This window comes from Micromonospora sp. WMMD730, from assembly GCF_049178955.1.
In the GTDB taxonomy this organism is placed as follows: Bacteria; Actinomycetota; Actinomycetes; order Mycobacteriales; family Micromonosporaceae; genus Micromonospora; species Micromonospora wenchangensis.
Map to the genome: position 1 here is coordinate 1,257,005 of NZ_JBMHML010000002.1, position 57,671 is coordinate 1,314,675.

Annotated in this window: 41 protein-coding genes and 2 tRNA genes (1 of these 43 cut by a window edge); 34 read left to right on the top strand and 9 right to left on the bottom strand. The window is 71.8% G+C overall.

All coding sequences use genetic code 11. From position 1 onward, the window contains the following. Positions 1-130 precede the first annotated feature (130 nt). Entirely contained in the window at positions 131-1,900 is a 1,770-nt protein-coding gene (locus ACN265_RS05810; RefSeq protein ID WP_421406275.1) for a beta-N-acetylhexosaminidase, read from the bottom strand. Positions 1,901-2,211: 311 nt separating this feature from the next. Between ACN265_RS05810 and ppdK the strand changes: the two genes are divergently transcribed. The 6 genes from ppdK (at position 2,212) to ACN265_RS05840 (ending at position 11,768) form a co-directional block, all read left to right on the top strand. Then, on the top strand, positions 2,212-4,917 hold the full coding sequence (ppdK, locus tag ACN265_RS05815) for a pyruvate, phosphate dikinase (RefSeq protein WP_421411386.1): 2,706 nt from the start codon (positions 2,212-2,214) through the stop codon (positions 4,915-4,917). A gap of 154 nt (positions 4,918-5,071) precedes the next feature. Further along, on the top strand, positions 5,072-6,379 hold the full coding sequence (locus tag ACN265_RS05820) for a deoxyguanosinetriphosphate triphosphohydrolase (protein ID WP_421406277.1): 1,308 nt from the start codon (positions 5,072-5,074) through the stop codon (positions 6,377-6,379). Between the two features lie 249 nt (positions 6,380-6,628). Further along, a complete protein-coding gene (locus ACN265_RS05825; protein ID WP_420119274.1) occupies positions 6,629-7,462 on the top strand; it encodes a siderophore-interacting protein in 834 nt (277 codons plus the stop codon). A 73-nt stretch (positions 7,463-7,535) separates the two neighbouring features. Next, complete coding sequence (locus ACN265_RS05830) at positions 7,536-9,179, top strand: BCCT family transporter (protein ID WP_421406278.1); 1,644 nt, start codon at positions 7,536-7,538, stop codon at positions 9,177-9,179. Positions 9,180-9,264: 85 nt separating this feature from the next. Further along, positions 9,265-11,139, top strand: a complete 1,875-nt coding sequence (gene dnaG / locus ACN265_RS05835; protein ID WP_357932178.1) for a DNA primase — start codon at positions 9,265-9,267, stop codon at positions 11,137-11,139. Next, on the top strand, positions 11,139-11,768 hold the full coding sequence (locus ACN265_RS05840; protein ID WP_421406279.1) for a hypothetical protein: 630 nt from the start codon (positions 11,139-11,141) through the stop codon (positions 11,766-11,768). Before dnaG ends, ACN265_RS05840 begins: the two co-directional genes overlap by 1 nt. Before the next feature lie 211 nt (positions 11,769-11,979). On the opposite strand, the gene ACN265_RS05845 is transcribed toward ACN265_RS05840, so the two are convergent. Then, complete coding sequence (locus ACN265_RS05845; protein ID WP_421406281.1) at positions 11,980-12,204, bottom strand: flavin reductase; 225 nt, start codon at positions 12,202-12,204, stop codon at positions 11,980-11,982. A 436-nt stretch (positions 12,205-12,640) separates the two neighbouring features. Here ACN265_RS05845 and ACN265_RS05850 point away from each other — a divergent pair, with 436 nt between their 5' ends. The 19 genes from ACN265_RS05850 (at position 12,641) to ACN265_RS05940 (ending at position 36,943) form a co-directional block, all read left to right on the top strand. Next, on the top strand, positions 12,641-13,444 hold the full coding sequence (locus ACN265_RS05850) for a helix-turn-helix domain-containing protein (protein WP_421406282.1): 804 nt from the start codon (positions 12,641-12,643) through the stop codon (positions 13,442-13,444). After that, a complete protein-coding gene (locus ACN265_RS05855; protein WP_421406284.1) occupies positions 13,435-13,626 on the top strand; it encodes a DUF397 domain-containing protein in 192 nt (63 codons plus the stop codon). The genes ACN265_RS05850 and ACN265_RS05855 overlap by 10 nt, the downstream gene beginning before the upstream one ends. Positions 13,627-13,785: 159 nt before the next feature. Further along, positions 13,786-14,913: a YihY/virulence factor BrkB family protein gene (locus tag ACN265_RS05860; RefSeq protein ID WP_420119267.1), complete on the top strand. Its 1,128-nt coding sequence runs from the start codon at positions 13,786-13,788 to the stop codon at positions 14,911-14,913. Positions 14,914-15,262: 349 nt separating this feature from the next. Then, positions 15,263-16,441 (top strand): ROK family transcriptional regulator, encoded by a 1,179-nt coding sequence (locus ACN265_RS05865; protein WP_204926331.1) that lies wholly within the window; start codon positions 15,263-15,265, stop codon positions 16,439-16,441. 115 nt (positions 16,442-16,556) lie between these two features. Next, positions 16,557-18,146, top strand: a complete 1,590-nt coding sequence (locus ACN265_RS05870; protein WP_421406285.1) for a sugar ABC transporter ATP-binding protein — start codon at positions 16,557-16,559, stop codon at positions 18,144-18,146. A 31-nt stretch (positions 18,147-18,177) separates the two neighbouring features. Continuing rightward, positions 18,178-19,299, top strand: a complete 1,122-nt coding sequence (locus ACN265_RS05875) for an ABC transporter permease (RefSeq protein ID WP_204926332.1) — start codon at positions 18,178-18,180, stop codon at positions 19,297-19,299. Positions 19,300-19,427: 128 nt separating this feature from the next. Further along, positions 19,428-20,483, top strand: coding sequence for a substrate-binding domain-containing protein (locus ACN265_RS05880; RefSeq protein WP_204926333.1), 1,056 nt, complete (start codon positions 19,428-19,430; stop codon positions 20,481-20,483). A gap of 20 nt (positions 20,484-20,503) precedes the next feature. Continuing rightward, positions 20,504-21,712: a Gfo/Idh/MocA family protein gene (locus ACN265_RS05885; RefSeq protein ID WP_232378165.1), complete on the top strand. Its 1,209-nt coding sequence runs from the start codon at positions 20,504-20,506 to the stop codon at positions 21,710-21,712. A gap of 459 nt (positions 21,713-22,171) precedes the next feature. Beyond that, a complete protein-coding gene (locus tag ACN265_RS05890; RefSeq protein ID WP_204926334.1) occupies positions 22,172-23,320 on the top strand; it encodes an inositol-3-phosphate synthase in 1,149 nt (382 codons plus the stop codon). Further along, on the top strand, positions 23,317-24,210 hold the full coding sequence (locus ACN265_RS05895) for an SCO3242 family prenyltransferase (protein ID WP_421406286.1): 894 nt from the start codon (positions 23,317-23,319) through the stop codon (positions 24,208-24,210). Before ACN265_RS05890 ends, ACN265_RS05895 begins: the two co-directional genes overlap by 4 nt. Continuing rightward, positions 24,207-25,139: a sugar phosphate isomerase/epimerase family protein gene (locus tag ACN265_RS05900; protein WP_204926336.1), complete on the top strand. Its 933-nt coding sequence runs from the start codon at positions 24,207-24,209 to the stop codon at positions 25,137-25,139. The genes ACN265_RS05895 and ACN265_RS05900 overlap by 4 nt, the downstream gene beginning before the upstream one ends. A gap of 37 nt (positions 25,140-25,176) precedes the next feature. After that, positions 25,177-25,779 (top strand): EboA domain-containing protein, encoded by a 603-nt coding sequence (locus ACN265_RS05905; protein ID WP_357932202.1) that lies wholly within the window; start codon positions 25,177-25,179, stop codon positions 25,777-25,779. Further along, positions 25,780-26,634: a TatD family hydrolase gene (locus ACN265_RS05910; protein WP_421406288.1), complete on the top strand. Its 855-nt coding sequence runs from the start codon at positions 25,780-25,782 to the stop codon at positions 26,632-26,634. It abuts the gene before it with no gap. Next, positions 26,634-27,842, top strand: coding sequence for a metabolite traffic protein EboE (gene eboE / locus ACN265_RS05915; protein WP_421406289.1), 1,209 nt, complete (start codon positions 26,634-26,636; stop codon positions 27,840-27,842). The genes ACN265_RS05910 and eboE overlap by 1 nt, the downstream gene beginning before the upstream one ends. Before the next feature lie 64 nt (positions 27,843-27,906). Further along, entirely contained in the window at positions 27,907-29,355 is a 1,449-nt protein-coding gene (locus ACN265_RS05920; RefSeq protein ID WP_420119260.1) for an alkaline phosphatase family protein, read from the top strand. Beyond that, the gene (locus tag ACN265_RS05925; RefSeq protein WP_204926341.1) at positions 29,352-30,419 is read left to right on the top strand and encodes a polyprenyl synthetase family protein; all 1,068 of its coding nucleotides are present in this window, start codon (positions 29,352-29,354) and stop codon (positions 30,417-30,419) included. The genes ACN265_RS05920 and ACN265_RS05925 overlap by 4 nt, the downstream gene beginning before the upstream one ends. 438 nt (positions 30,420-30,857) lie before the next feature. Further along, a complete protein-coding gene (locus tag ACN265_RS05930; RefSeq protein ID WP_421406290.1) occupies positions 30,858-33,722 on the top strand; it encodes a carbohydrate-binding protein in 2,865 nt (954 codons plus the stop codon). A 60-nt stretch (positions 33,723-33,782) separates the two neighbouring features. Next, complete coding sequence (locus ACN265_RS05935) at positions 33,783-35,498, top strand: ThuA domain-containing protein (protein ID WP_421406291.1); 1,716 nt, start codon at positions 33,783-33,785, stop codon at positions 35,496-35,498. A 434-nt stretch (positions 35,499-35,932) separates the two neighbouring features. Beyond that, complete coding sequence (locus ACN265_RS05940) at positions 35,933-36,943, top strand: sugar phosphate isomerase/epimerase family protein (RefSeq protein ID WP_145921227.1); 1,011 nt, start codon at positions 35,933-35,935, stop codon at positions 36,941-36,943. Positions 36,944-36,997: 54 nt separating this feature from the next. Here ACN265_RS05940 and ACN265_RS05945 read toward each other — a convergent pair whose 3' ends face one another. Continuing rightward, on the bottom strand, positions 36,998-37,390 hold the full coding sequence (locus ACN265_RS05945; protein ID WP_420116835.1) for a hypothetical protein: 393 nt from the start codon (positions 37,388-37,390) through the stop codon (positions 36,998-37,000). 294 nt (positions 37,391-37,684) lie between these two features. Between ACN265_RS05945 and ACN265_RS05950 the strand changes: the two genes are divergently transcribed. From ACN265_RS05950 to ACN265_RS05965, 4 genes are all read left to right on the top strand, one after another. Further along, positions 37,685-37,757 (top strand) — tRNA-Asn (locus ACN265_RS05950). A 208-nt stretch (positions 37,758-37,965) separates the two neighbouring features. Then, entirely contained in the window at positions 37,966-40,092 is a 2,127-nt protein-coding gene (locus ACN265_RS05955; protein WP_421406294.1) for an MMPL family transporter, read from the top strand. Then, complete coding sequence (locus ACN265_RS05960; protein ID WP_421406296.1) at positions 40,082-41,323, top strand: NAD(P)/FAD-dependent oxidoreductase; 1,242 nt, start codon at positions 40,082-40,084, stop codon at positions 41,321-41,323. The genes ACN265_RS05955 and ACN265_RS05960 overlap by 11 nt, the downstream gene beginning before the upstream one ends. A 132-nt stretch (positions 41,324-41,455) precedes the next feature. After that, positions 41,456-41,532, top strand: a tRNA-Ile gene (locus tag ACN265_RS05965). A gap of 79 nt (positions 41,533-41,611) precedes the next feature. On the opposite strand, the gene ACN265_RS05970 is transcribed toward ACN265_RS05965, so the two are convergent. Then, positions 41,612-42,925, bottom strand: a complete 1,314-nt coding sequence (locus tag ACN265_RS05970) for an FAD-dependent oxidoreductase (protein ID WP_420116832.1) — start codon at positions 42,923-42,925, stop codon at positions 41,612-41,614. Positions 42,926-42,999: 74 nt separating this feature from the next. Between ACN265_RS05970 and ACN265_RS05975 the strand changes: the two genes are divergently transcribed. Beyond that, on the top strand, positions 43,000-43,443 hold the full coding sequence (locus tag ACN265_RS05975) for a MarR family winged helix-turn-helix transcriptional regulator (protein ID WP_204926347.1): 444 nt from the start codon (positions 43,000-43,002) through the stop codon (positions 43,441-43,443). A 279-nt stretch (positions 43,444-43,722) separates the two neighbouring features. Then, positions 43,723-45,156 (top strand): rifampin monooxygenase, encoded by a 1,434-nt coding sequence (gene rox / locus ACN265_RS05980; RefSeq protein ID WP_421406299.1) that lies wholly within the window; start codon positions 43,723-43,725, stop codon positions 45,154-45,156. 19 nt (positions 45,157-45,175) lie between these two features. Here rox and ACN265_RS05985 read toward each other — a convergent pair whose 3' ends face one another. Both ACN265_RS05985 and ACN265_RS05990 read right to left on the bottom strand, forming a co-directional pair. Then, complete coding sequence (locus ACN265_RS05985) at positions 45,176-46,045, bottom strand: ArsR/SmtB family transcription factor (RefSeq protein WP_421406301.1); 870 nt, start codon at positions 46,043-46,045, stop codon at positions 45,176-45,178. 192 nt (positions 46,046-46,237) lie between these two features. Next, a complete protein-coding gene (locus tag ACN265_RS05990) occupies positions 46,238-47,641 on the bottom strand; it encodes a PHB depolymerase family esterase (RefSeq protein WP_421406303.1) in 1,404 nt (467 codons plus the stop codon). A gap of 298 nt (positions 47,642-47,939) precedes the next feature. Here ACN265_RS05990 and ACN265_RS05995 point away from each other — a divergent pair, with 298 nt between their 5' ends. Then, on the top strand, positions 47,940-48,965 hold the full coding sequence (locus ACN265_RS05995) for a PaaX family transcriptional regulator C-terminal domain-containing protein (protein ID WP_421406305.1): 1,026 nt from the start codon (positions 47,940-47,942) through the stop codon (positions 48,963-48,965). Positions 48,966-48,982: 17 nt separating this feature from the next. On the opposite strand, the gene ACN265_RS06000 is transcribed toward ACN265_RS05995, so the two are convergent. The 3 genes from ACN265_RS06000 to ACN265_RS06010 all read right to left on the bottom strand — a co-directional run bounded on the left by ACN265_RS06000 (position 48,983) and on the right by ACN265_RS06010 (position 53,549). Continuing rightward, the gene (locus ACN265_RS06000) at positions 48,983-49,582 is read right to left on the bottom strand and encodes a hypothetical protein (protein WP_421406307.1); all 600 of its coding nucleotides are present in this window, start codon (positions 49,580-49,582) and stop codon (positions 48,983-48,985) included. A gap of 80 nt (positions 49,583-49,662) precedes the next feature. Next, positions 49,663-52,905, bottom strand: a complete 3,243-nt coding sequence (locus ACN265_RS06005; protein ID WP_421406308.1) for an ATP-binding protein — start codon at positions 52,903-52,905, stop codon at positions 49,663-49,665. After that, positions 52,905-53,549 carry a hypothetical protein gene (locus ACN265_RS06010; protein WP_204926353.1) on the bottom strand — a complete coding sequence of 215 codons (645 nt, stop codon included), beginning with the start codon at positions 53,547-53,549 and terminating at the stop codon, positions 52,905-52,907. The genes ACN265_RS06005 and ACN265_RS06010 overlap by 1 nt, the downstream gene beginning before the upstream one ends. Before the next feature lie 341 nt (positions 53,550-53,890). Here ACN265_RS06010 and ACN265_RS06015 point away from each other — a divergent pair, with 341 nt between their 5' ends. Then, positions 53,891-54,220, top strand: a complete 330-nt coding sequence (locus ACN265_RS06015; protein ID WP_204926354.1) for a CU044_2847 family protein — start codon at positions 53,891-53,893, stop codon at positions 54,218-54,220. A 13-nt stretch (positions 54,221-54,233) separates the two neighbouring features. Next, on the top strand, positions 54,234-57,671 hold the 5' portion of the coding sequence (locus tag ACN265_RS06020) for a hypothetical protein (RefSeq protein ID WP_421406309.1). It continues 603 nt past the right edge of the window; 3,438 of the gene's 4,041 nt are visible here — the first part of the coding sequence; the start codon lies at positions 54,234-54,236; the stop codon falls past the right edge of the window.

Sequence of the window (57,671 nt, forward strand, 5' to 3'; positions counted from 1 at the left end):
CTGTGATCGGAGAGGTGGTGGGCGGAGGTCCGGGGAGTCCGCCGGGCCGGGAGGTCCGCCGGGTCGGGAGGTCCGCCGGGTCGGGGCGCCCGCTGTGCGGGGAGGCCGAGCGGGTCCGGGGCGACGGTGGTCACCGCACGTCGGGTGTGGTGGCGGTGTCTCGGGCGGATGAGGGCTGCCCGGGGGCGGGATTCCGGTGCGTTTCCGCAGCGTCGGGGAGGTGCCGCCCGGCCGGTGCGGCGGGCCAGGGGATCTCCGGGGACGGGTGGAAGGCGATGCCGGCGGCGTGCCAGCGCGGGCCGTGGCCGGCCAGCCGCTCCCGGAATCCGGTCCAGCTCCGGGTGGACGGCGCGGACCAGGCCACCTCGGCGAGGGCGGGCAGGCGCGGGAAGACCATGAACTCGATCTCGGCCAGCGAGGTCACCGACTCGGTCCAGAGCGGGGCCTCCACGCCCAGCACCGCCTCGGCGGGGACGCCGGTCAGGTGGGTCGCGGGATCCCAGTGGTACGCCCGGTGCACGTCGATCAGGCCGGCCCAGTCGTGCCCGATGGGGGTGTCCGGGGCGTACTTCATGTCCAGGTACGCGTGGTTGCCGGGGGAGAGGATCACCCGGGCGCCCCGGCGTACCGCCTCGGCCACCGTGGGGTCGTCCCCGTCGGTGCCCCACCACTGCAGCACCCGGCCGTCGACCTGCCCGGCGGGGGCGATCTGGTGCCAACCGACCACGGTCCGGCCGAGCCCGGCGACGATCCGCTGCGCCCGCTCCACGAAACCGGTGTACGCCGCCCCCTTGACCTTGTACGCCTCGTCCCCGCCGATGTGCAGCCACGGCCCGGGGGTCAGCGCGGCCACCTCGCCGAGCACGTCGGCGACGAAGTCGTACGTGCGCTCGTCGGTGGGGTCGACGTAGCTGAAGCCGACCTCGGTGCCGGTGTACGGCGGCGGCGCGATCTTGCCCGGGGCCAGTTCGGGGTACGCGACCAGGGCCGCGTTGGTGTGGCCGGGCAGGTCCACCTCGGGGACGACGCTGACGTGCCGCCGCGCGGCGTAGGCGACGATGCGCCGGTAGTCGGCGGCGGTGTACCAGCCACCGGGGTCGCCGCCCACCGCGGTGCGCCCGCCGACCGTCGCCAGCCGGGGCCAGGAGTCGACGGCGATCCGCCAGCCCTGGTCGTCGGTGAGGTGCAGATGCAGGTGGTTGAGCTTGTACCGGGCCAGGTGGTCGATCACCCGGCAGACGTCCTCGACGCCGAAGAAGTGCCGTGCCACGTCGAGCATCGCCCCCCGGTAGGCGAAGCGGGGCCGGTCGACGATCGTGCCGCCCGGCACCACCCAGTGCTGCGCCACCGGGGTCCGGCTCTCCACGGCCGCCGGCAGCAGTTGCCGCAGCGTCTGCACGCCGTGGAACAGGCCGGTGGCGGTGCCGGCGGTGATCCGTACCGCGTCGGCGTCGACGTCGAGCCGGTAGCCCTCCGCGTCAGCGGACACCGTCGCTGCCGGGCCGTGCGGCGTGGCGGCGGCGAGGGTGAGCTGGAGCGGGCCCGGGGCGGGCGGCAGGTCGGCGACCGGGAGCGGGTAGCCGGTGGCGGGGCGGAGCAGTTCGGCGAGGTGTCCGGCGACCTCCCGGGCGCCCGCGTCGGCGCTGACCCGTACCGCCGCGTCGGCGGGGAGGACGAAGTCGGCGGTCGGCCGCGGCCGGACCGACGCGGGCGCCGGCACCACGTCACCCAGGCCGACGGTAGGCCGGGTGAGCAGCCGCCCGGCGGCCTGCGCGGCGCTGCGTGCCAGCGTGCCCGCGGTCGGCGTGCCCGTGGCCGGGGTGACCGTGGGCGGGGCGGCGTCGGGGCGCGACGGCTGCTCGGGGACGGGTGCGACGCCGGTACGTGGGGTGCGCGACACGGGGCGGCTCCGGAGGGTGTATTCGCGAGGGATATGGCAAAGGTCAGGTTTGGCGCGACGGGTGACGTCAAGAGTACGAGGAGGAACCGGAATTGCGTGATCGTGCGCGTGGAAGCGTTCCCAGAAACCGGCGTGAACGCGGATAGTCGTGATGGCTGTGCCTATTGTCACCGAACGGTCCCAGGCCGCCCGATGTTCGCTTAACCTTCGCCCACCGAACGCTGACCAGGCCGGATTCCCGGTGGTCGGCCCCGGGGTAAGTCAGAACTGAACCTTCGTTAAGTGTCAATTCCGGCGCGCGTGGGAGGCTTCTGGTGACAACGCACGAGACGGACAAGTACGTCTACGACTTCGCCGAGGGCAACAAGGATCTCAAGGACCTGCTCGGTGGAAAGGGTGCCAATCTCGCCGAGATGACCAATCTCGGCCTGCCGGTGCCACCGGGCTTCACCATCACCACCGGCGCGTGCCAGGCGTACCTGGCGACCGGGCGGGAGCCGGACGGGCTGGCCGGGCAGATCGAGGCCCACCTGGAGGCGTTGGAACGCGCGATGGGCCGACGCCTCGGCGATCCGCAGGACCCGCTGCTGGTCTCGGTTCGCTCCGGCGCCCGGTTCTCGATGCCCGGCATGATGGAGACCGTCCTCAACGTCGGGCTCAACGACCGCAGCGTCGTAGGGCTGAGCGAGCAGGCGGGGCAGAACGACCGGTTCGCCTGGGACTCCTACCGCCGGCTGATCCAGATGTTCGGCAAGACCGTCTGCGAGGTGCCGGGCGAGGAGTTCGAACACGCCCTCGACGAGGCCAAGCGGGCCAAGGGCACCCACGACGACCTCGACCTTGACGCCGACGACCTGCGTGGGCTGGTGGAGACGTACAAGAAGATCTTCGCCAAGCACACCGGGCGGGAGTTCCCGCAGGAGCCGCGCGAACAGCTCGACCTGGCCATCCGGGCGGTCTTCGAGTCGTGGAACGCCGAGCGGGCGATCCTCTACCGCCGCCAGGAACGCATCCCCGCCGACCTGGGCACCGCCGTCAACGTGGTGGCGATGGTCTTCGGCAACCTCGGCCCCGACTCGGGCACCGGCGTCGCCTTCACCCGCGACCCGGGCAGCGGCGCACAGGGCATCTACGGTGACTACCTGGCCAACGCCCAGGGCGAGGACGTCGTCGCGGGCATCCGCAACACCGTGCCGTTGCAGGAACTGGAACGGCTCGACAAGACCTCCTACGACCAGCTGCTCGACATCATGGCCCGGCTGGAAGGGCACTACCAGGACCTCTGCGACATCGAGTTCACCATCGAGCGCGGCAAGCTCTGGATGCTCCAGACCCGGGTGGGCAAGCGCACCGCCGCCGCCGCGTTCGTCATCGCCGGTCAGCTCGTCGACGAGGGCCTGATCGATCTGGACGAGGCGCTGCACCGGGTCAACGGCGCGCAGCTCGCCCAGCTCATGTTCCCCCGCTTCCAGCTCGACCACGAGTTCGAGGCGGTCGCCCGGGGCATCGGGGCCTCCCCGGGAGCCGCCTCCGGGGCGGTGGTCTTCACCTCCGCCCGCGCGGTCGAGCTGGCCGCCGAGGGGAAGTCGGTGATCCTGGTCCGCCGGGAGACCAACCCCGACGACCTCAACGGCATGATCGCCGCCCAGGGCATCCTCACCTCGCGTGGCGGCAAGACCAGCCACGCCGCCGTGGTGGCCCGGGGAATGGGCAAGACCTGCGTCTCCGGGGCCGACGAGATCGAGGTCAACGTGCCGGCCAAGCGGTTCACCGTCGGCGGGCGCACCGTCTCCGAGGGCGACGTCGTCTCCATCGACGGCACCACCGGCAAGGTCTACCTGGGCGAGGTGCCGGTCACGCTGTCGGAGGTGGTGCAGTACTTCGAGGGCAGCCTCGACCCGGAGCGGACCGACGACGCGCTCGTCCGGGCCGTACACCGGATCATGACGCACGCCGACGCGCGGCGGCGGCTGGCCGTGCGGACGAACGCCGACACCGGGGCGGACGCGGCGCGGGCCCGGCGTTTCGGCGCCGAGGGCATCGGCCTGTGCCGCACCGAGCACATGTTCCTCGGCGACCGGCGGGAACTCGTCGAACGCCTGATCCTCGCCGCCAGCGACGCCGAGCGCACCGACGCGCTCGCCGCTCTGCTGCCCCTGCAACGCCAGGACTTCGTGGAGATCTTCCGCGAGATGGCCGGGCTGCCGGTCACCGTCCGGTTGATCGACCCGCCGCTGCACGAGTTCCTGCCCCCGCTGGAGCAGCTCGCGGTCAACGTCGCCGTCGCCCAGGAACGCGGCGAGGACGTCGCCAAGGAGGAGGCGCTGCTCGCCGCCGTCCGGCGGATGCACGAGGAGAACCCGATGCTCGGCCTGCGCGGCGTCCGCCTCGGCCTGGTCATCCCCGGCCTGTTCGCGATGCAGGTCCGCGCCATCGCCGAGGCCGCCGTCGCGGTCACCCGCGACGGCGGCGCGGCCTGCCCGGAGATCATGGTCCCGCTGGTCGGCGCGGTCCAGGAACTGGAGACGGTACGCGCCGAAGCCGAGAAGATCATCGCTGAGGTGGTCGGGGACAGCGGGGTCGAGGTGCTGATCGGCACGATGATCGAGGTACCCCGGGCGGCGCTGACCGCCGGGCAGATCGCCGAGGCGGCGCAGTTCTTCTCCTTCGGCACTAACGACCTCACCCAGATGGGCTGGGGCTTCTCCCGCGACGACGTCGAGGGCGCGTTCTTCTGGCGCTACCTGGAACTGGGCATCTTCGGCATCTCCCCGTTCGAGTCGATCGACCGTGACGGGGTCGGCCGGCTGATCCGGATCGCCGCCGAGGAGGGCCGGGCCGCCCGCCCCGGGCTGAAACTCGGCGTCTGCGGCGAACACGGCGGCGACCCCGACTCGGTGCACTTCTTCCACGAGGTGGGGCTGGACTACGTCTCCTGCTCGCCGTTCCGGGTGCCGGTCGCCCGGCTGGAGGCCGGCCGGGCCGCCATCGAGACCACCGGCTCCGACAGCCGCTGACCGCCCGCGACGCCCACCGGCCCGCCGCCGGTGGGCGTCGCGCGGCGTCGGTGCCCGGCCGGGTCGTGGGATTCCCGGTGCGCGCGCCCACCCGCGCGGTGCGGCGTAACCTGGGCTCCCCGACCCTGGGGGACGAGCGTGAAGGGGAGGCCGGATGGTGGCACCGCCCGCCCGACCACCCGGCGTCGACGGCGACCCGGCCGACGCGCAACGGTGGGTCGAGGAGACGCCCAAGGACACCGGCCACGGCCGGTCCCCGTACGAGCGGGACCGGGCCCGGGTGCTGCACTCGGCGGCGTTCCGCCGGCTCGCCGCGAAGACCCAGGTGCACGTCGCCGGCACCGACGACTTCCTGCGTACCCGGCTCACCCACTCGCTGGAGGTGGCCCAGATCGCCCGGGAGATGGGGGCCCGGCTCGGCTGCGACCCCGACCTGGTGGACACCGCCGGGCTGGCCCACGACCTCGGGCACCCGCCGTTCGGGCACAACGGCGAGGACACCCTCGACGGGCTCGCCGCGTCCTGCGGCGGCTTCGAGGGCAACGCGCAGACGCTGCGGGTGCTCACCCGGCTGGAGGCGAAGGTGCTCGCCCCGGACGGCAGCCCGGCCGGGCTCAACCTCACCCGGGCCGCGCTCGACGCGGTCAGCAAGTACCCGTGGCCCCGCCGCCCCGGGCTGCGCAAGTTCGGCGTGTACGGCGACGACCGCCCGGTCTTCGACTGGTTGCGCGCCGGCAGCCCGGCCGCCCTCGCCCAACCTGCGGCCGACCGGCCCGCCGCCGACCCGTCCGGTGGTGCCCGCCGCTGCCTGGAGGCGCAGGTGATGGACTGGGCCGACGACGTGGCGTACTCGGTGCACGACGTCGAGGACGGCATCCACGGCGGGTACGTCTCGTTGCGCCCCCTCCTGAGCGACCCGGACGAACGCGCCGCGCTCTGCGTCGACGTGGCCGCCGTCTACTCCGGGGAGTCCCCGGACGACCTCGGCGGGGTGCTCGTCGAGTTGCTCGCCGACCCGGTGCTCACCCCGCTGGCCGGGTACGACGGCAGCCACCGGGCGCAGGTCGCCCTCAAGGCCACCACCAGCGTGCTCACCGGCCGGTTCGTGGCGACCGTGGTCGGGGCGACCAGGGACCGCTTCGGCCCCGGCCCGCACCGCCGCTACGCCGCCGACCTGGTCGTGCCGCGCCGGATCAGGGCGCAGTGTGCCCTGCTCAAGGGCATCGCCTGGCGGTACGTGATGTGCCGCCCGGACGCCCGCACCCGTTACGACCGTCAGCGGGAGGTGCTCACCGAACTGGTCACCGTGCTCGCCGACCGCGCCCCGGACGCCCTCGACCCGGTCTTCGCCCCGCTGTGGCGGCAGGCCGGAGACGACTCCGCCCGGCTGCGCGTCATCATCGACCAGGTCGCCTCCCTCACCGACCCCGCCGCCCTGACCTGGCACACCCACCTCACCTGAAACCCGCTCCCCCCACCCCCACCCCCGCCCTCCGCCCCCACCCCCGCTCCCGCCCTCCGCCTCCGCCCCCGCCCCTCGATCCGGTGATCAAGAGGTTTGCGTCAGTTGATCAAGAGGTTTGCGTCAAAGTTGATCACTGAATTGACGCAAACCTCTTGATCACCGGGGAGGGTGACGCAAACCTCTTGATCACCGGGGCGGGGGCGGGGCGGGGTGGAGGGGTGGGGGAGTTAGGGTAGCCTTAGTTCTATGGCGGAGCGCTCCAAGATGGTTACTGCGGCGCGGGTGGTGCGGACCGAACGGCCCACCCCGCACCTGGTCCGACTCGTTCTCGGTGGGGAGGAGTTGACCGGGCTGCCGGTGGGGGAGTTCACCGACCACTACGTCAAGCTGGTCTTTCCGCCCGAGGGGGTGGAGCTGCCGAGGCCGTTGGACCTGACGGCGGTCAAGCGGGAGCTGCCCCGGGAGCAGTGGCCCCGACTGCGCGCGTACACCGTGCGGGCCTGGGATGCGGCGGCCGGTGAGATGACCATCGACGTGGTGCACCACGGGGACGAGGGGTTGGCCGGGCCCTGGGCGGCGCGGCTGCGTCCCGGCGACGAGGTGCTGTTCGTCGGCCCCGGTGGGGCGTACGCGCCGGACCCGACGGCGGACTGGCACCTGCTGGTGGGTGACGAGAGCGCCCTGCCGGCGATCGGCGCCGCGTTGGAGCGGCTGCCCCAGGGCGCCCCGGCGGTCGTCCTGGTCGAGATCGCCGACCCGGCCGACGAGCAGTCGTTGCCCAGCCCCGGCGCGGTGGCGTTGACCTGGCTGCACCGGGCCGGCCGACCGGTCGGCGAGGCCCTGGTCGCGGCGGTGCGGGAGCTGGAGTTCCCGCCCGGCCGGGTGCACGCCTTCGTGCACGGCGAGGCCACCTTCGTCAAGGAGCTGCGCCGGCTGCTGCGGGTCGAGCGGTCGGTGCCCCGGGAGGCGCTGTCGATCTCCGGATACTGGCGGCTGGGCATGGACGACGAGGGCTGGCGCTCCACCAAGCCCGACTGGAACCGCCAGGTGGAGGCCGAGGAGGCCGAAGTCCTGACCTGATCACCACCGTCCACGGCCGTGGCAATGGGCGCAATCGTCCGCTGCCGGGGTCACCGGGCGGGACGATGTGACCATGGCTGAGCAGGCGCGGGACGTAGATGCGCGGGTGGGTGGCAGGCCCGACCCGGTGGTGCTCACCCTGGGCGTCGGCGGGGTGCTGGCGGTGGTGCTCTGGGGGGTGTCCGCGCGCGGTTCGCTGGCCGACTTCGGCGAGTCCGGGCTGGCCTGGGTGATCGGCACCTTCGGCTGGTTCTTCGTCGTCGCGGCGGACGCCTTCCTGGTGCTCGCGGTGGTCGTCGCGGCCTCCCGCTACGGCCGGATCCGGCTGGGCGCCGACGACGACCAGCCGGAGTTCAACACGCTGGCCTGGGTCGCCATGATGTTCAGCGCGGGGATGGGCATCGGTCTGGTCTTCTTCGCGGTGGCCGAGCCGATCCAGCACTACGCCGCCCCGCCACCGGCCACCGGCGTCGCGGCACAGACCCCGGCCGCAGGGGCGGCGGCCATGCAGTACACGCTCTTCCACTGGACGCTGCACCCGTGGGCGATCTACGCCGTCACCGCGTTGGCGCTGGCGTACTCGACCTTCCGTCGGGGGCGGGACAACCGGATCTCGGCCGCGTTCCGCCCGTTGCTCGGCGCGCGGGCCGACGGGGTGGCCGGTCGGGCCATCGACCTGCTCGCCGTCTTCGCCACGGTCTTCGGTTCGGCCACCAGCCTCGGTCTCGGCGCGCTCCAGGTGGCCGCCGGTCTGGACCTGGTGGCCGGCGTACCGGACACCCGGTCGGTGGAACTGACCGTGATCGGCGCGCTCACCCTGGCCTTCGTCGTCTCGGCCTTCTCCGGCCTGCACCGGGGGGTCAAGTGGCTGTCCACCACCAACGTCCTGCTGGCCGTGGCGCTGATGATCTTCGTGTTCGTGGTGGGGCCGACGATCTACACGCTGGAGGTGCTGCCCGCCTCGGTCGGTGACTACCTCAGCCGCCTGGTGTTCATGTCCACCCGTACCGGCGCGTTCTCCGACCCGGCGTGGCTCGGGTCCTGGACGATCTTCTACTGGGCCTGGTGGATCTCCTGGGCACCGTTCGTCGGCACCTTCATCGCGCGGATCTCGCGTGGGCGGACCGTGCGTCAGTTCCTGGTCGGGGTACTGCTGGTGCCCAGCGGGGCCAGCGCGATCTGGTTCGCGATCATGGGCGGCAGCGCCCTGCGTACCCAGGCCAGCGGCACCCGCGATCTGGTGGCGGACGTCGGGGCGGGCAGTGAGCAGGCGCTGTTCGGGCTGCTGGACGCGCTCCCGCTGGGGACCGTCACCAGCGTGCTGGCCATGGTGCTCATCGCGCTCTACTTCGTGACCAGCGCCGACTCGGCGTCGCTGGTGCTGGGGGCGCTCACCTCGGGCGGCGCACTGCGCCCGCACCGCGTACTCGTGGTGCTCTGGGGGGTGCTGATCGGGGCGGTCGCCGCCGCGCTGCTGCTCGCCGGGGGCCTGGCCGCCCTGCAACAGGCGACCATCATGGTGGCGCTGCCGTTCGTGGTGGTGATGCTCGGGCTCGCCGTGGCGCTGCTGCGTGACATGGCCCGGGACCCGGCGGTCAACCCGCACCCGGACCGGGGACGCCGGTCCGGCCTGTCCGCCGCTGTGCGGGCCGCCCGGTCGTACGACGAGGAGAACCCGCCCCCGGTCACCCGCTGGCTGCACCGTCCTCCCCGCTGAGCCGGGCGTTCGCCACCCGCCATCCCCCGCCCGACGGATCGTCGGTCCGGCAGGGCAGGATGGAGGGCCGAGGGGGTGGCACCGCATGGCTGGGCGGATCAGGGACGAGGACATCGCGTTGGTCCGCGAGCGCACCTCCATCGCCGAGGTGATCTCGGACACGGTGACCCTGAAGTCGGCAGGTGGCGGCAACCTCAAGGGCCTGTGCCCGTTCCACGACGAGAAGAGCCCGTCGTTCAACGTCTCACCGGCCCGTAACGTCTTCTACTGCTTCGGGTGCGGTGTCGGTGGCGACGCGATCAAGTTCCTGATGGACGCCGAGCATCTCACCTTCGTCGAGTCCGTCGAGCGGCTCGCCGACCGGGCCGGCATCCAGCTCCGCTACGTCGAGGGTGACCAGGCTGCGCCCCGGGCCCGTCCGCAGCAGGGGCAGAAGCAGCGGCTGGTGGCCGCGCACGCCGCCGCCGTGGAGTTCTATCAGGCGCAGCTCACCACGGCCGGCGCCCGCCCGGCCCGGGAGTTCCTGGCCCGGCGCGGTTTCGACCGGGCCGCCGCGCAGCGGTACGGCTGCGGCTTCGCCCCGGACGCCTGGGACCTGCTCACCAAGCACCTGCGCCAGCAGGGGTTCAGCCACGACGAGCTGGTCACCGGCGGGTTGTCCCGGCCGTCGCGCTCGGGCACCCTGATCGACCGGTTCCGCCGCCGGCTGATGTGGCCGATCCGGGACATTGCCGGTGACGTGATCGGGTTCGGGGCGCGGAAGCTCTTCGACGACGACGACGGCCCGAAATACCTCAACACCCCCGAGACGCCGATCTACAAGAAGTCGCACGTGCTCTACGGCATCGACCAGGCCAAACGGGAGATCGCCAAGCAGGGCCGGGTGGTCGTCGTCGAGGGTTACACCGACGTGATGGCCTGCCACCTGGCCGGTGTCCCCACCGCCGTGGCGACCTGCGGCACCGCCTTCGGCGCGGACCACATCGGCGTGCTGCGCCGGCTGCTGCTCGACACCGACGCGGTGGCCGGTGAGGTGATCTTCACGTTCGACGGGGACGCCGCCGGGCAGAAGGCCGCGCTGCGTGCCTTCGAGGACGACCAGCGCTTCGTCGGGCGTACCTTCATCGCGGTCAGCCCGGACAACATGGACCCGTGCGACCTGCGGTTGGCAAAGGGCGACCTGGCGATCCGTGACCTGGTGGCCCGCCGCGAGCCGCTCGTCGACTTCGCCCTCCGGCACGTGATCAACCGCTACGACCTGGACACGGTGGACGGCCGGGTGGAGGCGATGCGCCGGGCCGCGCCCCTGGTTGCCAAGATCAAGGACCTGGAGAAGCGTCCCGAGTACGTCCGCAAGCTCGCCGGTGACCTCGGCATGGAGATCGAGCCGGTGCAGCGGGCGGTGCTGGCCGCCGCGCACGCCCCCGGTGAGCGGGAGGCCACCGCCCCGCCCCGGGGTCGGACCCGTCCGGCCGCGCCCGCCGTGGACAGTCCGGAGTCGATGGTCGAGCGGGAGGCGTTGAAACTCGCCCTCCAGGAGCCGGTCCTCGCCGGGCCCATGTTCGACGCGGTCGAGGCCGCCGAGTACCGGCACCCGGTGCACGTCGCGGTCCGTACGGCGATCGCGGCGGCCGGCGGGGTGGCGGTGGCGGCCGGCGGCGCGGTGTGGATCGGTGCCGTGCGGGACGCCTGCGAGGACCTGGCCGCCCAGGCGCTCGTCGGTGAGCTGGCGGTGGAGCCGCTGCGGATCGACGGCGAACCCGATCCGAGGTACGTCTCCAGCACCCTCGCCCAGTTGCAGTGGGGCTCGGTGACCGCCCGGATCAGGGACCTCAAGTCCAAGATCCAGCGGATCAACCCGGTCAACCAGAAGGACGAGTACTTCGCCCTCTTCGGGGAACTGCTCTCGCTGGAACAGCATGCGCGGGCCCTGCGCGAGCAGGCCGCGGGAGGACTCTGATGGGACTGTTCGGCCGCAAGCGCAAGGTGCCGTCCGCCGTCCGCCCACCGCTGGTCGCCGGTGAACGCGTCCTGGCCTGGGCCGCCACGGGCAACGGCAGCAGTAACGACGCGCCGCCCGCCGACCGGATGTCCGCCGTCGACGGGGCGTCGGCCGTTGGCGGTGCGTCGGTGGGTGCCGGTGGCGGTGCTGCCGGCGGCGGGGTGCTGGTGGCCACGAACCTCGGGCTCTGGCTGCCGGGCCGCGGGGAGCGGTTGGGCTGGCACGACATCCTCAAGGCCGTCTGGTCCGGGCGGGAACTGACGGTCACCCCGGCGGCGACGGCCGCCGAGCGGGACGGCTACCTGGTGGTCGCCGACGGTCCCGCCGAGACGTATCTGCTGCTCGATCCGGGGGACCTGCCGCACCAGGTGCGGGCCCGGGTGACCCGCTCGGTGGCGTACACCCAGCAGCACCCGGTGCCCGGCGGCTCGGGGCGGATCGCGGCCCGGCGGGTGGCCGGGGCGGACGGTCTGACCTGGACGGTCCGCTACGACCCCGGTACCCCGGTCGACGCCGACGAGGTACGCGCCGAAACCGACCAGCTCGTCGCCGCCGCCCGCGCCGCCACCGCCCCCGCCGACCTCTGAGCCTCCGCCGGGCGGGGGGATCGACCGCAACGTCGGCGATGGAGCGGTATCGCCGCGACCTGATGCCGCTGTATCGGCCCCAGTGAGTCGATCATGACCCGGCGCGACGGGATCTTGGAAGATTCCGGCCCTCCCGGGGGCCGAAATCTTCCAAGATCCCCGCGAACCGTGCGTCACCGGGCGGCCAGCGAGGTGTGCCAGGGTGGTCGGGTTACCGGGACCGTGCCCAGGTGACGATGCGGTCGGTGAGGCCGGGTGGTGCGACGCCGTGGTGCAGGGCGGCGAGGTCGTCCATGGCTTTGCCCAGCAGGAGGCCCAGGTAGACGAGCAGGGCGGTGCGGTCCTCGCGGTACTCGCCGAGCAGTGCCAGCCGGGCCGGCGAGCACGGCCAGGCCGCCCCGCACACCCGGCACCGCCAGGAGGGGCGGGCGGCCACATGGGGACGGTACCGGGGCATCAGCGCCGACCCGCCCGCACGTTCCCACCCGGCCCGACCCGGGTGCAGTGGCCGCCTCCCGAGCTGCCCCGGCCGGGATCACCGCAGGTCGGGCGGCCGCGCCCCGGCCCGTCGTGGCCCGGCTCGGGCCGATCCGGTCGACCCGCACGGGGGCCGCCGGGGCGCCCCGGAAATCCGCAGCGCGATCCGAGAACCTGTCGCATGGTCGAGCCTCCGTCGATGGTGGAGGGGAGCGCCCGCCGACGACACCGACGGACGCTCCCGGCCTGGTTCCGCCCACCGTCCGATCCCGGGAGCGGTCCCGCTGGGTGACAGTCTGTTGATGTTCCGGCTACGGTGGGAGGTCCGCCCTGCCGACGACCGGGGCGTGGGCCGGCCGCTTCCGGGCGGTACGAACATGTACGGAGGCTGTCTGGTGGAGCGCTCGTCGATGCTGGACCACTTCGCGGAGGAGATACGGCTCGCGCGGGCCGCGCACGGGATGTCCCAGGCGACGCTGGCCGAGGCGCTGAGCTATTCGGGCGCACTCGTCGCCAAGGTGGAAACCTGCGAACGCCGGCCGAGCCTCGACTTCGCCCGCCGGTGCGACACCGTGTTCGGCGCCGACGGCCGGTTCGAGCGCATCCAACGCCGAATCAGCCGGGAAACCGTGGTGCCCTGGGCTCGGGACTGGACGGGAGTGGAGGCGGAAGCACGGGCCTTGCGCTGGTTCGAACCGCTCTATGTGCCCGGCCTGCTCCAGACCGAGGAATACGCCCGTGCCATTCTGGTCGGTGCCGGGCTGTTCGGCGACGATGAGATCGAACAGCAGGTTGCCACGCGAATCGAGCGTCAGGTCGTACTCAACCGGGACCGGCCGCCGCTGCTCACTGCTGTCATCGACGAGTACGTGTTGCGCCGCAATGTCGGTCAGCCGGAGGTCATGTGTCAGCAGTTGCAGCACTTGGTGAAGCTCGGCACGACGTTGCCGCGAGTCCGTATCCAGGTGGTGCCACTGTCCGCCGGTGCCTATCCCGGCCTTGACGGCCCTTTCGTCATTGCTACCTCGCCCACTGGTGAGGACGTCGTCTACCTGGAGGGACAGCGCCACGGGCAGGTGGTCGACCGCACCGACTACCTGCGTGAAGTGGTTGAGGTATGGGAGTCGATCCGTGGTGAGACACTTTCGCAGCAGCAGTCCATCGAGTTGATATCGGAGGTGGCGGAAACATGGATCTGACCGGTGCCCGGTGGCGCAAGAGCACCCGTAGCAATGGCGGCGGTGGAGCCTGTGTCGAGGTGGCGGACGAGCTTTCCGGCGTGGTGATGGTGCGGGATTCCAAGGACCCGGGTGGACCGGTGCTGGCCTTCGAGTCGTACGCCTGGCGGGCATTCGTCGCCGGAACGGCAAGGAAGGCTTAGCGGGACTGCGGGAAACGGCGGCCCGGAGATCGGGTCGATGCCGGCACGCCCGCCGGTGGGGGAGTGCCCCTCGTCACCTCTGCCGCTGCTCGGGGGTTAGGCGGCGGCTACGGCGGGGCAAGTCGGAGGGCGACACCCGCAGATCCCCGAGGAGGGGCGATGGCCTCCGACGAGACCCACGCCGACCGCGACGACGCGGCCACCGTGACCGCAGCCCGGCACGACCGTGACCGGCGGTCCGGTGAGCCCGGGTCCGGCGGGCCGGTGTCCGGTGACCGGCGGCGCGGCGGCCGGCGGGAGGCCGACGTGGGCACCCGGCCGGTCGGCCCCGACGACGGCCCGGACAGCCCCGCCGACCTGCACCGGGCGGACTGGAAGGCGGCGCTCAAGCGCACCGGGCGGGAGTTCCAGGAGGACAGCCTGACCGACTGGGCCGCCGCGCTGACCTACTACGGGGTGCTGTCGATCTTCCCCGGGATGCTGGTGCTGATCTCGATCCTCGGCCTGCTCGGCGAGCGGGCCACCAGCGGGGTCCGGGACACGGTCGGGCAGGTGGTGCCGGAGGAGAACATCCGCACCATCATCGAGACCGCGATCGACCAGGCCGGCCAGTCGGGTGGGTTGGCCAGCGTCGCCGCGATCATCGGTCTGGTCGCCGCGTTCTGGTCGGCCTCCGGCTACGTGGGCGCGTTCATGCGGGCCTCGAACAGCATCTACGACGTGCCGGAGGGGCGGCCGGTGTGGAAGACCCTGCCCATCCGGCTCGGGGTGACCGCCCTGGTGGGGGTGCTGCTGCTCGCCGCCGCGGTGATCGTGGTCTTCACCGGCGGTCTCGCCGAGCAGGCCGGCAACGCGATCGGGCTCGGTTCCACGGCGCTGACGGTGTGGAACATCGCCAAGTGGCCGGTGCTGCTGGTGCTGGTCAGCCTGATGTTCGCGATCCTCTACTGGGCGTCGCCGAACGCCCGGCACGGCGGGTTCCGCTGGGTCAGCCCGGGTGGCGTGCTGGCGGTGCTGCTGTGGCTGCTGGTCTCGGGCCTCTTCGCCCTGTACGTCAGCAACTTCGGGTCCTACAACAAGACCTACGGGGCGCTGGCCGGCGTGATCATCTTCCTGGTCTGGCTCTGGCTGAGCAACATCGCGATCCTGCTCGGTGCCGAGTTCGACGCCGAGCTGGAGCGGGGCCGGGCCATCTCCGCCGGCCACGACCCGGACGAGGAGCCGTACGTCGAGCTGCGCGACGACCGCAAGCTGCGCAAGAAGCGCAACGCCGCCCCCGGCCGCTGACCCCGCCTCCGGGGGCCTCCGGGAGGCCCGCCGGACCCACCGACCCCGCCCCGCCGCGTCGACCGTGGCGGGGCGGGGTCTTGTCATGTCCGGGGGCGATCGGGTAATGCTTCCTCCGCCCGTTCCGGGCCCGCCGGGCGGCACCCACCCGGCCTCGGTAGCAGGTCGTTGCGGAGATTTCTCGGTCTGTCAACCTTTTCTTGATCCACTAGTAGCTTTTGTTCGTTCGGACAAAAGTTGTCGGAGGAACGACCGAAGCTATGGACACGTGCCACGGAAGTCTCCTACTGTGTCGACCACAACACAACGGCGTGACGTCAATGTGAACCCTGAGGCGGAGGTGAGTCCCGTGCGGACGGCAGATCCCCTGCACGTGCAGCTGTTACGGCTGCTCCGTGACGAGGGGCCAGCGTCCCGGGCCGAGCTGGGTGACCGGTTGCAGATGCCCCGGCCCCGGCTCCTCGCCGAGTTGGAACGGCTGGTCGGCCTGGGCCTGGTGGCCGAGGCCGGACTGGCCGCCTCCCGGGGCGGCCGCCGGTCGACCCTGGTCGAGCTGAACCCCCACCTGCGGTTCGCCGGCATCGACATGGGTGCCAGTTCGATCGACGTCGAGGTGGTCAACGGGCGGCTCGAACCGGTCGCCGCGTACGCCGAGCCGGCCGACATCCGCTCCGGCCCGAAGGCCATCCTGCACCGGGTCAACGACCTGCTGCACAAGGCCCGGGTGGACGGGGCGTACGAGCGGCTCAACGGCGTCGGCATCGGCCTGCCCGGCCCGGTCAGCTTCCGCGACGGGGTGCCGGTCTCGCCGCCGATCATGCCGGGCTGGGACCGCTACCCGGTACGCGAGCTGATCAGCCGCGAGCACGGATGCCCGGCGGTGGTCGACAACGACGTGAACATCATGGCGATCGGCGAGCGGCACGGCGGGGTGGCCCACTCGGTCGACGACTTCCTCTTCGTCAAGATCGGCACCGGGATAGGGTGCGGGATCTACCTCAGCGGCGAGGTCTACCGGGGCACCGACGGCTGCGCCGGCGACATCGGGCACATCCAGGCCGAGGCCGGTGGACCGGCCTGCACCTGCGGAAACGCCGGTTGCCTGGAGGCCGTGTTCAGCGGGGCGGCGCTGGCCCGGGAAGCCTCCATCGCGGCGCGTACCGGCACCTCGCCGGCGCTGGCCGAGCGGCTCGCCGCCCGGGGTGCGGTCTCCGCCCGCGACGTCGCCGAGGCCGCGGTCGAGGGCGACGTCACCTGCATCCAGCTCATCCGCGACGGGGGCCGCCGGGTCGGGCAGGTGCTCGCCGGCCTGGTCAGCTTCACCAACCCGTCGATGATCGTCATCGGTGGCGGGCTGGCCCACCTCGGGCACATCCTGCTCGCCGAGATCCGCAGCGTGGTCTACCGCCGTTCGCTGCCGCTGGCCACCGGCAACCTGCCGGTCGTCCTGTCCGAGCTGGGACCGCGCGCCGGAGTGGCCGGCGCGGCCGTCCTCGCCAGCGACGTCGCCTTCGGGGAGGCATCGTGAGCGCGAGGAGTGAGCCGGTTTTGCGAGCCCCGCAGTCGCGAACGAAGGAGACGCGGGTGAGCGCGAGGAGTGAGCCGGGTTTGCGAGCCCCGCAGTCGCGAATGGAGGACCCGCGATGAGCACCGAGTCGCATTCCGCCGCCGGGGACAAGGCCCCGCTGGTCGAGGCGCCCGCCGACACCGTCGCCGGTGAGGTGGTGCTCCGGCTGACCGACGTGGTCAAGACCTTCCCCGGCGTCCGCGCCCTCGACGGCGTGCAGCTCGAGGTGCGGGCCGGTGAGGTGCACTGCCTGCTCGGGCAGAACGGTGCCGGTAAGTCCACCCTGATCAAGGTGCTCGCCGGGGTGCACCGCCCCGACTCCGGCCAGGTGGAGTGGCGCGGCGAGCCGGCGCACTTCGCCAACCCGCAGGCCGCCATGCGCGCCGGCATCGCCACCATCTACCAGGAACTCGACCTGGTCGAGGACCTGTCGGTCGCCGAGAACGCCTTCCTCGGCCACGAGCCGAAGGTCGCCGGGTTCGTCAGGCGCGGGCTGATGGCCCGGCGTACCCGGGAGATCCTGAGCCGGCTCGGCCACGGCGAGATCCCGCCCGGCCGGATGGTGCGGGCGCTGCCGGCGGCCGGCAAGCAGGTGGTCAGCATGGCCCGCGCGCTGTCCCACGAGGCCCGACTGATCATCATGGACGAGCCGAGCGCGGTGCTGGCGCACGACGAGGTGGACAACCTCTTCCGGATCATCCGGGAACTCACCGCCCAGGGCATCGCGGTCATCTACATCTCGCACCGGATGGAGGAGATCCGCGAGATCGGCGACCGGGTCACCGTACTCAAGGACGGTCGGACCACGGCGGCGAACCTGCCGGCCCGCGACACCCCGACCCGCGACCTGGTCGCCCGGATGACCGGCCGGACCATCGAGTACGTCTTCCCGGACCGCCCGACCGCGCCGGCCACCGGCGACGAGCTGCTGCGGGTCGAGCGGCTGAGCCGGACCGGCGAGTTCGCCGACGTCTCGCTCAGCGTCCGTCCCGGCGAGATCGTCGGCATCGCCGGGCTGGTCGGCTCCGGCCGCTCGGAACTGCTGGAGACGATCTACGGTGCCCGACGCGCCGAGTCCGGCACCATCCGGATGGGCGGTCGGACCCTGCGGCCGGGCAGTGTCGGCGCGGCCGTCCGGGCCGGCATGGGCATGGCCCCCGAGGAACGTAAGAGTCAGGCGTTGCTGCTCGGCGAGCCGATCCACCGCAACGTCACCCTGGCGACCTTCACCCGGTACGCCCGCCTCGGCTTCACCAATGCCGGGCGGGAGCGGGCCGAGGCGGAGCGGATCGCCGACGACCTCCAGCTCCGGCCCAACGACGTGCGCCGGGCGGTACGCACCCTCTCCGGCGGCAACCAGCAGAAGGTGGTGGTCGGGCGCTGGCTGCTCGGCGACACCCGGTTGCTGCTGCTCGACGAGCCGACCCGGGGGGTGGACGTGGGGGCCCGTGCCGAGCTGTACCGGGTGATCCGCGGCCTGGCCGCCCAGGGGGTCGGCGTGCTGCTGGTCTCCAGCGAGGTCCCCGAGGTGCTCGGCCTGGCCGATCGGGTGCTGGTGATGCGGGAGGGCCGGATGGTGCGCGAGGCGCCCGCCGGCGAACTGGACGAGAACACCGTGCTCGACCTCGTCATGGCGGGGTCTCTGATGGAAGGCGCGCCGGCATGAGCGAGCGCAGTGGACATAACGAGGTGACGGCATGAGTGAGTCGACCGGGACCGCGACACCGGACCGGCCGGCGGACCTGCCGGCGCAGTCCCCGCCGGTAGACCCGGCGGTGACGGCGTCGCTCAAGGAGAAGCCCCGGACGGGCGGGTTGTCCTTCTGGCAGGGCGACGGGGGTGAGGGCGCGAAGCGTAACCTCGGCCTGATCGGCGTGCTGGTGGTGCTGGTCGTGATCGGCGCCGCGACCCGCTGGGATCTCTACTCCAACCCGGACTGGGTGTGGGGCAACACGCTGACCATCCTCAAGCTCGCCTCGGTGGTCGGGGTGGTCACCGTCGGGATGACCTTCGTGATCATCGGCGGTGGCATCGACCTGTCGGTCGGCGCGATCGTCGCCCTCGCCGGGGTGTGGTCGACCACGGTCGCGACCCAGAGCTACGGCGCGGGCGGCATGATCTTCACGGCGATCGTGGTCGGTGCGGCGGTCGGCCTGGTCAACGGGATCCTCATCTCCTACGGCCGGCTGGTGGCGTTCATCGCCACGCTGGCCATGATGGTCGCCGCCCGGGGTCTGGCCGCCCAGATCTCCGGCAAGCAGACCCAGGTGTCGAACAACTCCTTCATCAACGGCATCGCCAGCACCGACCTGCTGGGCATCCCGCTGCTGGTCTACATCCTCGCCGCCGTGGTCGCCGCCGGGTGGGTGCTGCTCAACCGCACCACCTTCGGCCGACGTACGGTCGCCGTGGGTGGCAACCCGGAGGCGGCCCGGCTCGCCGGGATCAACGTCCGGCGGCACACCCTGCTGCTCTACGCGCTGTCCGGCCTGTGCTGCGGCATCGCCGCGATCATGCTGACCGCGCAGGCCAACTCCGCCCAGGCGGCCATGGCCAACCTGTACGAGCTGGACGCGATCGCCGCAGCCATCATCGGCGGCACGCTGCTCAGCGGTGGCCGGGGCACCATCATCGGGTCCCTGCTCGGCGTGCTGATCTTCTCCACCATCACGAACCTCTTCGCCATCAACGGCCTGTCCACCGAGGCCCAGAACATGGTCAAGGGCGGCATCATCGTCGGCGCCGTCCTGATCCAGCAGGTGCAGTTCCGCAGCGTCACCCAGTTCCTCAGCCGCAACAAGCTGACCACCCCCGCCTGACCCGGACGCGTCGCCCCACCGGGCGCGTCCCGACCCTCCGCATCACCGCATTCCGGCGGCCACCGACGGTGGCCGGGATCAGCACAACCTTTTTCACCCCCACCATCCGTCATTTCCTGGAGGTCGTCATGACCCAGCCCCGTGACCTGTCCCGTCGCCGGTTGCTCTTCGGCGGCGCGGCGGTCGGCGCCGGTGTGCTCCTCGCCGGTTGCACCAGCAACGAGTCCACACCGACCGCGGCGCAGACCAAGGCGGCCGACAACGCCGAGGGCGGCAACAGCGCCCCCGGCAAGAAGGTCACCATCGGCTTCTCCGCCCCCGCCGCCGACCACGGCTGGATCGCCGCCATCACCAACAACGCCAAGGCGCAGGCCGGCGCGTACTCGGACGTGGACTTCAAGACCGTCGAGGCCGGCGCGGACGCCGCGGCCCAGCGGGCGGCGCTGTCCACCCTGGTCGCCCAGAAGCCGGACGTCATCGTGGTGCTGCCGCACGACGGCAAGGAGCTCAACGCGTTCGGCCTGGAGTCGATGAAGGCCGGCATCCCGGTGGTCAACCTGGACCGGGCGTTCCCCGACGCGCTGGCCTACCGGCTGCAGATCATGGGCGACAACTACGGCATGGGCGTGGCCGCCGCGAACTTCATCGTGGAGCAGCTCAAGGCCAAGGGCGTCAGCAACCCGATCATCGGTGAGATCCCCGGCATCGACTCGCTGGAGCTGACCCAGCAGCGGTCCAAGGGCTTCGCCGACACCCTGGCCACGGCCGGGTTCAAGGTGGCCAACCGGCGGCCGGCGGAGTTCACCGCCGACTCCGGCCAGCAGGCGGCCACCGGGCTGTTCCAGGCCCTGCCGAAGATCGACGCGGTCTGGAACCACGACGACGACCAGGGCATCGGTGTGCTGGCCGCGGTCAACCAGGCCAACCGCAAGGAGTTCTTCATGGTCGGCGGCGCCGGCTCGAAGAAGGCCATGGAGGACATCCAGGCCGACAACACGGTGCTCAAGGCGACCGTGACCTACAGCCCGTCGATGGCCTCCTCGGCCATCTCCCTGGCGCGTCTCATCGCCCAGGGCAAGGGCATGTCCGACCTGGTGGAACTCCAGGTGCCCAAGGAGATCGTGCTCGCCTCGGAGACGATCACCAAGGAGAACGCGAGCAACTACCTCAAGCTCGGGTTCTGATACACGGGGGGAGACCCACCTTGTCCACTCACGACAGCGAACTCCGGATCGGGATGATCGGGTATTCGTTCATGGGCGCCGCGCACTCACAGGCGTGGCGCACCGTGAACCGGGTGTACGACCTGCCCGCCCGGGTTCGGATGGCGAAGATCTGCGGCCGGGACGCCGCGAAGGTCGCCGAGGCAGCCGACCGGCTGGGCTGGGACGCGCACACCACCGACTGGCGTGCCCTGGTCACCTCGGACGACATCGACGTGGTCGACATCTGCACACCAGGTGACAGCCACGCCGAGATCGCCCTCGCCGCGCTCGCCGCCGGCAAGCACGTGATCTGCGAGAAACCGCTGGCCAACACGGTGGACGAGGCGCGGGCGATGACCGCCGCCGCGACCACCGCGGCAGCCGCCGGGGTCCGGTCCATGTGCGGGTTCAACTACCGCCGGGTGCCCGCCGTCGCCCTGATGCGACAGCTCGTCGCCGAAGGACGGCTGGGGACGATCCGGCACGTCCGGGCGACGTACCTGCAGGACTGGATCGTCGATCCGCAGTTCCCCCTGGTCTGGAGGCTGGAGAAGGACAAGGCGGGCTCCGGTGCCCTCGGTGACATCGGGGCGCACATCATCGACCTGACCCAGTTCGTGACCGGGCAGCGGATCACCGGGGTCAGCGCGGTGACCGAGACGTTCGTCAAGGAGCGTCCGCTGCCGGGCGCGTCGAGCGGCCTGGCCGCCGAGGTCGACGGCACCGCCACGGCGACCGGCACGGTCACCGTCGACGACGCCGCGATCTTCGTGGCCCGGCTGGACGACGGGGCACTGGCCACGTACGAGGCGACCCGGTTCGCCACCGGCCGCAAGAACGCCCTCCGGGTGGAGATCAACGGTTCGCTTGGTTCGGTGGTGTTCGACCTCGAACGCCTCAACGAACTGGAGTTCTACGACGCCACCCGGCCGACGGCCGAGCAGGGGTTCGCCCGCATCCTGGTCACCGAGGCCGAGCACCCGTACATGGCGGCCTGGTGGCCGCCGGGTCACATCATCGGCTACGAGCACTCCTTCACGCACGAGATGCGCGACTTCGTCGAGGCGGTCGCCACCGGCGTCGACCCGACCCCGTCGTTCGCCGACGCGTTGCAGGTCCAGCTCGTGCTGGATGCGGTGACCCGCTCGGCGGAACTCGGTTCCCAGTGGACCGACGTCGAGCCGGCCCTGGCCGCGCTCGCCGTCTGACCAGCCACCTCCGCCGCCGACCGGCGAGGGACCGGCCGCGGTTGCGCCCCGCGGCCGGGCCGGGGTCGGTGTCGGAGGGCGTGCGCCGGGCCGTCGGCCCGGGGCACGCGCACGTCGGCCGTCCGGTGCGGCCGGACCGGGATTCCCCGGTCGCACCGGAGGGCCGCCTGTTAGAACATTGATGAACGTGATCCGATAAACCGGATCACCAACCACAGTCGTCCGGCCGGAGGCGCGCCGCCGCCGTCGGCCGGATGCGGGGAGGCAGGGCCGAGACGCCGAACCGGCCCTGCCTGCCAGCCCCGTCCGCACGCCGTACGGGAACCGGATGCGGTGACGATGCCGCCGACATCGTCGCCGCGCCCGGTGCCATCCCGCACGACGGGCGGGCGGGGCCACCCCGCGCCCCACCCGTACGACTCGACCGACGCGATGTTTCCACCCGACGGAAGGAGCACCATGAGAACGGGTGTCTGGCTGGTGGGAGCGCGCGGTTCCGTCGCGACCACCGCCATCGTCGGGGGCCTCGCCCTGCGGGCCGGTCTCACCGGCCCCACCGGCTGCGTCACCGAACTGCCCGACCTGCGCGGGCCCGCCCTGCCCACCTTCGCCGACCTGGTCTTCGGCGGTCACGACGTGGCCACCACCCCGCTTACCAAGCGGGCCGAGGCGCTCGCCGCCGCCGGGGTGCTGCCCGGCCGGCTGGCCACCGCGCTCACCGCCGACCTGGCCGCCGTCGAGGAGGACCTGCGGCCCGCGCCCACCGCCGGCAGCCAGGCCGACCGGGCCGCCGCCGTCGCCGCCGAGCTGACCGCGTTCCGCGACCGGCACCGGCTGGACCGGGTGGTGGTGGTCAACGTCTCCGCCACCGAACCCGCCCCCGCCACGCACCCCGGCCACGCCGACCCGGACGCCCTGCGGGCCGCCCTCGCCGGCACCGACGAGGTGCTGCCGCCCAGCTCGCTCTACGCGTACGCGGCCGTCGAGGCGGGCTGCCCGTACGTCGACTTCACCCCCTCCACCGGGCTGCGCCTGCCGGCGCTCGCGGCGCTGGCCGCCCAGCGCGGCCTGCCGTACGCCGGGCACGACGGCAAGACCGGGGAGACCCTGGTCAAGTCGGTGCTCGCCCCGATGTTCGCGATGCGGAACCTCGCGGTGCGCTCCTGGTCCGGGGTCAACCTGCTCGGCGGCGGCGACGGGGCGACCCTGGCCGAGCCGGGCGCCAACGCCGCCAAGGTGGACAGCAAGCAGCGGGTCCTCGGCGAGACCCTCGGCTACGTGCCGCAGGGCGGCACCCGGATCGACTACGTCGAGGACCTCGGCGACTTCAAGACCGCCTGGGATCTGATCACCTTCGCCGGGTTCCTCGGCACCGGGATGCGGATGGAGTTCACCTGGCACGGCTGCGACTCCGCGCTGGCCGCCCCGCTGGTGCTCGACCTGGCCCGGCTCACCGCCGCCGCGCACGCCGCCGGCCGGGTCGGACCCCTGCCCGAGCTGGCGTTCTTCTTCAAGGACCCGATCGACTCGCCCACCCACTCGCTGAGCACGCAGTGGCAGCGGCTCGTCGACTTCGCCCGGGAGCTGCACGCCGGCGGTGCCGGGTGACCAGCCTGGCCGACCTGGCCGAGCTGGTCCGGGCACCGGCCGCGCTGTCCGTACCGGGGGACCTGGTGGCCGGGGCGGCGGCGGCCGGCGTGCTCGGCCCGCGTACCGCCGGGCTGGCCGGCGCGTCGGTGCTGCTCTACTGGGCCGGGATGGCCGCCAACGACTGGGCCGACCGGGGGCTGGACGCCGAGGAACGCCCGGAACGGCCCATCCCGAGCGGCCGGATCACCCCGGCCGCCGCCGCCGGGGTCGCCGCCGGGCTCACCGCCGCCGGCCTGGGCCTGGCCGCCGCCGTGGGCGGTCGCCGCGCCGCCGCCGTCGCGCTCCCCCTCGCCGCCACCATCTGGGGGTACGACCTCGCGGCGAAGAACACCGCCGCCGGTCCCGTCGTGATGGCCGCCTGCCGGGGGCTGGACGTGCTGCTCGGCGCGTCCCCCGGCCGGCCGGTGCGGGCGCTGCCGGCGGCGCTCACCGTCGCCGCGCACACCTGGACGGTCACCGCCCTGTCCCGACGCGAGGTCAGCGGCGCCGACGCGGCGCTGCCCCGGCGTACCCTCGCCGGCACCGCCCTGGTCGCGCTGGCCGCCACCACCCTGCCCCGCCGTGCCACCGCGACGCCGGCCCCGGGCCCCCGGGCCGGGGCGGTCGCCGCCGCGTTGCCGGTCGGCCTGGCCGGCTGGTACGTCGCCCGGTACGGCGGCGCGCAGGCCCGGGTCGCCGCCGACCCCACCGCCGGCCGGGTCCGGGCCGCCGTCGGGGCCGGCATCACCGGGCTGCCCTCGTTGCAGGGTGCGCTCACCGCGCGGGCCGGTGCCGGGCTGGTCGGCGCGCTGGTCGCGCTCGCCGCGCCGCTGGGCGGCCGGTTGGCCCGGAAGCTCTCCCCGACATGACCACCCCACCGCCCACCACCCCCGCCGACCCGCCAGCCGTCGAGCGGCTGCGGTTCGGTTACGGCACCAACGGGTTCGCCAACCACCGGCTCGACGACGCCCTGACGGTGCTGGCCGACCTCGGCTACGAGGGGGTCGCGCTCACCCTCGACCACGACCACCTCGACCCGTACGCGCCGGGGCTGGCCCGTCGGGTCGACGCGGTCGCGCACCGGCTGGCCGCGCTGGGCCTCGGCGTGGTGGTCGAGACCGGCGCCCGCTACCTGCTCGACCCGTGGCGCAAGCACGCCCCGACGCTGCTGCACGACGAGGCGGCCGGCCGGATCGACTTCCTGGAACGGGCGGTGCGGGTCGGCGCGGACCTCGGTGCGGAGGCGGTCTCGTTCTGGGCCGGGGTCCGGCCCGGCCACGTCCCGGTGGAGGTGGCCCGGGACCGGCTGGTCGCCGGCTGCGCCACGGTGGTGGCCGCCGCCGACCGGGCCGGGGTGACCCTGGGCTTCGAGCCGGAGCCGGGGATGCTGGTCGAGGACATCGCCGGCTGGCGGTGGCTGCACCGGGCCCTCGGCGAGCCGGCGTGCTTCGGCATCACCCTCGACATCGGACACTGCCGCTGCCTGGAGTCGGCGACCGTGCCGGACTGCGTCCGCCAGGTGGCCGGCCACCTGGTCAACGTGCAGATCGACGACATGCGCCGGGGCGTGCACGAACACCTGGAGTTCGGAACCGGCGAGATCGACTTCCCGCCGGTGCTGCGTGCCCTGGCCGACGGCGGCTACCGGGGACTCGTCGCCGTGGAGCTGCCCCGGCACTCGCACGCCGCGCCCACCGTGGCCGCCCGGTCGCTGGACTTCCTGCGTACCGCCGCCCGGCAGGCCGGTCTCGCGGTGGGCGCACCACCCGTGCCCGCCGGCACCACCGGGGCGGCCTGACCACCGCCGACCGTACTCACCTGGGGAGGGAAGACGGATGACACCGGATCGACTGCGGGCCGCGCTCGGGGGCGCACCCGATCCCGACTGGCTGGACACCGCGCTGCGGCACGTCGCGGCCGAGCCCGACACGGTCGCGCGGTACTTCCCGGCGGCCGCCCGCCGGTGCGGCCGGCACGAGCTGCCCGACGCACCCGGCTGGAGCGCCGACGAGGCGGCCCGCGCGCTGCTGCTGGCCGCCCTGCCCGCCGGCCGGGCCGCCGGGCAGGTCGAGCAGGTCTACCGGTACGGCGACGCCGCCGAGAAGCGGGCCGTGCTCAAGGCCCTGCCGCTGCTGCCGATCGGCGACGCCGGGGTGCCGCTGCTGCACGACGCGATCCGCACCAACGACACCCGGCTGGTCGCCGCGGCCCTCGGCCCGTACGCCCGGCACCTGACCGCCGACGCCTGGCGGCAGGCGGTGCTCAAGTGCGTCTTCATCGGGGTGCCGCTGGCCGTCGTCGCCGACCTGGACGACCGGGCCGACGGGGAACTGGCCACCATGCTCGCCGCGCTCGCCGCGGAACGGCACGCCGCCGGTCGGCAGCTCCCCGCCGACGCCACCGCACTGCTCGACCGGCTCACCATCAGGGAGGCGTGAATGCGCATCTTCGACCCCCACATCCACATGACGTCGCGGACCACCGACGACTACGAGCGGATGGCCGCCGCCGGGGTCCGCGCCGTGGTCGAGCCGGCCTTCTGGCTGGGGCAGCCGCGCACCAGCGCCGCCTCCTTCGCCGACTACTTCGACTCGCTGATCGGCTGGGAACCGTTCCGGGCCGGCCAGTTCGGCGTCCGGCACCACGCCACCGTGGCGCTGAACCCGAAGGAGGCCAACGACCCCCGCTGCCGTCCGGTGCTCGACCTGCTGCCCCGCTACCTGGAGAAGGACGCCGTGGTAGCGGTCGGCGAGATCGGCTACGACGACATGACCCCGGCCGAGGACGAGGCGTTCGCCACCCAGCTCGCGCTGGCCGTCGACCACGACCTGCCGGCCCTGGTGCACACCCCGCACCGGGACAAGGCGCGCGGCGTCGAACGCAGCCTCGCGGTGATCGCCGAGAGCGGCATCGCACCCGGCCGGGTGGCGCTGGACCACCTCAACGAGGTGACCGTGAAGCTGGCCCGGGACAGCGGCTGCTGGCTGGGCTTCTCCATCTACCCCGACACCAAGATGTCGCCGCCGCGGATGGTGGAGCTGCTGCGCACGTACGGCACCGAGCGGATGCTGGTCAACTCGGCCGCCGACTGGGGCCGCTCCGACCCGCTGCTCACCCGGGTCACCGGCGAGGCGATGCTGGCCGCCGGGTTCACCGACGACGACGTCGACCTGGTGCTCTGGCGCAACCCGGTGGAGTTCTACGGGCAGTCCGGCCGGCTCGACCTGACCGACCTGGACACCCCGACCAGCGGCACCTTCGAGGGCAACTCCATCCTGCGCGGCGGCGACTGATGCGGCTGCGGCACGCCGACGGCAGCACCGTCCACCTCGGCTACTGCACGAACGTGCACCCCGCCGAGGACGCCGCCGGCATCCTCGCCCAACTCGACACGTACGCCCTGCCGGTGCGGGAGGCGCTCGGCTCCGACCTGCTCGGCCTGGGGCTGTGGCTGGCCGCCCCGGTCGCCGCCGAGCTGGCCGCCGACCCGGCCGCCCGCCGCCGGCTGCGCGCCGAACTGACCCACCGGGGGCTGGAGGTGGTCACCCTCAACGGCTTCCCGTACGCGGCCTTCCAGGCCCCGGTGGTCAAGGGCGCGGTGTACCACCCGGACTGGACCACCGGGCAGCGGCTGCGCTACACCCTCGACCTGGCCCGGATCCTGGCCGACCTGCTCCCCGACGACGCGGCCCGGGGCTCCATCTCCACCCTGCCGCTGGCCTGGCGGGAGCCCTGGGACGCGGCCCACGCCGACACCGCCCGTCGCCGGCTCGACGCGCTCACCGCCGGCCTGGCCGAGGTGGAGCGGGACACCGGCCGGGTGGTGCGGGTGGCCTTCGAACCGGAACCGGGCTGCGTGGTGGAGAGCAGCGGGCAGGCCGCCGCCCTGCTGGGCGGCCTGGACCCGGACCGGCTCGGGATCTGTCTCGACCTGGCCCACCTCGCCTGCGCCTGGGAGGAACCCGTCGCGGCGCTGGCCCGGCTGCGCGCCGCCGGGCTGCCGGTGGTCAAGGTGCAGGTGTCCGCCGCGCTGGAGTCGGCCGACCCGGTCGCCGACGCCGAGGCGCTGGGCCGCTGGGTGGAGCCGAGGTTCCTGCACCAGACCCGCACCGCCGGCTGCGCCCACGCCGCCGATCCGGCCGATCCGGCGTACGCGGCCGACGACCTGGACGCGGCGCTGGCCGCGCGGCTGCCCGGGGCGTGGCGGGTGCACTACCACGTGCCGCTGCACGCCCCGCCCGAGCCGCCGCTGACCTCCACCGTGCCGGTGCTGCGCGCCGCGTTGGCCGCGCTGCTCGCCGGCCCCACCGCCGGCTGCGACCACCTGGACGTCGAGACGTACACGTGGGGGGTGCTGCCGGCGGCGCGGCGGCCACGCACCGACGCGGAGCTGGCCGTGGGCATCGCCGCCGAGCTGGCCTTCGCCCGCGACGAACTGGTCACCCTCGGCCTCACCCCGGCCGAACGAGCCGTCCCGACGACCCTGGGAGTACGACGATGAGCGAGCGTCACCGACCCGGTACGACGAGGTGCCACCGCCGCGTCGGACGCAGCGGGGTGTCGGCATGAGCCGCCGGCTGGTGGTGCTGGACGTGGTCGGGCTGACCCCCCGGCTGCTGGCCCACATGCCCCGGCTGCGCGCCGTCGCCGAACAGGGTTTCTCCGCCGAGCTGGGTACCGTGCTGCCGGCGGTGACCTGCTCGGCGCAGGCCACCCTGCTGACCGGTGAGCAGCCGTCCGGGCACGGCATCGTCGGCAACGGCTGGTACTTCCGCGACCTCGGTGAGGTGCTGCTGTGGCGGCAGCACCACGCGCTGGTCGGCGGGGAGAAGGTGTGGCAGGCGGCCCGCCGGGTCGAGCCCGGCTACACGGTGGCCAACGTCTGCTGGTGGTACGCGATGGGCGCGGACGTCAACTGGACCGTCACGCCCCGCCCGATCTACTACGCCGACGGGCGCAAGGAACCGGACTGCTGGACCGACCCGCCGGAGCTGCACGACACGCTCACCGACGCGCTGGGCACCTTCCCGCTGTTCACCTACTGGGGGCCGGGCGCCGGGCTGCCGTCGTCCCGGTGGATCTGCCGGGCGGCCGAGCGCATCCTCGCCGACCAGGCCCCCGACCTGACCCTGGTCTACGTCCCGCACCTCGACTACGACCTGCAACGCTTCGGGCCGTCCTCGCCCCGGGCCGCCGCCGCGGCGGCGGAGCTGGACGCGGTGCTCGCCCCGCTGCTGGACGCCGCACGGGCCGCCGACGCGACGGTGGTGGCGCTGTCCGAGTACGGCATCACCGACGTCTCCCGCCCGGTGGACGTCAACCGGCTGCTGCGCGCCGAGGGGCTGCTGCGGGTCTACACCCAGGACGGCATGGAGTACCTGGACCCGTGGACGTCGCGGGCGTTCGCCGTCGCCGACCACCAGATCGCCCACGTCTACGTGAAGGACCCGGCGGACGTGGCGGCGGTGGCGAAGCTCTGCGCCGGGTTGCCCGGGGTGGCCGAGGTGCTGGACGCCGAGGGCAAGGCGGCGGCCGGGCTGGACCACGAGCGGGCCGGCGAACTGGTGCTGGTGGCCGAGCCGGACTCCTGGTTCACCTACTACTACTGGCTCGACGACGCCCGCGCCCCGGACTTCGCCCGGAACGTGGAGATCCACCGCAAGCCCGGGTACGACCCGGCGGAGCTGTTCTTCGACCCGGCCGCGCCGGGTGCGGCGAAGCGGCGGGCGGGGGTGGCGCTGGCCCGTAAGAAGCTCGGCATGCGCTACCTGATGAGCGTGGTGGGTCTGGACGCGGGGGCGCGGGCGGTGCGCGGTTCGCACGGCCGGTTGCCGGCCGACCCGGCGGACGGTCCGGTGCTGCTCTGCTCCGACCCGTCGCTGGCCCGGGACACCTTCGCCGCGACGGAGGTCAAGGCCCTGCTGCTGGAGCTGGCCGGGTTGGGAGCGGGTGCCGGTGCCGACGGGGCGTCGGCGGCCCCGACCGGCCCGCCGGGCGCGGGGGAGCGGCGGTGACGCTCACCGCCGCCCCGACCGACGCCAGTGAGCTGCGCACCCGTTTCGACGCCGAGCTGGTGGCGTTCCTCGACCGGCAGGGCCCGGACTGGCCGGACGGTGCCCCGCGCGGCATCTTCTCCGCCCTGCACCGGTTCGTGCTGGCCGGCGGGAAGCGGCTGCGGCCGTTGTTCTGCTACTGGGGTTGGCGGGGGGCCGGCGGCGTGGACGACCGCCCGATCGTGGTGGCGGCGGCGGCGTTGGAGCTGTTCCACGCGTTCGCGCTGATCCACGACGACATCCTTGACGGCAGCGACCACCGTCGGGGCGCGCCGTCGGTGCACCGGGTCTTCGCCGAGCTGCACACCCGTTCGGCGTGGCGGGGCGACCCGGAGACGTACGGCCGCAACACCGCGCTGCTCTGCGGGGATCTCTGCGCGGCCTGGTCGGACCAGATGTTCCACGAGTGCGGGATGACCTCCGCGCAGATCTGGCAGGGGTACCGGGTCTTCGCCCGGATGCGTACCGAGGTGATCGCGGGGGAGTACCTGGACCTGGTCTCCGGGGTCGGGGACGGGTCGGTGGCCAGCGCGCTCACCGTGATCCGGATGAAGGCGGCCCGGTACACGGTGACCCGGCCGTTGCAGATCGGTGCGGCGCTGGCCGGGGCCCCGGCGGAGCTGATCGCCGCGCTCGTCGACTTCGGTGACCCGCTGGGTGACGCGTTCCAGCTCCGCGACGACGTGCTGGGGGTCTTCGGTGATCCGGCGGTGACCGGCAAGTCGATCCTGGACGACCTGCGGGAGGGCAAGCCGACGGTGATGATGGCGATGGCCCGCGACGCCGCCGACCGGGCCCAGGCCGCCCGGCTGCGGGACCTGTTCGGCAATCCCGAGCTGGACGCGGCGGGTGCCGCCGAACTGCGGACGATCATCGAGGCGACCGGGGCGCGGGAGAAGATCGAGCGGTTGATCCGGGTCCGGGCCGACGCCGCCCGGGTGGCGCTCGCCCAGGTGCCGCTGGCGGAGCCGGCCCGTACCGCGCTGGCCGCCCTGGCCGACCAGGCCGTGCACCGGCAGCACTGAGCCGTCGCCGCCCCGGCCCGCTGCGGCGGTGCGGGGTGTGCACCCCGGCGTGGCGGGACCGGCACGGCGGCCGGTCTTTCATCAGATGTATGTGGGTTCCCGTGCGGGTTTCGGGTGGCCGGGGTGCGGGCTTCATCTGATGAAAACCCACAACGGTGGGCAGAGGGTATGGACATTGATATAGGTCACCATTAATGTTTGTGGCATCACGGGCATGTTTCGTCAAGGTGAACCGGCGGCGCGGTAACCCCTCGACGAGAGACCTTCCGCCGGGCGCTTCGCGCCCCGGCCGAGGGTGCTGACCGGCCGACCGGGACACCCCCCGGCCGCGCGGCCTGCCCTGCCACACCCCACCACTCCACCCCACCACCCCGGCATCCGGCGCGGCGGCACGCGTCCCGCCCTGGCCGTGATCCGTCAGGAAGGGACAGCCCTCCAATGTCCATAAAGGACCCAACCGGTCACCGTTCCCGACGGTGGCTACCCTCCGCCGCCGCACTGCTGCTGGCCGTCACCGCCGGCACGGTCGCCGCCACCGCCGGCCCGACCGCCCCGGCCGCCGCCCACACCATCAACGCCAGCGACTTCCAGCAGGTCGAGCTGGCCCGGGGCGTCAACGAGATGGGCGAGCCCATGTCGCTGGCCGTGCTGCCGGACCGGTCCGTGCTGCACACCGCCCGCAACGGCACGGTGCGACGCACCGACGCCGCCGGCACCACCCGGACCATCGGCACGATCCCCGTCTACACCCACGACGAGGACGGGATGCAGAGCCTCGGGGTCGACCCGAACTTCGCCACCAACCGGTTCATCTACCTCTACTACGCGCCGCCGCTGTCCACCCCCGGTGGCGACGCGCCCGCCACCGGCAGCAACTGGTCGGCCTGGCAGGGCGTGAACCGGCTGTCCCGGTTCACCCTGAACGCCGACTTCACCATCAACATGTCCAGCAAGGTCGACATCCTCGACATCGGCACCGACCGGGGCATCTGCTGCCACGTCGGCAGCGACATGGACTTCGACGCCGCCGGCAACCTCTACCTGTCCACCGGCGACGACAGCAACCCGTTCGACTCCGCCGGCTACTCGCCGCTGGACGAGCGCACCAACCGCAACCCGGCGTACGACTCCCAGCGCAGCGCCGGCAACACCAACGACCTGCGGGGCAAGCTCCTGCGGATCAAGGTGAACGCCGACGGGACGTACTCGATCCCGAGTGGGAACCTGTTCCCCCCGGGCACCGCGAAGACCCGCCCCGAGATCTACGCGATGGGCTTCCGCAACCCGTTCCGGATCAGCGTCGACAAGGCCACCGGCGTCGTCTACGTCGGCGACTACGGGCCGGACGCCGGCAGCACCAACGCCAACCGGGGCCCCTCCGGCCAGGTCGAGTTCAACCGGGTCACCGGCCCCGGCAACTACGGCTGGCCGTACTGCACCGGTACCAACACCACGTCCGAGACGTACAACGAGTGGAACTTCGCCACCAACTCGACCGGCCCGAAGTTCAACTGCACCGGCGGGCCGACCAACAACTCGTTCCGCAACACCGGTCTGACCACCCTCCCGCCGGCCAAGCCCTCCTGGATCAAGTACGGCGGCGACTCCGGCAGCCCGGCCGCGTTCGGCAGCGGCTCCGAGTCGCCGGCCGCCGGCCCGGTCTACCGGTACGACCCGAACAACCCCTCGGCGACGAAGTTCCCGCAGAGCTTCGACGGGCTGTTCTTCGCCACCGAGTTCGGCCGGGGCTGGGTCAAGCCGATCCACGTCAACGCCGACGGGTCGCCCGGCACCATCGACAGCTTCCCCTGGGTGGGCAAGCAGGTGATGGACTCCGCGTTCGGTCCCGACGGGGCGTACTACCTGCTCGACTACGGCACCGGCTACTACAACGGTGACGCCAACTCGGCCCTGTACCGCTTCGACTACGTCGGCGTCGGCAACCGGGCGCCGGCCGCCCGGGCGAGCGCCGACCGGACCTCCGGTCCCGCGCCGCTGACCGTGAACTTCTCCTCGGCCGGCTCCGCCGACCCCGAGGGCGGCGCGTTGACCTACTCGTGGGCGTTCGGCGACGGCACCACCTCCACGGCGGCCAACCCGACGAAGACGTACACCACGGACGGCTCGTACACCGCGACGCTCACCGTGCGGGACCCGCAGGGGGCGACCGGCACGAACAGCGTGACGGTCAACGTCGGCAACACCGCCCCGACGGTCACCATCACCGGCCCGGTCGACGGCTCGCTGTTCTCCTTCGGGGACACGGTGCCGTTCAGCATCACCGTCACCGACCCCGAGGACGGCACGGTCGACTGCACCAAGGTCAAGATGACCTACGTGCTCGGCCACGACCAGCACGGTCACCAGATCTCCTCGGTCGACGGCTGCTCCGGCACGATCACCATCCCGGTCGACGGCGAGCACGACGACGCGGCGAACATCTTCGCCATCTTCGACGCCGAGTACACCGACGCCGGTGGCCTCACCACGCACACCCAGCACACCCTCCAGCCCCGGCACCGGCAGGCCGAGCACTTCAAGACCTCGTCCGGCGTGACCCTCTACGACAAGACCCCGGCCGAGGGCGGCAAGACCGTCGGCAACATCGAGAACGGGGAGTGGATCGGGTTCTCCCCGTACCAGATCGGCAACGTCACCTCGTTCACCGCGCGGGTCTCCTCGGCCGGCGCCGGCGGCACCCTCCAGATCCGCGCCGGCTCGCCCACCGGCACCGTGCTCGGGCAGGCCAGCGTGCCGGTCACCGGCGGCTGGGAAACCTTCACCACCGTCACCGGCACGGTGTCCGGCGCACCCACCGGCACCACCACGCTCTACCTGACCTTCGCCGGTGGCACCGGGCTGCTCTACGACCTGGACGCGTTCACCCTGAACACCGGCACCGTCCCACCGCCGACCAACGGCACCGGGCCGATCAAGGGGCTGGGCGGCAAATGCCTGGACGTGCGTAACGCGGCCACCGCCGACGGCACCCAGGTGCAGATCCTCACCTGCAACGGTGGGGCCGGGCAGACCTGGACGGTCACCCCGAACGGCCCGATCAAGGCGCTCGGCAAGTGCCTGGACGTCAACGGCGGCGGCACCGCCAACGGCACCAAGATCCAGCTCTGGAGCTGCACCGGTGGCAGCCCGCAGGTCTGGTCGGCGCAGTCCGACGGCACCCTGCGCAACCCCGCCTCGGGCAAGTGCCTGGACGTCTCCGGCAACAACTCGGCCGACGGCACCGTGGTCCTCCTGTGGACCTGCAGCTCGTCCGCGGCCAACCAGAAGTGGACCCTGCCCTGACCTGACGGGCGCGGGACCGGCGGTGTCCGGTCCCGCGCCCCCGGCGTACTGGAGCACGACATGAGACTCTTCCGACCGATTCTCGGCGCGGCCACCGCCGTCCTCGCCGCCCTCGCCTGCACCGCCCCGGCCACCTCGGCATCCGCCGCCGACGCCGCCTACGACGTGCTCGTCTTCTCCAAGACCGCCGGTTTCCGGCACGACTCCATCGCGGTCGGCACCCAGGCCATCCGCGACCTGGGCGCGGCCAACAACTTCACCGTCACCGCCACCGAGGACGGCGGCCAGTTCACCACCGCCAACCTCTCCCGGTTCGAGGCGGTGATCTTCCTCAACACCACAGGCGACGTGCTCAACGCCAGCCAGCAGAGCGCCTTCGAGTCGTACATCGGCGCGGGTGGCGGGTACGTGGGCGTGCACTCCGCCGCCGACACCGAGTACGACTGGCCGTTCTACGGCAACCTGGTCGGGGCGTGGTTCGCCTCCCACCCGGCCATCCAGCAGGCCACCGTACGGGTGGAGGACCGCGCGCACGCGGCCACCGCCCACCTCGGCCAGACCTGGCAGCGCACCGACGAGTGGTACAACTTCCGCACCAACGCCCGCTCCACCGCGCACGTGCTGGCCAACCTCGACGAGTCGTCGTACTCGGGGGGTGGGATGGGGGCCGACCACCCGCACGTGTGGTGCAAGACGTACAACGGCGGCCGGTCGTTCTACACCGGTGCCGGGCACAACCAGTCGGCGTACTCCGAGCCGGCGTTCCGGGCCCACCTGCTCGGCGGCATCCGGTACGCGGCCGGCCGGACGAAGGCCGACTGCCGGCCGGAGACCGGTTACACCGCGCTCTACAACGGCTCCACCAACGGCTGGTCGCAGGCCGGGCCGGGCAGCTTCACCAACTCCAACGCCACCCTCAGCTCCGTCGGCGGGCTGGGCATGCTCTGGTACAGCGCGAAGCAGTTCACCAACTACTCGCTCAAGCTGGACTGGAAGGTCGACGGGGACGACAACTCCGGCGTCCTGATCGGTTTCCCGCCGTCGAGCGACCCGAACTCGGCGATGGACAACGGCTACGAGGTGCAGATCGACGCCACCGACACCGTCGACCGGACCACCGGCTCGGTCTACTCGTTCCAGGCCGCCGACCAGGCAGCCCGGGACGCGGCGCTGAACCCGCCGGGGGAGTGGAACACCTACGAGCTGCTGGTCGAGGGGGAACGGCTCCAGGTCTTCCTCAACGGCACGAGGATCAACGACTTCACCAACACCAACCCGGTGCGCTCGCTCGCCGGCCACATCGGCATCCAGAACCACGGCACCGGTGACGACGCCTCGTTCCGCAACATCCGGATCAAGGAACTGGGTGGCACTCCGCCGCCGACCAACGGCACCGGCCCGATCAAGGGTCTGGCCGGCAAGTGCCTGGACGTCCGCAACGGTGCCACCGCCGACGGCACGCAGATCCAGATCTTCACCTGCAACGGCAGCGCCCGCCAGACCTGGACGGTCACCCCGAACGGCCCGATCAAGGCGCTGGGCAAGTGCCTGGACGTCTCGGGTGGCGGCACCGCCAACGGCACGAAGATCCAGCTCTGGACCTGCACCGGTGGCAGCCCGCAGGTCTGGTCGTCGCAGTCCGACGGCACCCTGCGCAACCCGGCGTCGGGCAAGTGCTTGGACGTCTCCGGCAACAACTCCGCCGACAACACCGTGGTCCTGCTCTGGACGTGCAGTTCCTCCGCCCCCAACCAGAAGTGGACCCTCCCCCAGTAACCCCACCCAGCCCCGTCCCACCCACCCACCCGGCCGTGCCGCCCCCCGCCCGGCCCTCGGCCGGGCCCCGGCGGGCCCTCCGGCCGGGCTGAGCATCGGTGATCAAGAGGTTTGCGTCACGACGGGGTGACCCGCGTGACGCAAACCTCTTGATCGTCGTGGGCGTGTGGGCGTGTGGGCGGGGGAGTTGGTGGGCAGGGAGCGGGGGTCGGTGGGTGGGTGGGGGAGAGGGGTTTCGTGGGGGGTGGGGTGGGCTTAGAGTGGTGGGCGGCGACCTGCGGGTGGCCGGTGACCCGACGGGAGGCGCAACCCGTTGGGCCCAGGTGCGTGTGCACCCACCGGTGACCCGGCACGGCCGTCGACGTACCGGCCCGGCCCGGTCACCCTCGCCCCGGTCAGCTCAGGAATCCCCACCACAACAGGGGAGACAGACGATGGCGCGACCGATCACGCTCTTCACCGGCCAGTGGGCCGACCTGCCGTTCGACGAGGTCTGTCGACTCGCCTCCGAATGGGGCTACGACGGGCTGGAGATCGCCTGCTGGGGCGACCACTTCGAGGTCGACAAGGCGCTCGCCGACGACTCGTACGTCGAGCGCAAGCGGGAGACGCTGGCCAAGCACAACCTGAAGGTCTTCACGATCTCCAACCACCTGGTGGGCCAGGCCGTCTGCGACCACCCGATCGACGAGCGGCACCAGGACATCCTGCCCGCCCGGATCTGGGGCGACGGCGAACCCGAGGGGGTACGCCAGCGGGCCGCCGAGGAGATCAAGGACACCGCCCGTGCGGCGGCGAAGCTCGGCGTGGACACGGTGGTCGGCTTCACCGGGTCGTCGATCTGGCACACGCTGGCGATGTTCCCGCCGGTGCCGCCGGCGATGATCGAGCGCGGCTACCAGGACTTCGCCGACCGGTGGAACCCGATCCTCGACGTCTTCGACGAGGTGGGGGTGCGGTTCGCCCACGAGGTGCACCCCAGCGAGATCGCGTACGACTACTACACCACCAAGCGGACGCTGGAGGCGATCGACCACCGGCCCGCGTTCGGGCTCAACTGGGACCCGTCGCACTTCGTGTGGCAGGAGCTGGACCCGGTGAACTTCATCTTCGACTTCGCCGACCGGATCTACCACGTCGACTGCAAGGACGCGAAGGTGCGCACCGGGGACGGTCGGCGTGGCCGGCTCGCCTCCCACCTGCCCTGGGCCGACCTGCGGCGCGGCTGGGACTTCGTCTCCACCGGCCACGGTGACGTGCCGTGGGAGGACTGCTTCCGGGCGTTGAACGCCATCGGGTACACCGGGCCGATCTCGGTGGAGTGGGAGGACGCCGGGATGGACCGGCTGGTCGGCGCGCCGGAGGCGCTGGAGTTCGTCCGCCGGCTGGCGTTCGACGCCCCGACGGCGGCGTTCGACGCGGCGTTCAGCAGCGGCAAGGACTGACACGTACTTCGGGCCGGTCGCCACCTGGCGACCGGCCCGACGACGTACGGACGATCAGAGGGTGCTGCCGTTGGTGCCGGTGCCCGGCGCCTTGGGCTTCGGGGTGGTGGTGGTCGAGCCGGTCGAGCTGGTCGGGCTGACACCCGACTTGGCGCCGACGGTGGCCGGGGTGCCCGCGAAGGCGTCGTCGGCCGGGGTCAACTCCGGCTTGCCACCGTTGCCGGTGTGCAGCTTCTCGCCGAGCTTGGACTGGCCGAGCTTGTCCTTGCCCTCGCTGTACAGGCGGGTGGCCTGAGCCTGGGCGACTCCGGCGGCCTCCTGAACGGTCGGGTGGTCGAGCACCTTGCGGCCCCGCACGACCAGCTCCTCGTACTTCTCCCGGCCGGCACGGGCGCCCAGGACGAAGCCCGCAGCCAGCCCGCCAAGAAACATGATCTTTCCGCGCATGGCGGCTCCTTCCGTACCTGACGCTCCCGTCGCTCCCGCCGGTGGTGCCCGGTCGGGACCGACCATCGTCGCGCCCCACGTTCTTCCTCGGTCGACAGCTAACTACCCATCCTGCTCCGCAGTCATACCTGGTTGTGCCGGGATGACGAATTGTCCGCATTGTGAGCGTAGATCATTCCGGGCGGTAGCGCGGTGGTCGAATGCGGTAACCCCCTGGACCGAACCCCCCCGAAGTCCTGTACTCTTGTGCCGTCGCCGAGCGCCGGAGAGATCCGGTACGACGCGGCGCAGCAGTCCCCCGTAGCTCAATTGGCAGAGCAGCCGGCTGTTAACCGGCAGGTTTTTGGTTCGAGTCCAAACGGGGGAGCCCAGTCTTCCACTCCCGCCCGTCGGCCCCGCCGACGGGCTTTTTCGCGTATCTCCTTCCCCGCCGCCGACGATCCGCGCTGACCGCGAAGAGGGTGCGCCGGATGGGCGGTTTCGACCCCGCACGACGTACCCGGGCGGCAGGATGACGGATGTCGACCTGGACTCGCGCCGCGTCGACCGGTGCGTCGACTGAGGGGTGGACCGGGATGGCCGGTGGACGGGGCCGCGGCGCGGCCACGCTGACCGCCGTGGCGGTCGTCCTGGCCTGGCTGGTCGTCGGCGGCATCGCCGGACCGTACGCCGGCAGGCTGAGCGACGTCGCCACCAACGACAACGCCGCCTTCCTGCCGGCCGACGCCGAGGCGACCCAGGCCCAGGACCTGGCCGCCGACTTCGTCGCCCGACCCACCACCCCCGCCCTGGTGGTGTACGCGCGCAGCACCGGCATCACCGGTGCCGACAAGGAACGGGCGGCCGCCGACAGTGCCCGCTTCGCCCAGGTCAAAGGGGTGGCAGGGCCGCTGCCCCCACCGATCCCCAGCCAGGACGGGCAGGCCCTGCAGGTGGTGGTGCCGATCGACGACGCCGAGGGCGAACAGATCGGCCGGGTGGTCGACGAGTTGCGGAGCATCGCCGGGGGCGACCGGGACGGGCTCACCGTGGACGTCGCCGGCCCGGCCGGCCTGCTCGCCGACCTGATCGAGGTCTTCTCCGCCATCGACGGGCCACTGCTGCTGGTCACCCTGGTCGTGGTCCTGATCATCCTGCTGGTCGTCTACCGCAGCCCGGTGCTGTGGGTGTTCCCGCTGTTGGCGGCGGGGATGTCGTACGCGCTGGCGTCGGTCTTCGTCTACCAGCTGGCCGAGCACGACGTGATCAAGCTGAACGGGCAGGCACAGGGCATCCTCACGGTGCTCGTCTTCGGCGCCGGCACCGACTACGCGCTGCTGCTGATCGCCCGCTACCGGGAGGAACTGCACCGGCACGAGCGCCCCTGGGACGCGATGCGTACCGCCTGGCGGGGTGCCGCCCCGGCCATCGCCGCCTCCGGGGCCACCGTCATCGTGAGCCTGCTCTGCCTGCTGCTGTCCAGCCTCAACTCCAACCGGGCGCTCGGTCCGGTGGCCGCCATCGGCATCGCCGCCACCCTGCTGGTGATGCTGACGTTCCTGCCCGCGCTGCTGGTGCTCGGCGGCAGGTGGGCGTTCTGGCCGCGTACCCCCAGGGTCGACCTTGCCGACCCGCAGGCCGAACACGGGCTGTGGGCCCGGATCGCCCGCTTCGTCGCCCGGCGGGCCCGGGTGGTCTGGCTGACCACCGCCGTGGTGCTGGCGCTGCTCACCCTCGGCCTCACCCAGCTCGGTGCGACCTCGCTCGGCCAGTCCGAGCTGTTCACCAACCGTACCGACTCGGTCGCCGGGCAGGAGGTGATCGCCCGGCACTACCCGGCGGGCACCGGCAGCCCGGCGACCATCTTCACCCGGGAGCAGACCGCCGGGGAGGTCGCCCGGGTGGCGCAGGGCGTCGCCGGGGTGTCGACCGTCCGCCCGGTCACCCAGCGGGACCAGGCCGGCCCGCCCAACCCGGACGCCCCGCCCCTGGTGGTCGACGGGCGGGTGCAGCTGGAGGCGACCCTCACCGACCCGCCGGACGGCGACGCGGCCGAACAGACCATCCGTGACCTGCGCGAGGCGGTGCACCGGGTGCCGGCCGCCGACGCCGTGGTCGGCGGGTTCACCGCGATCGACGTGGACACCTCCGACGCGTCCACCCGGGACCGCAACGTGATCATCCCGGTGGTCCTGGTGGTCATCGCGGTGATCCTGGCCGTGCTGCTGCGGGCGCTGGTCGCGCCGGTGCTGCTGATCGCGACGGTGGTGCTGTCCTTCCTGGCCACCCTCGGGCTCTGCGCGTTGATCTTCACGTACCTGTTGGACTTCCCCGGGGTCGACGCGTCCTTCCCGTTGTTCGCGTTCGTCTTCCTGGTCGCGCTGGGTATCGACTACAACATCTTCCTGATGAGCCGGGTACGCGAGGAATCCGCCCGGCGGGGCACCCGGGCCGGGGTGCTGGCCGGGCTCACCGTCACCGGCGGGGTGATCACCTCGGCCGGTATCGTGCTCGCCGCCACCTTCTCGGCGCTCGCCGTGCTCCCGCTGGTGGTGCTCGTCGAGTTGGGTGTGGCGGTCGCCGTCGGGGTACTGCTGGACACCATCGTGGTCCGCTCGCTGCTGGTGCCCGCCCTGTCGTACGACATCGGGCCCGCGGTGTGGTGGCCGAGCCGACTGTCCCGGTCGGCGCGCGACGACGCGGAGGTGGCACATGGTCGCTGAGACGGACGTGGTGATCGTCGGCGGTGGTCTCGCCGGGCTGGCGGTGGCCCGCCGGCTGCACCGGGCGGGGGTGCCCTGGCGGCTGCTGGAGGCCGGCGACCGGATCGGCGGCCGGGTCGCCACCGACGCGGTCGACGGCTACCTGCTCGACCGGGGCTTCCAGGTGCTCAACACCGCCTACCCGAGGCTCGGCACCCTGCTCGACCTGGGCACCCTCGACCTGGGCTGGTTCACCTCCGGGGTGCTGGTCCGCCGCGGCGACCGGCTCGACCGGCTGGTCCACCCGGTACGCGAACCCGGCGGCACGCCCGCCACCGTGCTCGCCGGCGTCGGCTCACTGGCCGACCGGCTGCGCTTCGCCGCCCTCGCCACCGGCTGCGCCACCCTGCCGGCACACCGGCTGCTCGGCGCGCCGGAGACCACCAGCGAGACCGCCCTGCGCCGGGCCGGGCTGTCCGACACCATCATCGAGGAGCTGATCCGGCCGTTCCTGTCCGGCGTGCTCATCGACCGGGAACTGGAAACCTCCAGCCACGTGCTGGCGATGATCCTGCGCTCCTTCGTCCGGGGCCGGATCGGCCTGCCCGCCCGGGGGATGGCCGCGCTGCCGCAGGCCGTGGCCGCCCCGCTGCCCGCCGACCTGATCACCTGCGACACCCCGGTCACCTCGGTCGCCCCCGGCCGGGTCCGCACCCCGGCCGGTGAGATCACCTGCCGCGCCGTCGTGGTCGCCGCCGACCCGACGGCGGCGACCACGCTGCTGCCCACCCTGCCCCGGGTACGCACCCACAGCTACACCACCTACTACCACAGCGCCTCCGAGCCGCCGCTCGACGAACCGATCCTGCTCGTCGACGGCGACCGGCGGGAACTCGTCGCCAACACGGTGGTGGTCAGCCGGGCCGTCCCGTCGTACGCTCCGCCCGGCCGGCACCTCGTGGCGACCTCCGTGGTCGGCCCCGCCGCCCCGCCCGAGCCGACGATCCGGGCCGAACTGGACCGCCTCTACGGACGCTCCACAGCGGACTGGGACCACCTGACGACGGTGTCGGTCCCCGAGGCGCTGCCGGCCGCGCCACCCCCGCAGGGGCGGCTGCGCAAGCCGGTGGCGCTCGGCGGAGGGATCTTCGTGGCCGGTGACCACCGGGACAGTCCGTCCATCCAGGGGGCTCTGGCCAGCGGCTGGCGTACGGCCGGTTCGGTGCTCGCGGAACTGCGCGCGGCGGGCTGATTCGGGTGCCACCGCAGCCGCTGCTGACTGTTATCCTCGCGTAGCCCATCGTGCCGAGGCGGTGCCGACGGGTGGCACCGTTTCGGCGGTGGCCGGTGGTTCGTCGGGCGGGTTACGATCCGGCGCGGTACGGGGGCGGTAGCTCAGCCGGTTAGAGCAGGGGACTCATAATCCCTCGGTCGCGGGTTCGAACCCCGCCCGCCCCACCAGCGAACGGATGTCCGGACCGGCGGGGCGTAGGGGTGCGGAAGCGCAGGCCGCGACCGGTATTCCCGTGCCCGGTGCTGGTCAGTCCTGGCCGCCGCGGTACTCGTACAGGCCGTCGATCATCCTGCGTTTGAGCGCCGGCACCCGGTCGACCACGCGCAGATAGCCGCGCATGCCGGCCAGCGCGACGCGACCCAGCACCGGCTTGTGGACCAGGGCGTCGGCGGTCATCTGCTCCCGGGAGTCGCGGACGGCCTGGAAGCCGTACTCGATCATGCGGGTCTCGTAGTCGTGGACGGCCTCGACCAGCCCCTTGCGCCCGTCGCGGACGAGCGTCAGCTCGTCGGTCAGGCGCTGCGCGTCGCGCAGCGCGGTGTTGGCACCGACGCCCCGGCCCGGCGTCATGGTGTGGATGGCGTCGCCGAGCAGGGTGACGTTCGTGCTGGGCCAGGCCGGGATCGGCACCGAGGTGCGGATGGTGATGGCGAACGCGGTGCTCGGGTCGCCGAGGGCGAACAGTTGGCGCAGCCGGGGGCTCCACGTCGGGGTCATCCGCAGGGCGGCACGGATGAGGTCGTCGCCGCCGTAGGTCGCGATGTCCGCCGGGAACGTGTCGGCCGCTGCCGCGATGCCCCAGTTGAGGTAGTCGCGGGTGTTGTCGAACAGCAGGCCGGGCCAGCGCGCCAGCAGTTCGTCGTCGTTCCTCGGCCGGCCCTGCTGGTCCCAGGGGAACTCCATCCAGTGCAGGATGCAGGATTTGCCGCCGGGCGCGAGGACCATGCCGATGCCGGGGAAGAACCGCGTCGGCAGCAGCGCCGTGGTCCGGGGTGTCATCGGCACCTTGGCGGCGATCGCGATGATGCCCGTGTCCTCGGTGCGGGCGTGGGGGAGGTACTGGCGGCGTACCGCCGAGTTGACACCGTCCGCCGCCACCAGCAGGTCGCCGGTCGCGGTGGTCCCGTCGGCGAAGTGTGCGGTGACGCGACCGTCGGCCTCGTGCTGGTAGCGGACGAAGGTCTTGTCGAAGTGGATGACGTCCTGCATGCCGGTGAAGAGCACCTGGCGCAGGGTCATCCGGCTCACCGACTTCTCGCTGTCGACGTCGTCGGTGGCCGGGCGCAGGGGCAGCGCCAGCGTCGGCCGGAGCTGCTCGTCGAAGAACACGAAGTGTTCCGGCGCGCGGGCGCAGGTCGCCACGAACGTGCGGTAGAGCTGGTCGGGCAGGCACGCCTTGAGCGCCCGGCTGCCGTGCGGGTCGATGCCGACCCGGTAGCCGTGCAGGCCGTCGCTGCGGGTGCGGTCCCGCTCGTAGACGGCGACGTTGATGCCGGCTTGTCGCAGGCCGTGTGCCAGGCACATCCCGCCGGTCCCGGCGCCGATCACGAGTACGTCCATGTCCCCGCTCCTCTAGAAACTCTGATTACTAGATTCTCTAGATACCTTACGACGGTTCGCTAGAATTTCCCACCATGGGTCTGGCGGAGCAGCTCGGCGAGGCGATGCAGGCGTACCAGCGCGCGGTCGACGTGCTCGACCAGCGCGCCGCCGACCTGCTCGGCCTGAACCGCACGGACATGCGCTGCCTCGAGCTGCTGTTCGCGCCGGAGCCCCCGAGCCCCGGCGAGCTGGCCGTCGCGGCCGGGATGACGACCGGGGGCGTCACCACCGCGATCGACCGGCTGGAACGCGCCGGGTACGCGACCCGGGAACGCGACACCGCCGACCGTCGCCGGGTGACCGTCCGCCCCACCGAGGCGGCCAACCGGAAGATCGGCGCGATCTACGGGCCGATCGTGACCGACGGACAGGCGTTCCTGCGGCGGTACGACGACGAGACGCTGGCGCACATCCTCGAATTCGTCAGGCACGCCACGCAGAGCTGTCACGAGCACGCCGAGCGGCTGGGCCGGTAGCGGGTTGCCGCCGTGATGTGCGGCGTCACGCACGCGGGGGAACGGGGGCTGCCCGGTGGCCGGGGCGGACCTGGCGGCCCCGGCAGGGGCAACAGCAAAGGCAGGGAGTCAGACCCTCCCTGCCACTTCTAACATATATCGCACCCCGGGTCTTGTGGCAAGACCCCGGTGCCGGTGCAGAATCTCCAGTCGACGCCGGAACCTGGCGAAATCCGAGATTCGCGAAGCATGCGTTGGTTTCGACGCATCAGGCAACGCGAGCAGTCGAACGGGGAATCCATGATCGATGTGACCATCGTGGGCGGTGGGCCGACCGGCCTGATGCTGGCCACCGAGCTGCGGCTGCACGACGTACGGGTGGTGGTGCTGGAGCGCGACGCCGAGCCGACCAGCGTGGTGCGCTCGCTCGGCATGCACGTGCGCAGCATCGAACTGCTGGACCAGCGGGGCCTGCTGGAGCGGTTCCTCGCGCACGGCAAACAGTTCCGGATCGGCGGCTACTTCGCCGGAATCGTCAAGGACTGGCCGTCGGGGATGGACACCGCGCACGGCTACATCCTCGGCATCCCGCAGCCGGTCACCGAACGGCTGCTGGCCGAGCACGCCACCGCAGTCGGCGTCGAGATCCGGCGGGGCACGGAACTGGTCGGGCTGAGCCAGGACGGGGACGCGGTGACCGCCGAGCTGGCCGACGGCACCCGCCTGCGTACCCGCTATCTCGTCGGCTGCGACGGCGGCCGCAGCACGGTGCGCAAGCTGCTGGGTGTCGGCTTTCCCGGTGAGCCCACCAGGAACGAGACGCTGCTGGGCGTGATGGAGCTGACCGCGCCGCAGGACGAGGTCGTCGCGGTGATGACCCGGGTGCGCAAGACGCAGCTACGGTTCGGGGTCGGCCCGGTCGGGGACGGCGAGGGGTTGTACCGCGTCGTCGTACCGGCTGCCGGGGTGAGTGAGGACCGGGCGGTCCCGCCGACCATCGAGGACTTCCGGCAGCAGTTGCGGGCGACCGCCGGCACGGACTTCGGGGTGCACTCGCCCCGCTGGCTGTCCCGCTTCGGCGACGCCACCCGGCTGGCCGAGCAGTACCGGGTCGGCCGGGTGCTGCTGGCCGGCGACGCGGCACACGTGCACCCGCCGTTGGGCGGGCAGGGGCTCAACCTCGGTCTCCAGGACGCGTTCAACCTGGGCTGGAAGCTGGCCGCGCAGGTCGCCGGCTGGGCACCGGCGGACCTGCTGGACACCTACCAGGCGGAGCGCCGGCCGGTGGCGGCGGACGTGCTGGACAACACCCGCGCACAGACGGAGCTGATGTCGCTCGCCCCCGGTCCGCAGGCGGTGCGTCGGCTGCTGACCGAGCTGATGGACTTCGAACAGGTGAACCGGTACCTGATCGAGAAGATCACCGCGATCTCGGTCCGCTACGACCTCGGTGCCGATCACGACCTGGTCGGCCGGCGGCTGCGGGACGTGGAACTGAAGCGGGGACGCCTCTACGGGCTGATGCACCGGGGCCGGGGGTTGCTGCTGGACCAGACCGGGGAACTCTCGGTGGAGGGCTGGACCGACCGGGTCGACCGCGTCGTCGACGTCGGTGGGGAACTGGAGGTGCCCGCGCTGCTGCTGCGCCCCGACGGGCACGTGGCGTGGGTCGGTGACGACCAGGGAGAGTTGCGTGACCGGCTGTCCCGGTGGTTCGGCGTCGCCACCGCGTGATCCCGGGGACTGTCCGGGTTCAGCCGTTCCGGCCGGTAGGGCCGGCGTCGGGGTGCGTCGGGTCGGGCCGGGTCGTGCCGTCGCCGCCGTTGCGCTGGGCGGCCCGCAGCGCGGCGTGCATCTCCCAGGGTGCCTGGGGCAGCGTGCGGCCGGTTTCGAGCAGTGACTTCAGGTTGGCCATGACCGCGGGCCAGCCGGCGGAGACCGCGTCGAAGTCCTCGTCGGACGGCAGGTTCACGTGCGTGACGGTCAGCCGGACGATGTCCCGGTGCGGTTCGATGAGGAAGGTGACCGTGGAGGCGTCCGGCCCGGCCTCGGCGTCGACGTCGCCGAAGGTCATCACCAGCCGGGTCGGCGGGGTCGCGTCGAGGACCGTACCGCCGCCGTCGGCGACGCCCGAGCCGTCGGTGCGTCGGTGTTCCCACCGGGAGCCGGGTCGCCAGTCGGAGACGTTGTGGTGACCCCAGTAGGCGCCGGTCAGGTCGGCGTCGGTCAACGCCTCCCAGACCCGTTCCGGGGTGGCGTGGATGTAGGTCACGTACACGAAGGTGGGTTTGGTGACGGTCATCTGCGGCTCCTCTGCCTGTCGGCGGATCGCGTCGAGCACCCGTAGCCGGGGTTCCTCGAACGCGGCGATCCAACGCTGCGGCAACTCGTGGATGGGGACCGGGTTGAGGTAGTGCCACCTCTCCCGGCCGCGGCGGACGGCGTTGACCAGATTGGCCTCCTGCAACACGCCGAGGTGTTGCGTCACCGACTGCCGGGTGATGGCCAGTTGGGCACAGAGTTGGCCCAGGGTCTGACCGTCCTGGCGGCGGAGGCTGTCGAGCAACCGGCGACGTGTCGGGTCGGCGAGCGCCTTGAACACCTTGTCCATGTCACCGGCCATGACCAGCATTATGCAGGCATTTGACTGCCTAATGTCAAGCGAGGTCCCGCTGGCGGCGAGGAGGGTGGGCGGCCCGGGCGCCGGACGCGGAAAGCTCCCCCGCCCGGTGACGGGCGGGGGAGCGGACCATCCGGTACGGGCCGGGTGGCCCGTACCGGATGACGGGTCACACCCGGAGGCGGACCGGGTCGGTCAGGCGACCGTGCAGGCCGCGCCGTTGAGGGTGAACGAGGAGGGTTTGGCGGTGTTGCCGGTGTGGTTGGCCTGGAAGCCGATGTCGATCGAGCCGCCGGCCGGGATGGTGCCGTTGTAGCTGGCGTTGCGCGCCGTCACCTGCCCCGACGAGGGGGAGTAGGTGGCGTTCCAGCCGGAGGTGATGCTCTGCCCGCCGGGCAGCGTGAACACCAGGGACCAGCCGTTCACGGCGCTGGAACCGGTGTTGGTGACGGTCAGGTTCTCGGTCAGGCCGCTGTTCCACGCGTTGACGCTGGCGGTGACCCGGCAGGCCCCGGAGCTGGGCGGCGGGGTGGTGGTCGGCGGGGGCGTCGTCGGCGGCGGGGTGGTCGGCGGGGGAGTGGTGGGCGGAGGCGTGGTCGGCGGCGGAGTGGTGGGCGGGGGAGTGGTGGGCGGCGGGGTGGTCGGGGTCGGGTTGGTCAGGCCGAAGAACTGGAGGGCGACGGCGGCCATCCCGCCGGAGGGCAGGCTGTGCCCCGCCCCCTGGACGCTGTACGCCTCGACGAGCACGTTGCCGCTGGCGTCGGCGTAGCGGCGGCGGTTCCAGTTGGCCTGGGGGGTGTCGGTGGAGGTGGGCGTCTGGCTGAGCCCGAACACGTTCGTCCACTGCTCGATGGTCTCCTGGAGCAGCGAGTACGGCACCAGGGTGTCGGCGGTGCCGTGCCACAGCTGCACCTTCGGCCGGGGGCCGGTGTAGCCGGGGTACGCCTGCTGGCGGACCGCGTCGCCCCACTGCTGCGGGGTGCGGTTCATGTTCCCGCCGGTGCACTGGCTGGCGCCGGGCGGGTAGTCGGCCGCGTTGGCGAAGCAGTTGTAGGGCACCCCCATGAAGGCGGCCCCGGCGGCGAACACGTCCGGATAGACGGCCAGCATGTGGTTGGTCATCATGCCGCCGGACGAGCTGCCGGTGGCGAACACCCGGCGGGGGTCGCCGCCGTACTGCCGCTCGGTGTAGTTGATCATCGAAACGATCGACACGGGGTCGCTGCCGCCGCCCCGGCGCTTCGCGGCGTCCGACCAGGTGTCGAAGCAGTTGCCGAAACCGGCCTGCTGGGTCGCCGACGGGTAGATCACGATGTAGCCGTACCGGTCGGCGAGCGAGGCGAACTCGCTGCTGGAGTAGAAGCCGGGGCCGGTGCCGCCGCAGCCGTGCATGGCCACCACGATCGCCGGGTTGGTCGGGCGGGTGTTCGGCACGTAGATGTGCATCCGCATCCGACCGGGGTTGTCGCCGAAGTTGGTCACCTCGACCAGCGACGCGGCGTACGCCGGCTGGAGCGTCGGGACCACCAGGGCGGCTGCCGCCACGGTGGCGACCAGCGGCGCCGCCAGGGCGAGCAACAGTCTCCGTCTGATTCTCATGGGCGTGACTCCCTCACAGGTTGAGATCGGCCGCGCGACCGTGCGGCACGGGTACGCCCGGATGCCCGTGTCGTCCGCGCCGGCCCACTACGTCCGGCATGCCCTGCCCCGGCCCTAGGGCATTGCATGGCACTTAGTGTTCTCCTCGGTCCCACAAGTGTCAATCGAATGGCCTCGATACACTTGACGGTCACCGGTTCCGCACCCGGGTCCACCCCGGACCGCGTTCGGTAGGCGGGCACCGGTGCGCCGTCTACAGTCGGTGCCACCGTCGCCCAGCCGAGCCCGGAGCGTCCCAGTGCCACACCCGTTCGACATCGAGGAGATCTTCCCCGACGACGGGGACCACCCGGTGCGGCTGCCCCGACGGCAGGCCGGCAACTCGCCCCAGGGCGTCGCGGTGACCCTGCTGGCCGACTACACGCTGCGTACCCGGGCGTGGCTGCCGTCCGCCGCCATCGTCGCGCTGCTCGCCGAGTCCGACGTCAGCCTCGCCGGCGCGCGGACCGTGATCAGCCGGCTGGCCCGCCGGGGCGTACTGGAGGGCAGCCGGCAGGGGCGGCGCAGCTCGTACCGGCTCAGCCGGTCCGCCGCCGTCAGCCTCTCCGTCGGCGGCAGCTGGGTGATGGCCGCGACCACCACCACCCAACCGTGGGACGAGTGCTGGACCCTGGTCGCGTTCTCCCTGCCCCAGGAGCGCAGCGCGCAACGACGCGCCCTGCGCGGCCAACTCCGGTGGCTGGGCTACGCGCCGCTGTACGACGGACTGTGGATCTCGCCGCACGAGCTGACCCCGAAGGCACGGGCCCAGCTCACCCAGCTCCACCTCGGCGCGGTCACCGTGTTCCGGGGCCGTCGGATCGACCTCGACGCGGTCGCCGGCCGCGACCCGCTCGACGCCTGGGACGTCGCGGCGGTCGCCGAACAGTACGAGAGCTTCCTGCGGCGCTGGCGGCCCCTGCTGCCACGGATCGCCGCCGGCCGGGTCGACGGCGCCGAGGCGGTCCGGGCCCGCACCGAGGTGATGGACACCTTCCGGCGGTTCCCCACCCTCGACCCGCAGCTACCGCTGCGGCTGCTGCCCGCCGGCTGGCTGCGCGGCCCCGCCCGGGAGACCTTCGCCGCCGTCTACGACGGGCTCGCCGACACCGCCGAGCGGCACGTCCGGGCCGTCGTCGCCCGGTTCGCCGACGGCGCGCAGGCCGCCGACGTGCGGGCGCACAGCACCGCCGACCTCCTCGCCGGGGTGTGCGCCACCGATGCCCGCAGTTCCGCCCCACCCGCAGCCGCCACCGACCTGGCGGAGTCGTCCCCGTCGCACTGACCCGGCCGGCCCCGGCGCTAGAGTTTCAACCCCTCGACGGTGCCCAGGTCGTACCAGGTGAGGGAGAAGAGGTCGTCGCCGGACGGCACGACCGGGAACACGCCCCAGCTCTCCAGGACCGCCCCGGGCCGCAGGGTGAAATCCGTGCCGGGCCGCTGCGACGCGCAGTACGTGTCGACCGGGAAGACCTGCCGCCCGTCGGCCATCGTCAGATGCGACGACTGGAGATCCGCCGTCCGGGCCGGGCAGCTGAGCACCCAGCCGCCGGGGGACCGGGTCGCATAGCGCAGCTGCACCCGCAACGTTCCCGCCGTCACCTCCAGACCCGTGACGGTCGCCGTGTTCTGCCCGTCGTCGTAGAGCAGGCGACTCATCTGCCGTGGGCCGGCCTCCGGCGACGCCGAAGCGGCCGCCCCGGGCACGGCGGTCGACGGGGCGGGGCTGCCGGATGCCGGCTGCGTGGGCCCGGAGGGGGTGGCCCCGGCCGGTGCCGCCGCGTCCGGACCCGACCCGGTCGACTCCGGCTTGTTGAGCGTGAGCCAGACCACGGCGGCGGCCCCCAGCCCGACTATGACGACGACGCCGACGATCAACCCGACCAGATGCTTGCGCAACATCGATGATCCTTACTGCCGGTGAACAGGCTCCTTCCACGCTAGATCCCGGTGGCAAGATCCGCAGGTCGGCGGCCGTCGGCTCACGGGCGACGGGCCCGGTCCAGCACCTCCTCGGCGGTCAGCGGACTACGCGGGTGATGGGTCAGACACAGCGGCGCCTGGACCTTGGTGAACTCGCTCCCCTCGAGCGTCGCGTAGAACTGCCCTGTCCGTAGCCGTGCGACATCGCTGATCTCGCTGCCCTTGGCCCGGGCCAGTTCCTTCGCCGCGTCGATCTGGGCAGGGCTGTTCAGCAGGCCGAAGAACTGGGTCGCCGCGTTTCCGGGGATCTGGTTGTGTAGACCCTTCGGTGCCTGGGTTGCGAAGACTAGGCCGAGCCCGTACTTGCGGGCCTGCGATGCCAGCGCGAGCGTGCTCTGGGTGCAGGCGGTCAACGCCCCGGACGGGGCCAGGGTCTGCGCCTCGTCCATCACGAACAGCCCGCCGAGCGGCCGGTCCCCCGCCGGATTCCGCTTGATCCAGGCGAAGAGCGACAGTTGGAGTTGATTGACGAAACTCTGCCGTTGTTGGTCATCAGGTAGGCCGACGAAGCTGATGACCGACACCCGAGCCCGTCGGCCTGGCGGAGGAGTCAGGAGCACACCCGGGTCCACCGGTGCGCCGTTGCCGCCGAAGAGTGGGTCATTGACCATAGCCGCAGTCAGTAACTGAGCCATGTTCGCGCCCAGCCGAGGCGCATCGTCCAACAGGCTGACACCATCCGGGAGCGCGTTGAGCAAGCCGATGAAAGCCCGCAACTCGCTGCCTCCGGTCCGCGCGTAGCTCATGAGCGCTTCGCGGAGCACGGCACGGCCCAGTCTGGCCTTGTCCGTTCCGCCGTCCACTCTCGCATGCGGAGCGAGGGAGACCACGGCGGCGTCCACGCCGGCGGCGAACGCGTCCGGGTCGTCAAGAATGTCGGCGAAGTTCGGCAGCGGCTGGAAGGTCAGTGGCCGGCCACCTGTCAGGCGGGGAGTCCACACGGTCACCTCGGTCTGCGCGAGGTAGGCCGCTGCCCGATCGGTGTCCGTGTCCTCCCACGCGCCAGGTGGAGTGGGCCATCGGTCGCCAAGTCGGGCGAGGTCATTGTTCGGGTCGAGCACGATCGAGGAGACCCCTCGCAGGGCGCACTCCTCGACCAACCGCCGGATCAGAACTGTCTTGCCCGAGCCTGACCCGGCGAATATGGCGACGTGTCGTCGCAGCGCCTCCAGATCAATGCCCACGGGCGAGCCGTCTCTGACCATCCGCCCGATCGGCAGGGCCGCACCTGGAGTCGGGGCGACAGCCGATGCTGGAACGCCATCGCCCTCGGAACGCAGCGCCTCGGGCGGCATCGTCGTCTCGGACCGCCCGGCCGCCTCGGACGGTCCCACCACCGCTGGGGGACCGACCGGTTCGACGTGGGCGGCTGCCTCTGACGAGGTGGTGTCGGATGGGAGGGTGACATCGGCGAACGCTTGGCGGAAGATGACCACCTCATCGGCCGGGCAGCGGGTGATGAACCACTCCCGGAGACTCTCCAGCCCGAACTCGCCGATCAGATCACGCAGCGCCATGAGTCGGACCACATCCGGTTCATCGAAGGGCAGCGTTCTTCCCCCGGCGTCCTGGAACGCCTTGATGACCTCCTGGGTGCGGGTTCCCGGCGACCAGGCAGGCGTGCGGAGCAGGAAGAGCCGGCGTTCCGCCACCCCGGCGGTGAGCCCTGCGGTGGTGACGGCGTTCCGAATCCGGTTCAGGGCGGCGATGTGGTGCGGTGCGCGGACAGCCCGGAACGACCAGTGCTCCTGGCGTTCGGTCTCCTCGTCGACGTTGCGTCGCATCCGCGCATGGAGTGCGGGTTTGCCGCCGGCGCGAGGGTCGATGCTGAACGGTCGTGTAGTCGTGCCCTGCGCGGCGATCCAAGCAGTGAGACCGGCCGTGAGCAGTTCGGGTACCACCGCGTCCTCGGTCTCCGGCCGCAGCGCCGAGGAAGGATCCACCTGCGCGAGCAACTCGGCGAACCGGCTGTCGATCAGGCCTGGGTTTCCTTGACCCGCTGCCGGCCCGGAGGTCTCGTCAACCGTCCTGACCAGCACCCGTGCTGCGTGCGCGGACTGCGTCAGGTGTGCCATCTCGTGGACCTCGCCGACGGACAGGCAGGTCCGGATGTGTGCATCGACCGTGCGGAGCAACTCACGCGGGGTGAAGTCTACCGCCTCGTCGAAGGCAGCCGGCAACACCGGCCAGGTGTCGTACGGCGGAGTGAAGTCCACCTCCGCGAAACAGCGGGCGAATCGCCGAGCGACCAGATCCCGGGCGACCTCGGCGTTGGGCAGGCCGTTGAGCTGGATGGCCTCCCGGAAGCGGTCCTGGACCGTGTCCGTCGCCTCATTCTTGATCTTTGCCCACACCTGAGGAAGGCAGGAGACCACCGACAGCGACCGACGGGTGTGCTCCCGCAGGGCCATCAGCCCACCGGCGATCTGCTCCAGCAACAACGTGGCCTGCCAGCGGGCCTGCTCGTCGTGGGCCTGCATCTTCTCGGACTGGTTGACCAAGATGTCGATCTGGTCGACTGCGACAACTGTCGGTCCGGTCAGGGCCAGGAGGCGAGACACATCGCGAACGACCTCCTGGGCGGACCGCTTCCCTCGTCGCATACCCCAGGCGGCCCGCTGACCGGCCTCCTCCTCGTCGTTCGAGCAGAGGAACTCGTAACCGATGTCCTGAAGCCGCGGATCCTCCGCGGCCTGGAGGACGAGGGCACGTATGGTGTCCTGGCACTCCATTCCAACCTGGCGGTTGAGCTTACGAGTCAGGTCAACGAAGGCGTCGAGATTCGGGCGGGTTAACTCGGTGTCCCCGATCACCGCCCGACGGACCGCCCGAGGTGCGCTGACCTGCTCTGCGAGTCGGCGCAGGAAGGTCCTGAGTTGGGTCTCCCCGCTGGGTAGCTCGCGGAAGAAGCCATCGAGGATGGACAGAGCCGTGCTGCGCCAGAACGCGCTTGCCTCTAGCAGGCTCACCAGGAAGAAGTAGCCTCCCTCGGCATGGACCTGCTCCCTGACCGCGCCCAACAGGTGGGTCTTGCCGGTGCCGCGGATACCGAGGATGGCGAAGCCGATCGGGCTGGAGTCGCCGGACTTCCTCGCCTCGGCGACCCCGTCGAGCACCTGGCGCAGAATGCTGTCATGCAGCGCCGGAACATGCACGTCGGTCAGTGGTTGCCAGACATCGTCCGGGGTGGGAGCCCAATCGAAGCGGAGCGCTGTCAACGCGCGCTGGTGTGCCTCGTCCATCACGAGGTGATGGAGATTAGGTGCCGGTCCTGGTTTCCGATGCGGACTGCTGCGGCGCGGTCCTCGGCCGTGAGATCTCCCTGCTGGGAGTTGGGGATGATCTGTACGTCCGGTTCACGGTTCATCCGAATGAGGGCGGCATCGATCTGGGCCTTGAGCGCGGTGCGCAGTTGGGTAAGAGGGAGCAGATCCCCGCTCTGTGCCACCGTCCCGTACGCCTCGCGGATGGCGGATGCCACGTCGAGTTGCGAGGTAGGGGGCTCAGCCTGGGCCGGAGTGAGGGTAGCTTCGTGGATGGCGAACCGTAGCGTGAACAACTCGGATGGCGCGACCTTCAAGTGATCAAGGAGACCTCGGAGGAAGCCCAGGGCGATGTAGAGCGCACCGCCGGCCGCGCCGGCCCGTGGCGGAACGCTTCCGCTCAACTCTTCAATCGCCTGACCCCACCCTTTCTCGGTGAGTTCCAGAACGAGCGGCTTCTCGGCGACGGTGATGAATCCACGATCGCGCAGATCATCGCGGTGTGGTCGACTCAGACTGATGCCGGCGGTGTTTCGCAAATAGGTGTTCGGCACAGCGCTGCCTTTGATCATCAGGGTGATCAGAACGAACCGCTGGACGGATGACAGCTCTGCGCCGGCCATGCGGACGCTCCTTCGGGCAGGGAACACGGATTTTGTCGAAGCCGACAAGCCGAGGGTTACTCGGCACCTCGCCGATTCTGCACACGGTGTGCGGACCGCGCAAGCTCCACGAATAGCTGCCGATATCCGACAGCTGATCGCTACCCGGTCAGGAAAACCGCTGCTCACCAGGGGTTTGGTAAGTCGAGAGGGGTGTGTGGTCGGGGCTCGTGGTCGGGTCCTGTGCGCTATGGTCGGCGACCTGTCCTGGTTGCTGCGGCCAGAGCCCGGCGCGCTGCCGACTGCCTGCCGATCCACCCACTTCGAGGCTGCGTGCGGATGAGCGACGAGAGGTGACGTAGGTGTCCTCAGAGGTTGTCAGTTACGAGTTGACCGACACGTCGACGGTACGGTTCGAGATCGAGCCGGTCGCTGGTTTCCAGCCCGCTGGAGTAGGGGACATCGCCGGCTGTGTGAAGGACGCCGCAGGCCCGGCGATCGAGGCTGCCCGCGAAGTGCTCGAGCAGGTCAGATCCCTCGCCCCCGATGGAGTCGACGTCAAGTTCGGTATCAAGGTGACCGGCACCACGAACTGGTTGGTGGCCAAAGCCGCCACCGAGGGAAACTTCGAGATCACCCTCTCCTGGCGGCCGGGAAACCCGTTGGCCGGTGTCGATCGGGCGGAGGGCTGAGAGCGGTGCCGCGATGACCGCGCCGGTGGACCCCTGGGCCGTCGCCCTCCACATCGGCGGGCGGAGCGTGAAGCCGCCGATCGGCTCCGGAGTGGTGATTGACACCAATCTTGTGCTGGCCTGCGAACACGTGGTGTTCCACAACGGCGCGCTGCGAGACGATCTGTGGGTGTCGTTCCCCAGGGCCGCAGGAGTCGGCTACTGGGACCGGCGACAGGTGGGGCAGTGTCTGCACAACGGCCGAGTGGATAAAAACGTCGATCTGGTCTTGCTGGAACTCGTCGAACCGGTGCCCGCATCGGTCATCCCCGCCAGGCTGCGCTGCCTCACGTCAAAGGAACTGGTGGAGAAGCCGTGGTGGGCGTACGGCTTCCCGGCGCACACCGAGGGTGGTCGTTCCGCCCAGGGGACGATCCGCTCCGAAGGGGGATGGGGTCGGGTCCACCTGGTGCCCGACTCCGGCACCGAGGTGGTCGGCGGCTTCAGCGGGGCGGGACTCTGGTCCCCCGACTACCAGGCGGTCGTCGGCATCGTCATCGAGGCCGCCGGCCAGACGGGTGACGGGCACGCGCTCACCCTTGCCCACGCCGAGGAACAACTACCAGAGTTCAAGCTCTCCGCGTTGGCCGCATGGCGTGCCGAGGACGCGGGTGACTCCGCCCTTGCTGCCTGGGGCTGGTCGCTCAGCAGTGACGAGGAGGCAGGGCGACACTGGTCGCCCCGGGCGCGTGGAGTGGCGTCCAACACCGAGGGAGGATCGCGCTTCCGCGGTCGTACTGCGGCGCTGCGCCGGGTGATCGACTGGCTCGACCAGCCGCTTGCCGCCGGCCGTCCCCTGGTCGTCACGGGGTCACCCGGGGTCGGGAAGTCAGCGGTGCTGGGTCGGATCGTGACCACGGCGGACTCCAATTTTCGCGCCATGTCCCCCGCCGACGACACAGCGGAGCAGGCGACCGTCGGCTCGGTCTCCTGCGCCGTACACGTCAAGGGCAAGACGGCCTTGGAGGTGGCGACGGAGATTGCCCGGGCCGCCGCCGTGGCGCTCCCGGCAGCCCCGGTGGACCTCGTACCCGCTCTGCGGGACCGGTTGGCATCCCATCGGGACCGCTTCACCCTGGTGATCGACGCGCTCGACGAGGCGGTCGCGCCGCAACACGCGCGGACCCTGATCAACGACGTGCTCGCTCCGCTCGCCCGGGCGGTCGGCGTGCAGGTCGTCGTCGGGATGCGGCGGGCCGACGGCCGCGGGGACCTGCTTACCGAGTTCGGGAGCGACGTGGAGATCGTCGACCTAGACGCGTCCGAGTTCTTCGCCGAGACGGACCTTGCCGACTACGCCCAAGCCACGCTTCAACTACTCGGGGCGGAACGTCCTGACAACCCATACCGGGATGCCGAGGTCGCAGCGCCAGTCGCCCGCCGGATCGCCAGCCTGGCCAACGGGAACTTCCTTGTTGCCGGACTGATCGCCCGTGCCCGTGCTCTGCGGGACACCGAGGCCGTCGCGCCGCACCGGGTCGACTTCACCGCCACGGTTGCGGATGCCCTTGACACCTACGTGGCGGGGCTGCCACCGATCGGTGTGTTGCCGGCCCGGTTGGCGCTCACCGTGCTCGCCTACGCCGAGACGCCGGGTCTGCCGATCGCTCTCTGGCAGGCGGGGACCGAGGCGCTCGGTGGGATAGTGAGTGGACCTCAGCTAACCGAGTTCGCCCGGACGTCGGCGGCGAACTTTCTGGTTGAGTCGGGCGGTGCAGGCAACCCGACCTACCGCCTGTTCCACCAGGCCCTCAACGAGGCCCTACTGGCCAACCGGGAGGAGGTGGGCGTTCGGTTGTCCGACGAACGACAGCTCGTGCGGACCTGGATGACACTGGGTTGTTCGGTTGGTTGGGAGGCTGCCCCTGAATACCTGCTCCGCTCGTTGCCCCAGCACGCCGCGCATACCGGCCTGGTGGACGAACTGCTGACCGACGACGGCTACCTGCGGCACACCCACCTCGACCGACTGATGCCGGTCGCCGAATCCGCAACCGGGCCGGTGGCGCGAGCCCGCGCCCAACTGCTGCTGCGTACCCCGGCCGCACTGGCCGCCCGTCCCACAGAGCGGGTCGCCCTCTGGTCGGTGGTCGATCGGCTCGACCAGCTCGGTGGGGAGGTACCCGCCGACGATGCCCCGTACTTCGCCCGCTGGGCGAACACCCCCGCCCGCACCGAGCGTACCGTGCTCGAAGGGCACTCCCAAGCGGTACACGACGTGTGCGCGGTGCCGGTAGGCGGCCGTCACCTGTTGGCCTCGGCGGGGGAGGACGGCACCGTTCGGCTCTGGGATCCACTGACAAACCAGAGTGAGTACGCCTTCGACTGCCATGACGACTGCGTCCGAGCCGTTCATGCGGTGCACCTCGGCAACGAAGCACTTGTAGCCACGGGAAGCCACGATGGCACCGTCGCCCTCTGGGACCCGCTCACCGGGCTGCGGATGCACGAACTGCGCGGACACCAGGACTGGGTCCGCAACCTGTGCACCGTGCGGACAGCGGACGGCCCACTGCTGGCCTCGGCAAGTGATGACCGCACCGTCCGTCTGTGGGACCCCGTCACTGGAACGTTGCGTCACCTCCTGACCGGCCACCGGGGGTGGGTGACCGCTGTGACGGAGGTGCCAGTGGCGACAGGGTCGCTCCTCGCCTCCACCGGATTCGACGGAACGATCCGGCTCTGGAACCCGTTAAATGGCCGGCAGATGCGGGTATTGGGCGGCCATGGAGGCTGGGTGACCACCCTGTGTTCGGTGCGCTCCTCTGGGCGGGTGCTGCTGGCCTCCGCCGGCTACGACGGGGTGGTACGGCTGTGGAATCCGCTCGACGGTGAGCTGGTCAACGAGTTCTCGGTCGGCGGCAGACCTCTCACCGACCTCTGTGCTGTCGACGGTGACGACACGTGCCTGCTCGTTGCTACGGGTGAGGACGGCGTGATCCGGCTCTGGGACGCCAGCACCGGCCAGCACCAGAACAGCCTGCGCGGACAATCCGACTGGATCCGGGCGGTCTGCGAGATTCCGATGGCGGATCGGAAGCTGATCGCGACGGCCGGTGATGACGGGATGGTGCGACTGTGGGATCCCCGCAGCCTGACCGCCGCCCCGGTGGTCAGCGGCGGGTGGTCCGGACCGGTCACCGCCGTCTGCGCGGTACCGACGGAAGGTGCGGAAGGTGCGACGCTCGTCGCGTCGGCCGGTCTGGACGGCTCGGTGCGGCTCTGGTCACCGATCGACGGTAGCTCTCGGGGGGAACTGCCGCCTGTGGGTATCGACGGCGCGATTCATGACCTGAGCATCATCGACGACGAACCGCGCCAACTGGCTGCCGCCCATGAGAACTACTCCGTGCAGCTCTGGGAGGTCGACTCGGGTCAGGCTGGCTGCCGAATGGCGGAGCACTACGGTGCG

What these genes read in the sequence shown, in the direction of transcription:
- ACN265_RS05875 (WP_204926332.1), top strand. Translation starts at nt 18,178, where the DNA reads ATGAGTGAGTCGACCGGGACCGCGACACCGGACCGGCCGGCGGACCTG.
- ACN265_RS05945 (WP_420116835.1), bottom strand. Translation starts at nt 37,390, where the DNA reads ATGCGCGGAAAGATCATGTTTCTTGGCGGGCTGGCTGCGGGCTTCGTC.
- eboE (WP_421406289.1), top strand. Translation starts at nt 26,634, where the DNA reads ATGCGGCTGCGGCACGCCGACGGCAGCACCGTCCACCTCGGCTACTGC.
- ACN265_RS06005 (WP_421406308.1), bottom strand. Translation starts at nt 52,905, where the DNA reads ATGGACGAGGCACACCAGCGCGCGTTGACAGCGCTCCGCTTCGATTGG.
- ACN265_RS06010 (WP_204926353.1), bottom strand. Translation starts at nt 53,549, where the DNA reads ATGGCCGGCGCAGAGCTGTCATCCGTCCAGCGGTTCGTTCTGATCACC.
- ACN265_RS05820 (WP_421406277.1), top strand. Translation starts at nt 5,072, where the DNA reads ATGGTGGCACCGCCCGCCCGACCACCCGGCGTCGACGGCGACCCGGCC.
- ACN265_RS05985 (WP_421406301.1), bottom strand. Translation starts at nt 46,045, where the DNA reads ATGGCCGGTGACATGGACAAGGTGTTCAAGGCGCTCGCCGACCCGACA.
- ACN265_RS05975 (WP_204926347.1), top strand. Translation starts at nt 43,000, where the DNA reads ATGGGTCTGGCGGAGCAGCTCGGCGAGGCGATGCAGGCGTACCAGCGC.
- ACN265_RS05900 (WP_204926336.1), top strand. Translation starts at nt 24,207, where the DNA reads ATGACCACCCCACCGCCCACCACCCCCGCCGACCCGCCAGCCGTCGAG.
- ACN265_RS05870 (WP_421406285.1), top strand. Translation starts at nt 16,557, where the DNA reads ATGAGCACCGAGTCGCATTCCGCCGCCGGGGACAAGGCCCCGCTGGTC.
- ACN265_RS05880 (WP_204926333.1), top strand. Translation starts at nt 19,428, where the DNA reads ATGACCCAGCCCCGTGACCTGTCCCGTCGCCGGTTGCTCTTCGGCGGC.
- ACN265_RS05890 (WP_204926334.1), top strand. Translation starts at nt 22,172, where the DNA reads ATGAGAACGGGTGTCTGGCTGGTGGGAGCGCGCGGTTCCGTCGCGACC.
- ACN265_RS05960 (WP_421406296.1), top strand. Translation starts at nt 40,082, where the DNA reads ATGGTCGCTGAGACGGACGTGGTGATCGTCGGCGGTGGTCTCGCCGGG.
- ACN265_RS05990 (WP_421406303.1), bottom strand. Translation starts at nt 47,641, where the DNA reads ATGAGAATCAGACGGAGACTGTTGCTCGCCCTGGCGGCGCCGCTGGTC.
- ACN265_RS05855 (WP_421406284.1), top strand. Translation starts at nt 13,435, where the DNA reads ATGGATCTGACCGGTGCCCGGTGGCGCAAGAGCACCCGTAGCAATGGC.
- rox (WP_421406299.1), top strand. Translation starts at nt 43,723, where the DNA reads ATGATCGATGTGACCATCGTGGGCGGTGGGCCGACCGGCCTGATGCTG.
- ACN265_RS05930 (WP_421406290.1), top strand. Translation starts at nt 30,858, where the DNA reads ATGTCCATAAAGGACCCAACCGGTCACCGTTCCCGACGGTGGCTACCC.
- ACN265_RS05840 (WP_421406279.1), top strand. Translation starts at nt 11,139, where the DNA reads ATGGGACTGTTCGGCCGCAAGCGCAAGGTGCCGTCCGCCGTCCGCCCA.
- ACN265_RS06000 (WP_421406307.1), bottom strand. Translation starts at nt 49,582, where the DNA reads ATGTTGCGCAAGCATCTGGTCGGGTTGATCGTCGGCGTCGTCGTCATA.
- ACN265_RS05955 (WP_421406294.1), top strand. Translation starts at nt 37,966, where the DNA reads ATGGCCGGTGGACGGGGCCGCGGCGCGGCCACGCTGACCGCCGTGGCG.
- ACN265_RS05940 (WP_145921227.1), top strand. Translation starts at nt 35,933, where the DNA reads ATGGCGCGACCGATCACGCTCTTCACCGGCCAGTGGGCCGACCTGCCG.
- ACN265_RS05920 (WP_420119260.1), top strand. Translation starts at nt 27,907, where the DNA reads ATGAGCCGCCGGCTGGTGGTGCTGGACGTGGTCGGGCTGACCCCCCGG.
- ACN265_RS05905 (WP_357932202.1), top strand. Translation starts at nt 25,177, where the DNA reads ATGACACCGGATCGACTGCGGGCCGCGCTCGGGGGCGCACCCGATCCC.
- ACN265_RS05910 (WP_421406288.1), top strand. Translation starts at nt 25,780, where the DNA reads ATGCGCATCTTCGACCCCCACATCCACATGACGTCGCGGACCACCGAC.
- ACN265_RS05830 (WP_421406278.1), top strand. Translation starts at nt 7,536, where the DNA reads ATGGCTGAGCAGGCGCGGGACGTAGATGCGCGGGTGGGTGGCAGGCCC.
- ACN265_RS05860 (WP_420119267.1), top strand. Translation starts at nt 13,786, where the DNA reads ATGGCCTCCGACGAGACCCACGCCGACCGCGACGACGCGGCCACCGTG.
- ACN265_RS05935 (WP_421406291.1), top strand. Translation starts at nt 33,783, where the DNA reads ATGAGACTCTTCCGACCGATTCTCGGCGCGGCCACCGCCGTCCTCGCC.
- ACN265_RS05970 (WP_420116832.1), bottom strand. Translation starts at nt 42,925, where the DNA reads ATGGACGTACTCGTGATCGGCGCCGGGACCGGCGGGATGTGCCTGGCA.
- ACN265_RS05825 (WP_420119274.1), top strand. Translation starts at nt 6,629, where the DNA reads ATGGCGGAGCGCTCCAAGATGGTTACTGCGGCGCGGGTGGTGCGGACC.
- dnaG (WP_357932178.1), top strand. Translation starts at nt 9,265, where the DNA reads ATGGCTGGGCGGATCAGGGACGAGGACATCGCGTTGGTCCGCGAGCGC.